Annotated in this window: 40 protein-coding genes and 3 pseudogenes; 14 read left to right on the top strand and 29 right to left on the bottom strand. The window is 69.1% G+C overall.

Features of this window, described 5'->3' with window-relative positions; translation table 11 throughout:
• Positions 1–144: 144 nt before the first annotated feature.
• The gene (locus tag ACIBJC_RS12495; RefSeq protein ID WP_399291121.1) at positions 145–2,379 is read right to left on the bottom strand and encodes a transglycosylase domain-containing protein; all 2,235 of its coding nucleotides are present in this window, start codon (positions 2,377–2,379) and stop codon (positions 145–147) included.
• Between the two features lie 271 nt (positions 2,380–2,650).
• On the opposite strand from ACIBJC_RS12495, the gene ACIBJC_RS12490 reads away from it, so the two are divergent.
• The 5 genes from ACIBJC_RS12490 (at position 2,651) to ACIBJC_RS12470 (ending at position 7,678) form a co-directional block, all read left to right on the top strand.
• Entirely contained in the window at positions 2,651–3,619 is a 969-nt protein-coding gene (locus tag ACIBJC_RS12490; RefSeq protein WP_399291118.1) for an SPFH domain-containing protein, read from the top strand.
• Positions 3,616–3,897 (top strand): hypothetical protein, encoded by a 282-nt coding sequence (locus ACIBJC_RS12485; protein WP_399291115.1) that lies wholly within the window; start codon positions 3,616–3,618, stop codon positions 3,895–3,897. The genes ACIBJC_RS12490 and ACIBJC_RS12485 overlap by 4 nt, the downstream gene beginning before the upstream one ends.
• Before the next feature lie 126 nt (positions 3,898–4,023).
• Positions 4,024–4,548, top strand: coding sequence for a PadR family transcriptional regulator (locus tag ACIBJC_RS12480; RefSeq protein ID WP_399291112.1), 525 nt, complete (start codon positions 4,024–4,026; stop codon positions 4,546–4,548).
• Positions 4,545–5,261 (top strand): ABC transporter ATP-binding protein, encoded by a 717-nt coding sequence (locus ACIBJC_RS12475; RefSeq protein ID WP_399291109.1) that lies wholly within the window; start codon positions 4,545–4,547, stop codon positions 5,259–5,261. Before ACIBJC_RS12480 ends, ACIBJC_RS12475 begins: the two co-directional genes overlap by 4 nt.
• On the top strand, positions 5,258–7,678 hold the full coding sequence (locus ACIBJC_RS12470; protein ID WP_399291106.1) for an FtsX-like permease family protein: 2,421 nt from the start codon (positions 5,258–5,260) through the stop codon (positions 7,676–7,678). Before ACIBJC_RS12475 ends, ACIBJC_RS12470 begins: the two co-directional genes overlap by 4 nt.
• Positions 7,679–7,710: 32 nt before the next feature.
• On the opposite strand, the gene ACIBJC_RS12465 is transcribed toward ACIBJC_RS12470, so the two are convergent.
• Entirely contained in the window at positions 7,711–8,748 is a 1,038-nt protein-coding gene (locus ACIBJC_RS12465) for a LysR substrate-binding domain-containing protein (protein WP_399291103.1), read from the bottom strand.
• 133 nt (positions 8,749–8,881) lie between these two features.
• Between ACIBJC_RS12465 and ACIBJC_RS12460 the strand changes: the two genes are divergently transcribed.
• Both ACIBJC_RS12460 and ACIBJC_RS12455 read left to right on the top strand, forming a co-directional pair.
• Positions 8,882–9,436, top strand: a complete 555-nt coding sequence (locus ACIBJC_RS12460; protein WP_329829033.1) for a peroxiredoxin — start codon at positions 8,882–8,884, stop codon at positions 9,434–9,436.
• Positions 9,437–9,442: 6 nt separating this feature from the next.
• On the top strand, positions 9,443–9,988 hold the full coding sequence (locus ACIBJC_RS12455; RefSeq protein WP_399291100.1) for an alkyl hydroperoxide reductase: 546 nt from the start codon (positions 9,443–9,445) through the stop codon (positions 9,986–9,988).
• A gap of 99 nt (positions 9,989–10,087) precedes the next feature.
• On the opposite strand, the gene ACIBJC_RS12450 is transcribed toward ACIBJC_RS12455, so the two are convergent.
• The 5 genes from ACIBJC_RS12450 to ACIBJC_RS12430 form a co-directional block, all read right to left on the bottom strand.
• A complete protein-coding gene (locus ACIBJC_RS12450) occupies positions 10,088–10,213 on the bottom strand; it encodes a hypothetical protein (RefSeq protein ID WP_399291097.1) in 126 nt (41 codons plus the stop codon).
• 85 nt (positions 10,214–10,298) lie between these two features.
• Positions 10,299–11,771, bottom strand: coding sequence for an AI-2E family transporter (locus tag ACIBJC_RS12445; protein WP_399291094.1), 1,473 nt, complete (start codon positions 11,769–11,771; stop codon positions 10,299–10,301).
• A gap of 153 nt (positions 11,772–11,924) precedes the next feature.
• Positions 11,925–12,650: a transglycosylase SLT domain-containing protein gene (locus tag ACIBJC_RS12440; RefSeq protein WP_399291091.1), complete on the bottom strand. Its 726-nt coding sequence runs from the start codon at positions 12,648–12,650 to the stop codon at positions 11,925–11,927.
• Between the two features lie 387 nt (positions 12,651–13,037).
• On the bottom strand, positions 13,038–14,363 hold the full coding sequence (locus ACIBJC_RS12435; protein WP_399291088.1) for a PhoH family protein: 1,326 nt from the start codon (positions 14,361–14,363) through the stop codon (positions 13,038–13,040).
• A 416-nt stretch (positions 14,364–14,779) separates the two neighbouring features.
• Positions 14,780–15,541 carry an isoprenyl transferase gene (locus tag ACIBJC_RS12430; protein ID WP_399291245.1) on the bottom strand — a complete coding sequence of 254 codons (762 nt, stop codon included), beginning with the start codon at positions 15,539–15,541 and terminating at the stop codon, positions 14,780–14,782.
• 149 nt (positions 15,542–15,690) lie between these two features.
• Between ACIBJC_RS12430 and mgrA the strand changes: the two genes are divergently transcribed.
• Complete coding sequence (gene mgrA / locus ACIBJC_RS12425) at positions 15,691–16,728, top strand: L-glyceraldehyde 3-phosphate reductase (RefSeq protein WP_399291085.1); 1,038 nt, start codon at positions 15,691–15,693, stop codon at positions 16,726–16,728.
• Positions 16,729–17,439: 711 nt separating this feature from the next.
• On the opposite strand, the pseudogene ACIBJC_RS12420 reads toward mgrA, so the two are convergent.
• Both ACIBJC_RS12420 and ACIBJC_RS12415 read right to left on the bottom strand, forming a co-directional pair.
• A pseudogene (locus ACIBJC_RS12420) lies at positions 17,440–18,192 on the bottom strand (class I SAM-dependent methyltransferase); the annotation flags it as partial.
• Positions 18,193–18,274: 82 nt separating this feature from the next.
• A complete protein-coding gene (locus ACIBJC_RS12415) occupies positions 18,275–19,246 on the bottom strand; it encodes a prepilin peptidase (protein ID WP_399291082.1) in 972 nt (323 codons plus the stop codon).
• A gap of 126 nt (positions 19,247–19,372) precedes the next feature.
• On the opposite strand from ACIBJC_RS12415, the gene ACIBJC_RS12410 reads away from it, so the two are divergent.
• Complete coding sequence (locus ACIBJC_RS12410; RefSeq protein WP_399291079.1) at positions 19,373–19,744, top strand: DUF192 domain-containing protein; 372 nt, start codon at positions 19,373–19,375, stop codon at positions 19,742–19,744.
• Between the two features lie 79 nt (positions 19,745–19,823).
• Here ACIBJC_RS12410 and ACIBJC_RS12405 read toward each other — a convergent pair whose 3' ends face one another.
• From ACIBJC_RS12405 to ACIBJC_RS12385, 5 genes are all read right to left on the bottom strand, one after another.
• A complete protein-coding gene (locus ACIBJC_RS12405; protein WP_399291077.1) occupies positions 19,824–20,261 on the bottom strand; it encodes a DUF3592 domain-containing protein in 438 nt (145 codons plus the stop codon).
• A gap of 13 nt (positions 20,262–20,274) precedes the next feature.
• Positions 20,275–20,913 carry a hypothetical protein gene (locus ACIBJC_RS12400; protein ID WP_399291074.1) on the bottom strand — a complete coding sequence of 213 codons (639 nt, stop codon included), beginning with the start codon at positions 20,911–20,913 and terminating at the stop codon, positions 20,275–20,277.
• A 47-nt stretch (positions 20,914–20,960) separates the two neighbouring features.
• Positions 20,961–22,514, bottom strand: coding sequence for a Flp family type IVb pilin (locus ACIBJC_RS12395; protein ID WP_399291071.1), 1,554 nt, complete (start codon positions 22,512–22,514; stop codon positions 20,961–20,963).
• Positions 22,511–22,969: a hypothetical protein gene (locus ACIBJC_RS12390; protein WP_399291068.1), complete on the bottom strand. Its 459-nt coding sequence runs from the start codon at positions 22,967–22,969 to the stop codon at positions 22,511–22,513. Before ACIBJC_RS12390 ends, ACIBJC_RS12395 begins: the two co-directional genes overlap by 4 nt.
• A 130-nt stretch (positions 22,970–23,099) precedes the next feature.
• Positions 23,100–23,243, bottom strand: coding sequence for a hypothetical protein (locus tag ACIBJC_RS12385; protein WP_399291065.1), 144 nt, complete (start codon positions 23,241–23,243; stop codon positions 23,100–23,102).
• Between the two features lie 727 nt (positions 23,244–23,970).
• On the opposite strand from ACIBJC_RS12385, the gene ACIBJC_RS12380 reads away from it, so the two are divergent.
• Entirely contained in the window at positions 23,971–26,733 is a 2,763-nt protein-coding gene (locus ACIBJC_RS12380; protein ID WP_399291062.1) for a SpoIIE family protein phosphatase, read from the top strand.
• A gap of 243 nt (positions 26,734–26,976) precedes the next feature.
• On the opposite strand, the gene ACIBJC_RS12375 is transcribed toward ACIBJC_RS12380, so the two are convergent.
• A complete protein-coding gene (locus ACIBJC_RS12375) occupies positions 26,977–27,870 on the bottom strand; it encodes a hypothetical protein (protein WP_399291060.1) in 894 nt (297 codons plus the stop codon).
• The gene (locus tag ACIBJC_RS12370; RefSeq protein ID WP_399291057.1) at positions 27,867–30,068 is read right to left on the bottom strand and encodes a polymorphic toxin-type HINT domain-containing protein; all 2,202 of its coding nucleotides are present in this window, start codon (positions 30,066–30,068) and stop codon (positions 27,867–27,869) included. The genes ACIBJC_RS12375 and ACIBJC_RS12370 overlap by 4 nt, the downstream gene beginning before the upstream one ends.
• Before the next feature lie 462 nt (positions 30,069–30,530).
• Here ACIBJC_RS12370 and ACIBJC_RS12365 point away from each other — a divergent pair.
• Positions 30,531–31,142: pseudogene (locus ACIBJC_RS12365) on the top strand (DUF5753 domain-containing protein); the annotation flags it as partial.
• Positions 31,143–31,155: 13 nt separating this feature from the next.
• Positions 31,156–31,344: pseudogene (locus ACIBJC_RS12360) on the top strand (hypothetical protein); the annotation flags it as partial.
• A 156-nt stretch (positions 31,345–31,500) separates the two neighbouring features.
• Here the strand turns inward: ACIBJC_RS12360 and ACIBJC_RS12355 are convergent.
• Complete coding sequence (locus ACIBJC_RS12355) at positions 31,501–31,803, bottom strand: hypothetical protein (RefSeq protein ID WP_399291243.1); 303 nt, start codon at positions 31,801–31,803, stop codon at positions 31,501–31,503.
• A 254-nt stretch (positions 31,804–32,057) separates the two neighbouring features.
• On the opposite strand from ACIBJC_RS12355, the gene ACIBJC_RS12350 reads away from it, so the two are divergent.
• On the top strand, positions 32,058–33,572 hold the full coding sequence (locus ACIBJC_RS12350; RefSeq protein ID WP_399291054.1) for a S1 RNA-binding domain-containing protein: 1,515 nt from the start codon (positions 32,058–32,060) through the stop codon (positions 33,570–33,572).
• Positions 33,573–34,190: 618 nt separating this feature from the next.
• On the opposite strand, the gene ACIBJC_RS12345 is transcribed toward ACIBJC_RS12350, so the two are convergent.
• On the bottom strand, positions 34,191–34,589 hold the full coding sequence (locus tag ACIBJC_RS12345) for a DUF4240 domain-containing protein (protein WP_399291051.1): 399 nt from the start codon (positions 34,587–34,589) through the stop codon (positions 34,191–34,193).
• Between the two features lie 21 nt (positions 34,590–34,610).
• Here ACIBJC_RS12345 and ACIBJC_RS12340 point away from each other — a divergent pair, with 21 nt between their 5' ends.
• Complete coding sequence (locus ACIBJC_RS12340) at positions 34,611–34,823, top strand: hypothetical protein (RefSeq protein WP_399291048.1); 213 nt, start codon at positions 34,611–34,613, stop codon at positions 34,821–34,823.
• 74 nt (positions 34,824–34,897) lie between these two features.
• Here the strand turns inward: ACIBJC_RS12340 and ACIBJC_RS12335 are convergent, their stop codons facing one another.
• The 11 genes from ACIBJC_RS12335 to ACIBJC_RS12285 form a co-directional block, all read right to left on the bottom strand.
• The gene (locus ACIBJC_RS12335) at positions 34,898–35,551 is read right to left on the bottom strand and encodes an OmpA family protein (protein WP_399291045.1); all 654 of its coding nucleotides are present in this window, start codon (positions 35,549–35,551) and stop codon (positions 34,898–34,900) included.
• A gap of 8 nt (positions 35,552–35,559) precedes the next feature.
• Positions 35,560–36,156, bottom strand: a complete 597-nt coding sequence (locus ACIBJC_RS12330) for a hypothetical protein (RefSeq protein WP_399291042.1) — start codon at positions 36,154–36,156, stop codon at positions 35,560–35,562.
• 31 nt (positions 36,157–36,187) lie between these two features.
• The gene (locus ACIBJC_RS12325) at positions 36,188–36,868 is read right to left on the bottom strand and encodes a pilus assembly protein TadG-related protein (protein WP_399291039.1); all 681 of its coding nucleotides are present in this window, start codon (positions 36,866–36,868) and stop codon (positions 36,188–36,190) included.
• Entirely contained in the window at positions 36,868–37,098 is a 231-nt protein-coding gene (locus ACIBJC_RS12320; RefSeq protein ID WP_385117911.1) for a Flp family type IVb pilin, read from the bottom strand. Before ACIBJC_RS12320 ends, ACIBJC_RS12325 begins: the two co-directional genes overlap by 1 nt.
• A 356-nt stretch (positions 37,099–37,454) precedes the next feature.
• Positions 37,455–38,567 (bottom strand): response regulator, encoded by a 1,113-nt coding sequence (locus ACIBJC_RS12315; RefSeq protein ID WP_399291036.1) that lies wholly within the window; start codon positions 38,565–38,567, stop codon positions 37,455–37,457.
• Between the two features lie 47 nt (positions 38,568–38,614).
• Complete coding sequence (locus ACIBJC_RS12310; RefSeq protein WP_399291034.1) at positions 38,615–39,928, bottom strand: sensor histidine kinase; 1,314 nt, start codon at positions 39,926–39,928, stop codon at positions 38,615–38,617.
• A gap of 46 nt (positions 39,929–39,974) precedes the next feature.
• Positions 39,975–40,859, bottom strand: coding sequence for a DUF5936 domain-containing protein (locus tag ACIBJC_RS12305; protein ID WP_399291031.1), 885 nt, complete (start codon positions 40,857–40,859; stop codon positions 39,975–39,977).
• Positions 40,860–40,873: 14 nt separating this feature from the next.
• The gene (locus ACIBJC_RS12300; protein WP_399291028.1) at positions 40,874–41,812 is read right to left on the bottom strand and encodes a type II secretion system F family protein; all 939 of its coding nucleotides are present in this window, start codon (positions 41,810–41,812) and stop codon (positions 40,874–40,876) included.
• A gap of 10 nt (positions 41,813–41,822) precedes the next feature.
• Entirely contained in the window at positions 41,823–43,160 is a 1,338-nt protein-coding gene (locus ACIBJC_RS12295) for a CpaF family protein (protein ID WP_399291025.1), read from the bottom strand.
• 77 nt (positions 43,161–43,237) lie between these two features.
• Complete coding sequence (locus ACIBJC_RS12290) at positions 43,238–43,636, bottom strand: TadE/TadG family type IV pilus assembly protein (RefSeq protein WP_399291022.1); 399 nt, start codon at positions 43,634–43,636, stop codon at positions 43,238–43,240.
• Positions 43,637–43,640: 4 nt separating this feature from the next.
• A complete protein-coding gene (locus tag ACIBJC_RS12285) occupies positions 43,641–44,033 on the bottom strand; it encodes a TadE/TadG family type IV pilus assembly protein (protein WP_399291020.1) in 393 nt (130 codons plus the stop codon).
• Positions 44,034–44,121: the final 88 nt, after the last annotated feature.

Genomic DNA, 44,121 nt, shown 5'->3' with positions numbered 1-44,121 from the left:
GGCCGGCCCACATCTCGTGGGTCCCAAAATCCCCCCCCCGCGGCGCCCCCCCCCCCCCCCCCCCCCCGGGGGGGGGCGCCGGGGGGGGGCGGGGGGGGGGGCCCCCCCGGGGGGGGCCCCCCCCCCACTTCCGTTCACCCGCTCCTACTGGCCGAACAGCGGCCGTCTGGAGTTGGTCGGGCCGTCGCCGGGGAAGCCGTCGCTCTCCCCGCCCCCGTCGGTCGGGGTCACGTCGTCGCTGGGCTCGGGGGCCGTGGGCAGCGTGATCGACGGTTCCGGGCTCTCGGGCCCGGTCGTCGTGTCGGACGGCTCGGGCTCCGGCGAGGTGGTCTCGGACTCCGAGGGCGTCGGGGTCGGAGTGGGGGTCGGCGTCGGGGTGGACGGCTCGACGGTCGGGGTCGGCTTGACGGGCTGCGTGACGTCCAGGTCGAACTGGGCGTCGGAGCCGCCGCCCAGCGCGCCGCGCGTGTAGTCCGCCCAGATCCTGGCGGGGAAGCCACCGCCGTTGGCCCGGCCTGAGTTGGCGGTGCCGGTCAGGGTGACCTGGCCGCCGCCCTCCTTGGGGGACTCGCCGAACAGGGCGACGACCGTGGTGAGCTGGGGCGTGTATCCGGCGAACCACGCGGACTTGTTGTTCTCGGAGGTGCCGGTCTTGCCCGCCGCGTCGTAGTCGGTGGTGTCGGCCGCGCGTCCCGAGCCGTTGTCGACCACGCCCTGGAGGACATGGGTGACGGTGTCGGCGGTCTCGCGGGCGACGACCTGGGTGCCGACCGGGTCGGCGAGTTCGACCGTACGGTCCTTGTGGTCGGCGGACTTCACGATCGACGGCGTGATCTTCTTGCCGTGGTTGTCGAGCGTCGCGTACACCCCGGCCATGTCCCAGGTGGAGGCGTTCATCGTGCCGAGGGTGATCGCGGGCCGCTCCGGGAAGCCCTTGTCCCGCATGCCCATCGCCAGGGCGGTCTTCTTGACGGCGGCGGGTTCGACGTCCACGACCATCTGCGCGAAGACGGAGTTGATGGACTGGTTCATCGCGGTCTGGACGCTGACGTCCCCGTAGTCCTCGTCGTCCTCGTTCTCGGGGGCGAACGGGGTGTCGCTGCCCACGACCGGCCGCTTGCTGGTGCCGTCGTAGATGGTGCCGGTGTCGATCCTCCGGCCGTCCTGGGTCTCCGCGCCGTTCTCCAGGGCGGAGGTGAGCACGAGGGGCTTGAACGTCGAGGCCGGCTGGTAGTCGGAGCGGGTGGCGTTGGATATCCAGTGTTCGGTGGCGCCCGTTCCGCCGTAGAGGGCCACCACGCGCCCGGTCTTCGGGTCGACGGAGGTCGCGCCGGCCTGGACCGTCGCGTCCGTGGTGTTCTTCTTACGGTCGATCTTGGACTCCAGCTCCCTGTCGACCGCCTTGACCAGGGACTGCTGCCGCTTCTTGTCGATGTTGAGGGTGATGGTCCAGCCGCCGCGGGCGATGTCCGCCTTGTCGACGCCCTGACGCGCCAGTTCGTCCTGCGCCGCCTCGACGAGGTAGCCGGTCTGGCCCTCCATGCCCGGGGCCGCCTTGGGCTCCCGCGGTACGGGGAACTTCAGCCCGGAGCGCTCGGAGGCGTCCAGCCAGTGCTGTCCGACCATGTTGTCGAGCACGTAGTTCCACCGCTCGGTGACGAGCTTCTTGCCGTTGGCGGTGGCCTCGGACCAGTTGTACTGGTTGGGGGCCTGGAGCAGCGAGGCGAGGTACGCGCCCTGCGCGACGTTCAGCTTCGACGCGTCGACGCCGTAGTACGCCTGGGCCGCGGCCTGGATGCCGTACGCGCCCCGCCCGTAGTAGCTCGTGTTGATGTAGCCGGCGAGGATCTCGCCCTTCTTCTTCTGCCGGTCCACCTTCAGGGAGATCACCAGCTCCTTGAGCTTGCGGGTGACCGTCTGGTCCTGGTTCAGGTAGTAGTTCTTGACGTACTGCTGGGTGATGGTCGAGCCGCCCTGCCTGCCCTTGCCGGACAGGGTGTTGATGACGCCGCGGGCCGTGCCCTTCAGGTCGATGCCGTTGTCCTTGTAGAAGGACTTGTTCTCGGCGGCGACGAAGGTGTGCTGGACCTGCTTGGGGATCTTCTCCAGGCCGACGATCTCGCGGTTGACCTGTCCGGTACGGGCGAGGATCGTGCCGTCGCTGTACTTGTAGACGTTGCTCTGCATCTCGGCCTGCGCGTTGGCGCTCGGCACGGGGACCACCAGGTAGAGCACGAACAGCCCACCCATGCCGAGCAGGCAGAGGACGAAGAAGGTTCCGAGGAGTTTCCGCAGGGTGAAGAACCGGCGTATGCCGCCCTTCCGGCCCGTCCGGCGCGCGTCCTGCTGCCGGGCTCTTCTCTCGTCCGCTCGGCCCATCGCCGTGTCGCTCCGCTCTCGTGTCAGGTCACCCGTCGGGTCGTCCGTTCGAGCTCGTTCGCGGCTCTCCCCCGCCGGAATCAGCTCAGAAAGCTAACACCGGCGCCTGTGACAAAGGCCAACCGATCCGGTCTTTTGGGGCGTGACAATCAGCACCTACCCCAATGGAACCGACTCCTCAGGGTGCCAAAGGGTTGCCGGAAGAGATAATGTGTAATCACAATGCTAGCCACCGCCTCTCGGCGGGGCAGATCGGAAACGGGGAACGAATATGGCCTCCACCAGCACAAGTACCGGCACACCCGGCGGGCGGGACACCGCGGGCACCGTCGACGGCGCTCCGAAGATTCCCGACCCACAGGTCAGAGAATTCGCGGCGCACAGCATCGGCGGCGGGCTCGCGCTCCTCCTCGGACTGCTCGGCGTCGTCGTCGGCACGGTCCTGGTCGTCGCGGGCGCCGCGGCCGGCTCGGGCGGGGCGAAGGCGATATTGATCATCGCCGGCGTCCTGGTCGCGGTCGGCGCGCTCTTCGCGATGGGCGGGCTGAACATGGTCGCGCCGGGCGAGGCCCGGGTCGTCCAGCTCTTCGGCCGGTACCGCGGCACGATCCGTACGGACGGACTGCGCTGGGTGAACCCGCTGACCTCGCGCACCGAGATCTCGACGCGGGTACGGAACCACGAGACGGCCGTCCTCAAGGTCAACGACGCCTACGGCAACCCGATCGAGCTGGCGGCGGTCGTGGTCTGGAAGGTCGAGGACACCGCGCGGGCGACCTTCGAGGTGGACAACTTCCTGGAGTTCGTCTCCACGCAGACCGAGGCGGCCGTACGGCACATCGCCATCGAGTACCCGTACGACGCCCACGAGGAGACCGGGCTCTCGCTGCGCGGCAACGCCGAGGAGATCACCGAGAAGCTCGCCGTCGAACTGCACGCCCGGGTCGAGGCGGCCGGCGTCCAGATCATCGAGTCCCGCTTCACGCACCTCGCGTACGCGCCCGAGATCGCCTCGGCGATGCTCCAGCGCCAGCAGGCGGGCGCCGTCGTCGCGGCCCGCCGGCTGATCGTGGACGGCGCGGTCGGCATGGTCGAGGCGGCCCTGACCCGGCTCACCGAACAGGACATCGTCGAGCTGGACTCGGAGCGCAAGGCGGCCATGGTGAGCAACCTGCTGGTCGTGCTCTGCGGGGACCGCGCGGCGCAGCCGGTCGTGAACACGGGCACGCTCTACCAGTGACCGAACCCGAGCGCCCCGAGCGCGGATCCGAGCAGGCCCGCAAGCCGGGCCCGAGCAGCAGGCCGGAGCGCAAGCAGGTGCTGCTGCGGCTGGACCCGACGGTGTACGACGCGCTGGCGCGCTGGGCCTCCGACGAGCTGCGCAGCGCCAACGCGCAGATCGAGTTCCTGCTCCGCCGCGCCCTGGGCGAGGCGGGCCGGCTCCCGGGCAACGCGGCCCCGATCCCGCGCCGGGGCCGACCGCCCAAATCCCGGCAGGAGCCGCCGGAGACCGATTAGGCGGCGCGGGGCTCCCTGGGATTCGGGGAGCCCCGCCCCGCACCGGCAGCCCCGCACCGGCAGCCCCGTAACGGGAGCCTCCGGACCCCGGAAACTCCTCTATACACGCGATGTAGAGTGCGCTCCATGTCAATCGGCCACACCCTCCTCGGGCTCCTGGAATCGGGGCCGCGCCACGGCTACGACCTCAAGCGGGCCTTCGACGACCAGTTCGGCCAGGACCGTCCCCTCCACTACGGGCAGGTCTACTCGACCATGTCCCGGCTGCTGAAGAACGGGCTCGTCGCCGTCGACGGCGTCGAGAGCGGCGGCGGCCCCGAGCGCAAGCGGTACGCGATCACCGACGCCGGGGTCACCGATGTCGCCCAGTGGCTGGCCCAGCCGGAGAGCCCGCAGTCGTACCTCCAGTCGACCCTCTACACGAAGGTCGTCATCGCGCTGCTCACCGGCCGCAGCGCCCAGAGCCTGCTCGACACCCAGCGCGCCGAACACCTGCGGATGATGCGCGGCCTGACCGCCCGCAAGCGCGACGGCGACTTCGCCGACCAGCTCATCTGCGACCACGCGCTCTTCCATCTCGAAGCCGATCTGCGCTGGCTCGAACTAGTGGCGGCGCGGCTGGACCGGCTCGCCACGGAGGTCAGGCCGTGACGGCCGCCCCCGAGGGCTCCCTGCTCGTCGCCCGCGAGCTGAGCAAGGCGTACGGATCGACCCGCGCCCTCGACGGCGCGGCGTTCTCCATCCACCCCGGCGAGGTCGTCGCCGTCATGGGCCCGTCGGGCTCCGGCAAGTCGACCCTGCTGCACTGCCTCGCCGGGATCGTCCTGCCCGACGCGGGCACGGTCACCTACCGGGGCCGCGACCTGACCGGCATGACGGACGCCGAGCGCTCCGCCCTGCGCCGTACCGAGTTCGGCTTCGTGTTCCAGTTCGGCCGGCTCGTACCGGAGCTGACCTGCGTGGAGAACGTGGCGCTGCCGCTGCGTCTGGCCGGGGCCCGGCGCAAGGCCGCGGAACGCGCCGCGCTGGAGTGGATGGAGCGGCTGGAGGTCGCCGACGTGGCGGCCAAGCGGCCCGGTGAGGCCTCCGGCGGGCAGGGCCAGCGCGTCGCGGTCGCCCGCTCCCTGGTCACCTCGCCGCACCTGATCTTCGCGGACGAGCCGACCGGAGCCCTGGACTCCCTCAACGGCGAGCGGGTGATGGAGCTGCTGAGCGAGGCGGCCAGGTCCACCGGCGCGGCCGTCGTCCTGGTGACGCACGAGGCGCGGGTGGCCGCGTACTCGGACCGCGAGGTCGTCGTACGCGACGGCAGGGCGCACGACCCGGAGTGCGCCCTCGCGCACGGGGCGGGCCACGCCGCATGACGGTCCGGCACCCACCGGCGGCCCCGCCCGCTCCCCCGGGCCGCCTCACCCTCTGGGCGCGCGATCTGGCGCTGGGCGTACGGTTCGCCGCGGTGGGCGGGCGCGAGGGCTGGACCCGTACGGCTCTGACCGCTCTGGGGGTCGGCCTCGGGGTCGCCCTGCTCTTCTTCGCCGCGTCCGTGCCGCACGTGATCGACGCACGGGCCGAGCGCTCGGACGCGCGCACCACCGCCGATGCGACGGCCCGCTCCCCGGTCCCGCGCGCGGACACGACGCTCCTCCACCTCGACGTCTCCACCGAGTACCGCGGCGACACCGTCCGCGGCACACTGCTCCGCCCCGACGGCGCCCACCCGCCGGTACCGCCCGGCGTCGCCGAACTGCCGCGCCCCGGCGAGATGGTGGTCTCCCCCGCCCTGCGGGAGCTGCTCGGCTCGCCCGGCGGCGCGCGGCTGAAGGATCGCCTCGGCCACCGGATCGCCGGCACGATCGGTGACCACGGCCTGAGCGACCCGTCCGAACTCGCCTTCTACGCGGGCAGCGACACCCTCACCCCGGCCAAGGGCGGCACCAGGACGGCCGGTTACGGCTTCGCCTCCGCCCCCGTCACCCCGGACGGGGTGCTGGTGGCGCTGATCACCCTCATCTGTGTCGTGCTGCTGGTGCCGGTGACCGTCTTCATGGCCACCGCCGTACGCTTCGGCGGCGAGCGCAGGGACCGCAGGCTCGCCGCGCTGCGGCTGGTGGGCGCCGACATCAGGACGACCCGGCGGATCGCCGCCGGGGAGGCCCTGTTCGGCGCGGTCCTCGGGCTGCTGACCGGGGTCGCGCTCTTCCTCGCGGTACGGCCGTTCGCCGGCGGGATCCAGGTGTGGAACCTCAGCGCGTTCCCCGCCGACCTCGTGCCCCTCCCCGGGGTCGCCGCGCTGATCGTGGTGGCCGTACCGGCGCTGGCGGTCGCCGTGACGCTCGTCGCGCTGCGCGCGGTCACCATCGAGCCGCTGGACGTCGTACGGGACACCGGACCCCGTGCCCGTCGGCTCTGGTGGCGGCTGCTCTTCCCGGCCGCGGGCCTCGCCGTCCTCGTCCTGATCCGGACGGGCCGAACCGGGGACGGCGGGCGCCTCCCGGGGGACGCCGTCCCGTACATGGCCCCGTATCCGATCGCGACCGGCGCGGTCCTGCTGCTCGTCGGGCTGACCGCGCTGCTGCCCTGGCTGGTCGACGCCGTGGTGGCCCGGCTGCGCGGTGGCCCCGTGTCCTGGCAGCTCGCCGTGCGCCGGCTCCAGCTCAACAGCGGCGCGGCGACGCGCGCGGTGAGCGGGATCACCGTGGCGGTCGCGGGCGCCGTCGCCCTCCAGATGCTGTTCGCGGGCGTCCATCAGGACTTCCGCGGCACCACCCGCGAGAACGCGGCCCGCGCGAACCTGGACGTCGAAGCCCCGTACGGCGATCCGGCGCTGGCGGCCCGCCTGACCGACCGTCTGGAGGCTCTGCCGGAGGTCGGGACGGTCCTCGCCGTCACCGAGGAGTACGTGGTCAGGCCGGGCCCCGTGGCGCGGGGCGCGATCCAGCCCACCAGCTCCCTGACGGTCGCCCCCTGCGCCACCCTGCGCAGGCTCGCGGCGCTGCCGTCCTGCCGCGACGGGGACACCTTCGTCGCCCACATCCCCGGGAACGGGGAGCAGAACGACTGGGCCGACGAGACGGCCCGCCCCGGCAGGCCGGTCGACCTCGACACCGGCTCCGGCTCCGCGGAGGACGGTTCGAAGCCGCTGCTGTGGACCCTGCCCGCGTCGGCCCGTACCGTCCAGGCGCTCCCGGGACTCCACGGCACACGGGAGACGGGCATCCTCGCCACCCCGGCCGCGGTCGACCCGCGCCTGCTGACCGGCTCACGGACCCGCGCCGTACTCCGGATGGCCGACCGGAGCCCCGCCGCCGAGGAGCGGGTACGGAACGCCGTCGCCCAGGTGGAGCCGTCCCTGCGGGTGGCGAGCGCCCAGGTGGTGGAGCGGGACAAGGCGTACGCCAGCGCGCGGACGGCCCTGCTGGTCGCCGGTACGGCCACGATGGCGGTGATCGCCCTGAGCATGCTGGTCGCGCAGATCGAGCAACTGCGGGAGCGCAGAAGCCTCCTGTCGGCACTGACCGCCTTCGGCACCCGCCGCTCCACCCTCGCCTGGTCGGTGCTCTGGCAGACCGCCGTACCGGTGGTGATCGGCACGGCCCTGGCGACGGCCGGCGGGCTGGTCCTGGGCGTCGTCATGCTGGACATGATGGGCAAGCCGTATACGGGCTGGTGGGCCGGTCTGCCCCTGGCCGGCGCGGGCGCGGTCGCGATCCTCCTGGTGACGGTGGCCACGCTGCCCGTGCTGTGGCGCATGGTGCGGCCGGAGGGCCTGCACGTGGAGTGACGCCCTGGTGGCGCCTCCTCAGCGGGGCCCTCTCAGCCGGGCCCCCGCCGCTGCCCCGGTACGTGGTCCCGTACTGGGTCCCGTACTGGGTCCCGTACTGGGTCCCGTACGGGCCGGGGCGCGGCCACCCGTACGGGAAGGTCCCGCAGCGCCGCCCGGAGCGCGTCCGCGAACGCCGCGAACTCCTCGCCGCGGGCCGCGCCCGCGCGCATGGCCAGGGCGATACGGCGGGAGGGGGCCGGGGCCTCGAAGCTGGCCGTGGCCAGCTGGCCGCCGCGGCCGGTCTCGACCTGTACGGCCGTACGGGGCAGCAGCGTCACCCCCAGGCCACCCGCGACGAGTTGGACCAGGGTGGAGAGGCCCGCCGCGGTGGTCGTCGCCGGGATGCCGTCCGTGCGGCCCGCCTCGCGGCAGATGTCCAGGGCCTGGTCGCGCAGGCAGTGGCCCTCGTCCAGGAGCAGCAGCGGCAGCTCGCGCAGCGCCTGGCGGGGCAGGTCGTGGCGGCCGGCCAGGGGGTGGCCGTCCGGGGTGACCAGGACGAAGTCCTCGTCGAAGAGCGGCAGTTCGGTGACGGTGGGCTGGCCGAGCGGTACAGCGAGCAGCAGCAGGTCCAGCCGGCCCGTGGTCAGTCCGTCGAGCAGGGAGGCGGTCTGTTCCTCGTGCACCTGGAGATCCAGTTCCGGATAGCTCCCGTGCACCAGCCGCAGCACCGTCGGCAGCAGGTAGGGCGCCACGGTGGGGATTACCCCGAGCCGCAGTATCCCGGTGAAGGGGGCCCGTACGGCCTCGGCCTCGTCCAGCAGCGCGCCCACCTCGCGCAGTACGGCGGCGGCGCGGTCCGCGAGCCGTTCGCCCGCCGGGGAGAGCAGTACCTTACGGGTCGTACGCTCCACGAGTTGGACGCCGAGGACGTCCTCCAGCGCCGAGAGCGCGCCGGAGAGCGCGGGCTGGCTCATCCCGATGGCCGCCGCGGCGTCACGGAAGTGGAGATGCTCGGCGACGGCCGCGAAGGCGCGCAACTGGGACAGGCTGGGCTGTTTCCCCCGCTGGGGAGTTGGTACGACGGCCACTGATAGGTACCTCCGATCACGGCGACCGAGTCTAGCTATTTCTGTGATCAATACCGAATGTGCCACCATCAGTGATAAGCCCAACCCCCCGGAAAGCCTCAAAAGGTACTTTCCTCCCTTGCAAGGAGAGCGCGTGCTCACTGTTGGTGACAAGTTCCCCTCGTTCGAACTGACCGCCTGCGTCTCGCTGGAGAGCGGCAAGGAGTTCGCGACGATCGACAACAAGACGTACGAAGGCAAGTGGCGCGTCGTCTTCGCGTGGCCCAAGGACTTCACCTTCGTGTGCCCGACGGAGATCGCGGCCTTCGGCCGGCTGAACGACGAGTTCGCCGACCGCGACGCCCAGATCCTCGGCTTCTCCGGCGACTCCGAGTTCGTGCACCACGCCTGGCGCAAGGACCACCCGGACCTGACCGACCTGCCCTTCCCGATGCTCGCGGACTCCAAGCACGAGCTCATGCGCGACCTGGGCATCGAGGGCGAGGACGGCTTCGCGCAGCGCGCCGTCTTCATCGTGGACCCCAACAACGAGATCCAGTTCACGATGGTGACCGCCGGTTCCGTGGGCCGTAACCCCAAGGAGGTCCTGCGGGTCCTGGACGCGCTCCAGACCGACGAGCTGTGCCCGTGCAACTGGACCAAGGGCGAGACCACGCTCGACCCCGTCAAGCTCCTGTCGGGCGAGTGATCGCGGATGTCACTCGATGAGCTGAAGTCGGCGCTGCCGGAGTACGCCAAGGACCTGAAGCTGAACCTCGGTTCGGTCATCGGCAACAGCGAGCTGCCGCAGCAGCGGCTCTGGGGCACGGTGCTGGCCTGCGCGATCGCCTCGCGCTCCCCACGCGTGCTCCGCGAACTGGAGCCGGAGGCCAGGGAGAACCTGAGCCCCGAGGCGTACACCGCCGCCAAGTCGGCCGCCGCGATCATGGCGATGAACAACGTCTTCTACCGGACCCGGCACCTGCTGTCGGACCCGGAGTACGGGACGCTCCGCGCCGGCCTGCGGATGAACGTCATCGGCAAGCCGGGCGTGGAGAAGGACGACTTCGAGCTGTGGTCGCTCGCCGTCTCCGCCATCAACGGCTGCGGCCAGTGCCTCGACTCGCACGAGCAGGTGCTCCGTAAGGCGGGCGTGGACCGCGAGACGGTCCAGGAAGCCTTCAAGATCGCCGCGGTGATCCAGGCTGTCGGTACGACGCTGGACGCCGAGGCGGTCCTCGCGGAGACCGTTACCGCGTAACGGCGCACGGTGCACACGCACATCGCCCCGCCGGACCTGTGACGGTCCGGCGGGGCGATATTGCGTGTCCCAGGCAGGCCCTTCCTGGCCGTACGGCCATCACGTCTTGAGCGCGGCCATCAGGGCCCTCATGTCCTCGACCAGATCGGGCTCGATGCCGGAGAGGTCCAGCGGCTCCGCTTCCTGCATCTCACCGGTCCGGGGGTCGGCCACGGAGTCGCTCACCGCGTAGATTTCGGGCCGAGGGCCCGCGCGGCCCCCTTCCCGTCAGCGCCGTCGCCGTCCTCCCCCGCCGGCTCCGGCTCGGAGATCATCCGGGGCCGTCCCCCGCCTCCGCCACGGCGGGCGTGGCCGAGGGACGCGGGGCGGCCGGGGCCGGCGCGTCGGAGGACTCCGGGGTCCGGGCCCCCTCCGAAGCCGACGCCGGGGCCGGGTCCGGAGCGGCGGTCGGGGCCGGAGTCGGCGCGATGGTGTGGGCCGTCGCGCCGTGCGGCGGAGGCGTGTTCCTCAGCTCCTGCTCCTGGCTGTACGCGCGGAGGTAGCCGACGACCGTGTTGGTGACCGCCACCAGCGGTACCGCCACCACGGCCCCGCCGATGCCCGCGACCAGACCGCCGACGGCGACCGCGAGGACGACGGCCAGGGCGTGCACCCGTACGGCCCGGCCCAGGATGAAGGGCTGGAGCACATGGCCCTCGATCTGCTGCACGCCCAGGACGACGAGCAGCACCATCAGCGCGGTGAACACGTCCTGCGTGACCAGCGCGACGACCACGGCGAGCGCGCCCGAGATGACCGCGCCGACCAGCGGGATGAACGCGCCCAGGAAGATGATGACCGCGAGCGGCACGGCGAGCGGCACGTTGAGGAAGTAGAGCCCCAGACCGATGAAGATCGCGTCGATCAGCGCCACCAGGACCGTGCCGCGCACATACGCGGTGAGGGTGTTCCAGGCGCGCGGTCCGGCGCCGGCGACGCCCTCGCGGGCCTGGGCGGGGACGAGCTTGAGCGACCAGTGCCAGATCTTGCGGCCGTCGTACAGCAGGAAGAGCGTGGAGAAGATGGCGAGGAATACGCCGGTCAGCAACTCGACGATCACGGTCACGCCCTGGAGACCGGCGGAGGTGATCGCCTCGGTGTTGGCGCCGACGGCGTCGCTCAGCGTCTTCGCGATGCCGTTGATCTGATCCTCGGTCACATGGAACGGGCTGTCGAGCAGCCAGCGCTTCAGCTCGTTGATGCCGTCCGTGACCCGGTTGGAGAGATCGTCGATGTTCTCCATGACCTGCCACACCACGAACCAGCCGACCAGCCCCATCAGCACGAAGCCGGAGATCGCGGTGAGCGCGGTGGCCAGCCCGTGGGGCATTCCGCGCCCCCTGAGCCAGGCGACGGTCGGCTGGAGCAGCGCGGTGATCAGCAGGGCGATGACGAAGGCCATCACGACGAGTTGCAGGGAGCTGATGACGCGCATCAGCACCCAGAGCAGCCCGCCGAGGACCAGCAGCCGCCAGGCCGCCTCGCCCGCGACGCGCATCCCCCAGGGGATGGCGGTGGCGGGATCCGGTTCGGGGGCGGCCACCACGGCGGGTACCGGGGCCCGGTCGGGAGCGGGGGCGGCGGGCGCCTGCACCGGGGGCGGCGGGGCGCTGTCCCGTACGTCTCCGGTCGCGGCCCGTTCGTCGGCGTCGGCGTCGGCCTGGGCCTGGCGCTGGTCGAGGCGCTCTCCCATACGGGTCAGCTCCGCACCCACCTGACCGAGCCACACTGGCAGTCTTGACATGAAGCTTCCACTTCCCCCCGTCTTGCTCTCCACGCCCACTCCCCGGAGCCTGCTCGACTAGAACCGTACAGGGGAGAAGCCCCCCACCGTAGGACGGCGGGGGGCTTCCCGGGGTTGAGCGCCGCGAGCACCGCGAAGGGCTCGGGGGTGGGTCTAGTACCAGTTGTTGGCCTGCCAGAACGACCAGGCGCCACAGGGGCTGTCGTACCGGTCGTTCATGTAACCGAGGCCCCATTTGATCTGGGTGGCCGGGTTGGTCTGCCAGTCGGCGCCCGCCGAGGACATCTTGGACCCCGGGAGCGCCTGGACGAGACCGTACGCGCCGGAGGACGGGTTCTGCGCCTTGTAGTTCCAGGTCGACTCGTGGTTCACGATGTTGCTGAAGCACTGGAACTGGTCCGCGGGGACGATCGACCGGGCGATCGACTGGACCTCGGAAACCGTGTAGGAGCCCTGCTGCGGGAAGGAGCCGGAAGTGGAAGTGGAACGCGTCTCGTCGCGACTCGCGCGCTCCTCCGCCTCCTTCTTCTTTTTCTCAGCGGCGGCCTTCTCCTCCGCCTCGACCTTGTCGTCGGCGGCCTGCTTCTTCGCCTCGGCGTCCTTCGCGGCCTGAACACGGGCCGATTCCTCGGCGGACTTCCGAGCCGTGGTGTCGGCGGCGGCGGCCTGGGCGTCCGCCTGCTGCGTCAGCGAAGCGGTCTGCACCTGGGCCTGCTGGCCCGCGGGGATTTCTGCGAGGAGCGTCATGTCCGCCGCGGTCGCCTCAAAATTGTCGCCCGAGGTCTGGGGGTCGCCCGAGGCAACACCCACCACAGCGCCGACGGTGGTGACCGCGGTGGCAGAAGCCACGGCAAATCCCCGGACCGAGATCCGGCTCACACGGTGTCCTTCCAGCATCGCCCGCATACGTGACCTCGCGGACGCGATCGTGCCCCTGGCACTGGTCTCCGTACAACGTGGGTCACGGGAGACACGGGCCCGGTGGACAACCCCCTTGCGGGGAGTGCCGCGTGGTGCGCGGGCGGCATGCGGCGGCAGCTTTGGAGTTGTGTGGTACCGCACCCTGATGGTGCGTGTGTGCCGCATGCGGGGCCTGACGGAAGCAAGACTCTGCCGGAAGGTAACGCCGGGAGGCAATTCTTCGTTGCGTGGGAAAGCTCACATGCCGTTTGCCCCGGCAGTTTCAAGGAAATACCGGCACGGCACAGCGCCGCCCGGATAAGCTCTACGGCTTCTCCGGGCGGCGCCAAGTGTGGTGATACGAGGTCAGATCTGGCCGTCCTCCAGCATTTCGGTCACGAGCGCGGCGATCTGCGAGCGCTCGGAGCGGGTGAGCGTGACATGCGCGAAGAGCGGATGGCCCTTCAGCTTCTCGACGACGGCGACGATTCCGTCGTATCGGCCCACCCGCAGATTGTCGCGCTGCGCGACGTCATGGGTGAGCACCACACGGGAATTGGCCCCGATCCGGGACAGAACGGTCAGCAGAACGTTCCGTTCGAGGGACTGGGCCTCGTCGACGATGACGAACGCGTCGTGCAGGGAACGGCCGCGGATGTGCGTGAGCGGCAGCACCTCCAGCATGCCGCGCCCCAGCACCTCCTCGATCACGTCCCGGCCGGCGACCGCGGAGAGCGTGTCGAAGACCGCCTGCGCCCAGGGGCTCATCTTCTCGGCCTCGGAGCCGGGCAGATAGCCCAGCTCCTGGCCGCCGACCGCGTACAACGGCCGGAAGACCATCACCTTCTGATGCTGTCTGCGCTCCAGCACCGCCTCCAGGCCCGCGCAGAGGGCCAGCGCCGACTTCCCGGTGCCTGCCCGGCCGCCCATCGAGACGATGCCGATCTCCGGGTCGAGAAGGAGGTCGAGGGCGATGCGCTGCTCGGCGCTGCGGCCGTGCAGCCCGAAGGCCTCGCGGTCGCCGCGTACGAGCCGGACATTGCCGTCGGAGGTGATACGGCCGAGCGCCTTGCCGCGCTCGGACTGGAGCACCAGGCCGGTGTGGACCGGCAGATCGCTCACCTCGGGCACATAGAGCTTCTCCTCGGAGAAGAGCAGGTCCACCTGGTCGGCGGCGAGCGTGACTTCGCTCATCCCCGTCCAGCCGGAGGCGTCGGTGATGGCGAGTTCGGCGCGGTACTCCTCGGCGAGGAGACCGACCGACGACGCCTTGATGCGCAGCGGCAGGTCCTTGGAGACGACCGTGACGTCGTACCCCTCGGCCTGGAGGTTGCGCGCCACCGCGAGGATCCGTGAGTCGTTGTCCCCCAATCGGAAGCCGGCGGGCAGGATGCCGGGATCTGAGTGGTTGAGCTCGACGCGCAGCGTGCCGCCCAGATCGCCCAGCGGAATGGGGGCGTCGAGACGGCCGAACCGGATACGGAAGTCGTCCAGCAGGCGCAGCGCCTGCCGGGCGAAGTAGCCGAGTTCCGGATGGTGCCTCTTGGCCTCCAGTTCCGTGATCACCACGATGGGGAGCACTACTTCGTGCTCCTCGAAGCGGGACATGGCATTCGGATCGGCCAGCAGGACGCTGGTGTCGAGAACGTAGGTGCGCCTGTCGGGCATGCGGCGCTTTGTGCTGGTCACCACGGAAGGACGTACCCCCTCGGATGAGGTCGGGGTTGCGACGGCGTCGCGGGCGGGTGGGCCGGGCTCGGGCCCCATGCGCGGGCCGAGCTCCGGCCCTCCATGTCGCCCGTACGACGTGGCGCACGGTCGTCCTGGTGCAAAGGGCCTCCCGGGCGGACGGCCCCATGCCGTCCGCTGAGATGCGATGTCCACGGACCTGTCTTTTCGGACATCGACCTGGGGGAGGTATTCCCTCGAACACGCGCCGCCATGCCACGGCATACGACGGACGGTGGGTGAACCGTGGGTGAAGTGCCCTGGGCCCGCAGCCGGCGGAGCCGGAACGGAGGCCGGACGGGGCGCGCGCGGGCAGCGGCGGACACCTGGCCGAAACAGGTGCCGCGGCCCTACGGAGGCCTTGTGGGGTACGGGGAAGGTCAGGTTCCGTAGCGGCGGTGACGGGCCGCGTAGTCACGCAGGGCGCGCAGGAAGTCGACCTTGCGGAACGCGGGCCAGAAGACCTCGCAGAAGTAGTACTCCGAATGGGCGCTCTGCCAGAGCATGAAGCCGGAGAGACGCTGTTCCCCACTGGTGCGGATGACCAGATCGGGATCGGGCTGACCGCGTGTGTAGAGGTGGGAGGAGATCAGGTCGACGTCGACGATCCCGGCGAGCTCCTCGAAGGAGGTGCCCTTGCTCGCGTGGTCCATCAGCAGGGAGCTGACCGCGTCGGCGATCTCCTGCCGGCCGCCGTAGCCCACGGCGACATTGACGAGTATCCCCTCGTTGCCTGCGGTGGCCTGCTCGGCCTCCTTGAGGACGGTCTGCGTCTGGGCGGGCAGCAGGTCGAGCGTGCCGACGTGGTGCACCCGCCAGCGGCCGTCGGCCGCCAGGTCCCGGACCGCGTTCTCGATGATGGCGACGAGCGGGGCCAACTGCTTCTGAGGACGGTCGAGGTTGTCCGTGGAGAGCATCCACAGGGTGACGACCTCGACCTTGGTCTCGGAGCACCAGCCGAGCAGTTCCTGGATCTTGCTGGCGCCGGCCTTGTGGCCCTGCTCGGCCGTGCCGCCGGAAGCCTTCGCCCAGCGACGGTTGCCGTCCAGGATGACGCCGATGTGCTTCGGCACCTGGGCGTGGTCGAGGCGGCCTTCCACCCGGCGCGCGTAGAGCCGATACACCAGGTCGCGCACGTTCACTGAGTCCACCCTCTCGATTCCGTGGGGACCGGCGCGTCCGCTGGCGGGATCCTGGGGCCGGCCCGGGGACCCCGAAGCCGTCACATTACTGCGGACCCGGGGCGGTCACCCAACTCGGTCTGTCACAAGTCCGTGATAAGGAGGGAAGCATGACCAATTCCCCCTCTTATCTCGCGGCCGACGACCGGTACGACTCCATGGAGTACCGCCGCAGCGGGCGCAGCGGCCTGAAACTGCCCGCGATCTCGCTCGGCCTCTGGCACAACTTCGGTGACGACCGGACACTCGATTCGCAGCGCGCGATCCTGCGCCGCGCCTTCGATCTCGGTGTCACGCACTTCGACCTGGCGAACAACTACGGGCCGCCGCCGGGATCCGCCGAGCTGAATTTCGGCAAGATCTTCGCGCAGGATTTCTCAGCCTATCGGGATGAACTCGTCATTTCGACCAAGGCCGGATATCTGATGCATCCGGGCCCTTACGGCGAATGGGGTTCCCGTAAGTACCTGCTGTCGTCGCTGGACGCCTCCCTGAAGCGGACGGGCCTGGACCACGTCGACATCTTCTACTCCCACCGCTTCGACGCGAACACTCCTCTTGAGGAGACGATGGGGGCGCTGGCCTCGGCCGTCCGGCAGGGGAAGGCGCTGTACGTCGGGGTCTCGTCGTACACCTCGGAGCAGACCGCCGAGGCGGCGCGGCTGCTGAAGGAGATGGGGGTCCCCGCCCTCATCCACCAGCCCTCGTACTCGATGATCAACCGCTGGACGGAGGACGACGGGCTGCTGGACACGCTGGAGACGGCGGGGATGGGGTGCATCTCGTTCGTACCGCTCGCCCAGGGGCTGCTGACGGACAAGTACCTGAAGGGCATTCCGGAGGGGTCACGGGCCACCCAGGGCAAGTCCCTCAACCCGGATCTGCTCTCGGACGAGGTGGTACGGCGGCTGCGCGGGCTGGACGAGATCGCGCGGCGCAGGGGCCAGTCGCTGGCGCAGCTCGCGCTGACGTGGGTGCTGCGTGACCCGCGGATGACCTCGGCGCTGATCGGCGCGTCCAGCGTGCGGCAGTTGGAGGAGAACGTCGCGGCGCTCGCCGCGCCGAAGCTGTCGGCGGAGGAGCTGAAGGAGATCGACGGCTTCGCCGTGGACACGGCGGGCACGAACATCTGGGCCGGCCGAAGCTGACATTCCGTGACGCCCGGGGCTGACACGCTGTGAGCGCCCGGCTCGTGCGCGGTCCACGCGCCGGGCGGGCGCCGGGCCGACGAACGGGCGGCGGGGAGCCCGTACGGGAGCCGGAGCGGACGGAACGGGACCGGGGACGGAGCCGGGGCGAGGGTTCCGGGCCTGATCGGGATCGGGCCCGAACCTGGACCGAACCCGAACCGGACCTGGACTGGACCAGGGCCGGACCTGGACTGGACCAGCTCCGGACGACGACGGGGCGAGGGACCGGCGAGGGCGGAAACGGAACCGGGGCCCGGTGGGGTCTCCTGCCCCGGCCCGTTGACCGGACCGGGACAGAAAACGGGCCGGTCCGTGGGGGGGGATACGGACCGGCCCGAGGGGGGGTTTCCACCATAACCCTTCGTGAGGGATCGTGGGGCCCCTCGTGCAGCAAGATGACGCTCCGAAAGCGGCGGCCCGTGGCGTGAGGCGCCCGCCACCAGGCTTTTCCAGCGACGGCCGACAAAAATGGCGAGTAGTCGCCATGTCGTGTCGTCCCTCTCAGGAGCGATTTCCGGGGGCTTCACCTTGACGCGGAGCGCTCCCCGGGACTGCGGAGCTCCCCGGGACCGGGGCGTTCCCTGGGACAAGGGAGCCCTCCGGGACCGGGAAGCTCTCCGGAACGCCGGCGCCCCGCCGGGCGGGACCCGCGGACGCGGCAGAGCGCTCGGGGCGGACCGCCTCGATCAGGAAGCGGCTCGTCGTCGCCACGAAGGGCCCCTCGGCCTCGATCAGGCGATGCAGCTCCGCCAGCCGGTCGGCGTACGCCTCGACGGTGAAGCCGGGCACCATCCAGACGACCTTGCGCAGGAAGTAGACGACGGCGCCGATGTCGTGGAACTCGGTGCGCAGGGACGCCGTCCGCAGATCCACGACGTCGAGACCGGCCGCCTCCGCGGCGGCCACGGCCCGCCGGGGATCGCGCGCGGACCGTGCCTCGGGCGGCTGCGGCCCGAGGAAGTACTCGACGAGTTCGAAGACGCTCGCCTGACCGACCTCCTGCGAGAAGTACCGGCCGCCGGGCCGCAGGACCCGCGCGATCTCGTCCCACCACACGCGGACCGGATGGCGGCTGACAATCAGGTCGAAGGAGGCGTCGGCGAAGGGCAGCGGAGGCTCGTCCGGGTCCGCCACGACGGTGACCCCGCGCGGGCGCAGCAGCGCGCCGGCGCGGGCCAGGTTCGGCGGCCAGGACTCGGTGGCGACGGTGAGCGGCGGCAGCTCGGGCACGGAGGCGAGGACCTCGCCGCCGCCGGTCTGGATGTCCAGGGCGGCGGAGGCGTGCGCCATCCGGGCGGCCATGGAGCGCGCGTACCCCCAGGGCGGGCGTTCCTCGGTGGCCCGGCCGTCGAGCCAGGAGAAGTCCCAGCCGTCGACGGACACGGCCGCGGCTTCGGCGATCAGCTCTTCGAAGGCGGGCATGGGGGCGATGCTGGCAGGACGGGGAGCGGTGGCGCGAACGTTTTTCGTACGGTCGCGGGCGGGCCTGACAGCGTCGAGAGGGTCAGGCGGAGACGGACAGGGCGCCGAGGAGGAGGCCGAACAGCGCGCCGACGATCATGAACGGGCCGAATGGGATCACCGACTTGCGGCCCGCCCGGCGCAGCAGCATCAGTCCGACCCCGTACAGCGCCCCGAGCAGGAATCCGGCGCAGGCGCCCACGAAGAGCACCGGCCAGCCGTACCAGCCGAGGACGACGCCGAGGGAGAGGGCGAGTTTGACGTCGCCGAAGCCCATGCCGTTCGGGTTGATCAGGAACAGCACGAAGTAGCAGCCCCCGAGGACCAGCCCGCCGAGCAGCGCCGTCGTCCAGGAGCGGCTGCCGTCGCCGCCGTCCCCGCTCCCGGGGACCAGCGCGGCCAGTCCGAGGAGTACGGCGGAGGCGAGGGCCAGCGGCAGCGTGAGCTGGTCGGGGAGGCGGTGGACGTTGCGGTCGACCAGGGCGAGCAGCAGGGCGAAGGGCGCGAGCAGCAGCCAGACGGCCAGCTCGGGGCGGGGCCCGGTGGCGGCGGCGAGGGCGGCGCAGGCGAGGGCGCCGAGGATGGGGACGAGGAGAGAGGGCGCATAGCGGACGAGCGAGGCGTCGGGCGCGCCGGAGTGGTCCGGGGGGGCGGTTTCGGAGGTGGCCGACGCGTCGACGGCTCCAGGTGCTCCGGGTGCTCCAGGTGCTCCGGATGCCGCGACCGCCCCGGCGTCGCCGGATGGGACACCGCTCGCACCGCTGGGACCGGGCTCGCCCGATTCCGTATCCCCAGGGCCCGTGTCCCCGGAACCCCCGGTGCCGGCGGCCTCGCAGCTCGGGCATCTCGCCGTGCCGAGCCAGCCGCCGGCAGGCCCGGTGATCGGGTGTCCGTCCTGGCAGCGGTCGCGCCACGGGTCGCCCGGCTCGACGGAGAACCTGTACGCCGCGCGCGGCAGCAGCACTCCCGTGGCGGCGCCCCAGAGAGCGGCGAGGACGATCAGCGTGGCGTACACGTCACCGACCCTAGGTCCACCGCCGGGCCCGGTCATGGGTCCAGGGGCCCACTTCCCCGCGCCCCAGGACCCAGATACGCCCGTGGAAGCGGCCACCGCCGTACCAGGGCGCTACGGTCTACGGCCATGGGTACATGGCGAAACGGCAGGGGACGGCTGACGGTCGCGGGGCAGGACACCCCGGTGGAGGTGGAGCTGGAGATCGCCGCCTCGTACGGGACACGGCGGCGCGGGCTGCTCGGCCGGACCGGGATCGACGGGGCGCTGCTGATCACGCCGTGCAACAGCGTGCACACCTTCCGGATGGGCTTCACGATCGATGTCGCGTATCTGGACCGGTCGTTGAAGGTCGTCCAGGTCCACACGATGAAGCCGGGCCGGCTCCATCTGCCGCGGCTGCGGGCCCGCCACGTACTGGAGGCGGAGGCCGGGGCGATGGAGCGGTGGGGGCTGCTGCCGGGAACCCGGGTGAGCGTTGACGTACAGCAGCCCGCTTGACCCCCGCTGACGTCCTGTGGCCTTACAGCAGCCCGCTTGACCCCCGCTTATGTCTTACGGCCACTTACGTCCCACGGCCTTACAGCAGCCCTTCCTTCGCGGCGACCGCCAGCAGCGGGACCAGGGCGAACAGGGCGGTGCCCAGGCAGATCAGGGCGGGGACGTAGACCGGGCCCCAGTTGCCGGGGCCTGCGATCGTGGCGCGCTTGTGCGGGGACCTCGGGTCGTAACTGACCCTGACCGGCGCCCCCACCTCGTGGCCGAACATGCCGGGCCGGTCCTTGAACTCGACGGCGGTGCCGTCCTCCGTACGGAACGCGAAGACGAACTCGGGGTGGGAGCTGGGCGACCCGCCCGCCACACCCGAGTGGGTGGTGACCCGGCGGTCCACGCACCGCCCCTCGGCCCGGTGTCCGCCCCGGAGCAGGGCGAGCACCATCAGGACCCGCCGGGCGCAGTACACGGAGACAGCGAGGGCCGCGGCCCCCACGAGCAGGAAGAGCGCTTCGATCCCCACGCCGTACTCCGTTCTACTTGAGGGAAACGCCGGCGACGATGTCCTTGATGTCCTTGTCGGACAGCAGCCCCTTCTCGGCGTTGACCGTGATGAGGTACGGCCGGTCCTTGGTGTCCAGGCCGGCGATCATCACGCCCGCGAGCTTCGTGCCCTTGGGAGGCTGCCCCTCCGCGCCGGTCGAGGTGGAGGTCCAGTCGACGCGGCGGGCCTCGGCCGTGCCGTCGGGCCCCGCGACCTCGATCTCGGTGGTCTCGGAGGGGGTCGCGCCGAGCTGGACGCGCGCCTCGGCGGCCGTACCGGCCATGTCGGCGTCGTTGATGCCCTGCCCGTAGTCGAACTCGACGTAGATCGAGCCGACCGGGGCGCCGTCCTTCGTACGGACGGCTCCCGCCGCGTCCCCCTCGGCGAGGTCCGCGGCGGCGACCTGCTTGAACTCCGCCGGATGCGCGACGGTGAGCCGGTCGGTCGTCAGGGTGGACCAGCCCTGCGGGGTGGTCGCCCCTTCCTCGCCGCCGGTTCCGCACGCGGTCAGGAGCGCGGCGGCGAGGCCGGCGGTCACGGCCGTGCGTACGCCGCGCGTCCGCTTCGAGGCGGTCACCATCGAGGCGCTCGCCTTCGAAGCTGTCGGCTTCGGCATGGACTTGAAGATCATCCCTGAGTTCCTCACTGGTACCGGACCGGCGGGGGTCACTTGGCGCATCACTTGGCGCAGTAGCTGTACGGCACGTAGTCCCGCTTCCCGTCCCTCGGCGCGCCGAGGAATTCGGCGTCCTTGAGGGTCTCGGACTTGTTCTCCATCGAGATGGAGGCTCCGATCGAGATCCCCAGGTTGAGCTCGAAGCCGTACTCCTGCGCGTCGGACAAGCCATCGTACGTTGTCCTGCTCGACTTGCCCTTGTCGAACAGGAGCTGCCCGAAGGGGTCGTCCGCGCCCGGCCGGGAGGTCGGGGCGTTGGTGTCCAGCAGGTACTCGAAGGCCGCGGTGTGGTCGCCGCCGCCGTCCAGCCACGCCTGGCCGACGGCCCGGTCGGCGTCGCCCTGCGCGCCCTTCTCGAAGGCGATGGTGTTGGTGACGACGCCGATGTCGCTGCCGCCGGAGTTGTCGGTGTTCTTACCCTTTCCGCCGCGCTTGTCCTTGCCGTCCTTGCCGTTGTCGCCGCCGACCCCGCCGGACTGGCCGCTGAACGTCTCGGTGGTCTGGGTGAAGTCGATGCGCAGCAGTTCGCCGGTCTTCTGGTCCCGGGTGACGGTGACGGTGGCCGAGCGCTCGCCGGTGAGGTGCTTGCCCTTCTTGGCACCGCCCGCGTCCACACCCGCGCCGATCGTGCCGTCCGCCTTGACGGAGTAGGTGTACGACTTGGTGCCGCGGAAGTCGTCCTTGGTGACCAGGGCGTCGCCGCTGATCTTCACGTCCGCGCCCAGCTTGCCGCTGAGCGTTCCCTCGGCGTCGGAGTTGATCGACAGTTCGCCGCCCGCCTTGCCGTACACGCCGACCGAGGCCTGGCTGATGTGGCGGTCCTTGAGCTTGTCCTCGACGCGGTTGCGGATGTTCTCCTCGTCCTTGAGGGCGCCCTTGCCGAAGAGGTAGAGGATGCTGTCGCCGACGCTGGCCTCGGCGCCGCCCGGGGAGGTGCGGCGCATCTCGTACATCTTCAGCTTCTCCAGGTCCTCGCGGAAGGACTCGGCCTCGTCCCGGCTCTTGAAGACCCAGGTGTCGCCGTTGCTGACCTTCACACCGGCGCCGAGGTCGACCGAGCCCGTACCGAGCTTGCCCATCTTGCCGCCGAAGCCCCCGGTGACGCCCGCGCTCGCGGAGTCGGTGAACGTCGTGTAGATGAGCTGGTCCTTGTCGTCGACCTTGCCGTCCTCGTTGACGTCGTAGTTGGCCCGCATCGTCTTGTCCTGGAAGCCGTAGTCCTGGCCCCACTCGAACCAGCCGAGCTTGGCCTTGCCGCCCGCGGTGTCCGAGATCGTGGATATCGTGCAGAGCGGGGGCTCGAAGTCCTTGTCGGCGAGCGGCTCGTTGTCGTCCTTGCCGTCCCCGCCGGACGCGCAGGCGCCGCCACCGCTGCCGCCGCCGAGGGCGGGGATGGCGCAGCGGATACGGTCACCGATGGAGCCGCCGATACCGGCCGCGCTGACACCGAGCACGAGGGCGACGACGACGATGATCGCGCCCAGGTACTCCAGGGCGGTGGCCCCGCCGTCCGATCTGAACCGGCGCCGCGCGCCCTCCGTACGTCCCCTGCTCATCGCTCCCCCTCGCGTATGCGGTCCACGGCGTATCCGGTGACCGCTCCGGCCACGACGACGGCACTGGACATCAGCAGACCTTCGACGGACACCCGTTCCCACCTGATGGCGAGGTTCAGGACCTGGGCGAGGACGGGCACCGTGAAGACGGCGAAGGCGTGCCGTACGGGCAGATCCCTGAAGGGTTCGCGATGCGCGCGCGAGGACGCCCAGGCGCCGAGTGCCACGCAGACGGCGTTCGGCAGATGGATCACCAGCAGCCGGCCGCCGAACGTTTCCAGCCGCTCGGCCGACCCCAGCGTCTCGTAGACGTAGGTGACTTGGAGGTACGAGGTAAAGGCGAGCACGACAAACCCCGCCGCCCAGGCGACGGCCATCGCCGGCAGCCCACCACTCTCCGGCGCCGCATACCCGTAACCGGCTCCCCGGTACGGCGGCCCTCCTGTCCCACGCATCCGCGCTGCCCCCTGTGTATTGGCCGGAATCGACCGGTCCACCGTAGGGGGGAGAGGAAGGCGAGGTCGTGGGCCCCTGGGCCCAGAGACAGGCCCAAACGCGCGTGCGTGTGGCGAGAACTCGCGCTGCCTACCGGGCGCCCGAGGCGAGCTTGTCCGCCCGAGCCGCGCTGATCGCGGCGGGGATCTGGGGGGTCTTCGCGTCGACGAGGTTCGCGGTGCGGTAGGTGGCTACGGTCGCCCCTGTGCGCACCACCTGGAAGACCAGCGGCACATCCTCACCCGGCGCCGATGCCGGTGTCCACCAAGGCCCCGACGATCGCCACGACGACCAGAACCAGACCCGGATACTCCAGCCCTGTCTGTCCCGACTGTGTCGATTACCTGAGCCCCAACGACCGTGCTCGGGTTCGGGGATGTCGTGAGACGGGGCGGTTTCTGGTGCTCCGGGCCCGACTCCGCAAGAGAGGAGGCATACTCCCGAGGCTAGACAAATGGTTGCATTATGCCGTGGGCCCTGGGGACCCAATTCCTCAGCCACCAAGGCCTGAACCGTCTCCCCGACGAAGTCCACCGGATTCATCTCACATGGCTGCCGGGTGCCCAGGTCGAACGCGTCGGCGGGGCCGGTGCCGTGCGCACCGGGGTCGGGTGAGGAGCGCACCGAGGTCCGTGAGGAGCGTGCCGCGACGGGCAAGGTCTGCCCCGAAGGAGGTCGACGCGACGTGGCGAACGGCATGACGGACGGACGGGCTGGCGACCGGCACGGCGCGGCACGCGGCGACGTCCGCCGGTCGGCGCAGACAGGCGACGGCGCCAGGGCCTGCGAGGCCAGGGTTCGGGCTCCCCGTACAGGCACGAGAACTCCGTACGCTTCCGCACGCCGCCGATGTCCGTGTAACCCACCGTGCCGGTCCACCCGATCTGACACAAAATGAGCGCATGAATCAGCATGTGTTCGGCAGCGGGCTTCGATGACCCTGGCCGGGGCCATTCGTCGAATGATCCCGCGCACCGTGGCCGGTCAGATGTTCGCCCTGCTCGTGGTGATGGTCCTGCTCCTGGGTGCGGGCGCCGTGTCGGCGCTGGTCGTGCAGGCGGGCAACAACAGCGAGGACGTGGCCCGGGTCCGCGCGCTGGCCGTCGCCGAGACCTTCGCGCACTCGCCGGGGGTGCTCGCCGCGCTGGAATCTCCCGATCCTAGCGCGACGCTGCAGCCGATCACCGAGGTGACCCGGCGCCGGACCGGCGTCGACTACATCGTCGTGACGGACACGAAGGGAGTCCGCTACACCCACCCCGACCCGGCGGAGATCGGGAAGCGCATCACAGGCCCCCTCTATCCGGCCACGGCGGGAAGAGCGTTCACCGACAGGGTCCCGGCTCATACGCTGCCGTCCCCGTCGATCCGCGCCGTGGTCCCCGTGTTCGACACGAAGGGCTCGGTCGTGGCCCTCGTCAACGCGGGGGTGACGATCGCGGACACCTCAAGCACGGTCAACCGGCAGCTGCCGACGCTCCTCGGCGGCGGCGCGGGTGTGCTCGCGCTGGCGACCGTGGGCGTGGCCGCGGTGAGCAGACGGCTGCGACGCCAGACCCGCGGGCTCGATCCGGCCGAGATCACCCGGATGTACGAGCACCATGACGCCGTTCTGCACGCCGTCCGGGAGGGCGTCCTCATCGTGACCGACGACGGCCGGCTGCTGCTCGTCAACGACGAGGCACGCCGCCTGCTCGATCTGCCGCCCGACGTGCCACTGCGCGACATCACCGACCTCGGGCTCGACGAAGCCCTCACCGGGCTCCTGGCCGAAGGACGCGTCGCGACCGACGAGGTCCACCAGGCGGCAGGCCGCTTCCTGGCCGTCAACCAGCAGCCGACGCGCTCGGACGGGCGCGCGCTGGGCAGCGTCGCCACGCTCCGGGACACCACCGAACTACGGGCTCTGGTCGGCCAGGCCACCGAGGCCCGCGAAACCCTCACCCTCCTCTACGACGCCAGCGTGAGCATCGGCAAGACGCTCGATCTGACCCGGACCGCCGAAGAACTCGCGCAGGCCGCCCTCCCGCGGTTCGCCGACTTCGCCACGGTGGACCTGTTCGATTCAGTACTGGAGGGGGCGGACCCGGCGCGGGAGAGGGACGAGCTGCGCCGGGCGGCCGCGGCCGGGGCACGCGGACAGCGTGCCTTCTTCCAGCCGGGCGAACTCGTCGGCTTCCACCCCTACTCACCGCAGGCCCGGAGTCTGGCAAGCGGGAGGTCGGCGCTCGAAACGGATCTGGCCGAGGCGTTCGTGGGGAAGGGCCAGGACCCCACACACGCCGAGTGGCTCCGGGCGCACGGGATGCGCTCGCTGATCACGGCTCCGCTGCGCGCCGGGGGCGCTGTCCTGGGCGTGACGAGCTTCTACCGTGGCGAACGGCTCCCCCCTTTCGATGAGGAGGACGTGTCCACCGCCGAGGAACTGGTGGGACGCGCCGCGCTCAGCATCGACAACGCCCGCCGCTACGCCCGCGAACACACCATGGCCGTATCCCTGCAACGCAGCCTGCTCCCGGGGGACCTGCCTCAGCAGAACGCGGTCGAGGCCGCGTACCGGTACGTCCCGGCCCGGTCGGGGGTGGGAGGGGACTGGTTCGACGTCATCCCTCTGTCCGGTGCCCGCGTCGCCCTCGTCGTCGGAGATGTCGTCGGCCACGGGCTGCACGCCGCCGCCACCATGGGCCTACTGCGTACCGCCGTCCTCAACTTCTCGGCGCTCGACCTGGCGCCCGACGAACTCCTCACCCACCTCGACGAACTCGTCGCCCGCCTTGACCAGGAAGAGAGCCACCGCGGCCGCGAGAGGGGAGCGGCATCGACCGGCGGTACGGGGGTCATCGGGGCCACCTGCCTGTACGCGATCTACGACCCGGTCTCCCGACGCTGCACCCTGGCCCGCGCCGGCCACCCGGGGCCCGCGATCGTACGCCCCGACGGCACCGTCGCCTTCCCTGATGTGCCGGGGGGACCGCCGCTCGGTCTTGGCGGTTTCCCCTTCGAGGTCATCGACATCGACCTCGCCGAGAACAGCAAGATCGTTCTCTATACCGACGGTCTCATCGAGAGCCACCGGCAGGACATCGGTATCGGTCTGGAGCGGCTGCGGCAGGCACTCGCCCATCCCGACCGGTCCCCGGAGCGGACGTGCGACGCGGTACTCGACGCGCTTCTGCCCGCCGATGCGGCCGATGTGAGTGACGATGTCGCTCTGCTCGTCGCCCGCACTCGCACCCTGGACGCCGAGCACTACGTGGCCTGGGACGTACCGGCCGATCCCGCCGCCGTCGCGGATACCCGCGCCGGCGTCACGAGGAAGCTCTCCTCCTGGGGGATGGATGAGGTCGCCTTCACCACGGAACTCATCGTCAGCGAACTCGTCACCAACGCCATTCGCCACGCCATCGCCCCCATCCAGCTGCGCCTGGTGCGCGACCGCTCACTCATCTGCGAGGTCTCCGACAGCAGCAGCACCGCCCCCCATCTGCGCCGCTCCACCGCCGGGGACGAAGGCGGACGGGGTCTCTTCCTCGTGGCCCAGCTCACCGAGCGCTGGGGCACCCGCTACACGTCACGCGGAAAGACGATCTGGGCCGAACAGATCCTGCCTTCCGCCGGGGCCGCTGAGCCCGCAGAGCCCACTGAGCCCACTGAGCCCGTAGAGCTCACCGACCCCACACATACCGGTGAGCCCGCCGGGCCCAACGAGCCCGCCGCGCGGTGAGCGCGGTGGGTACGGCACGCACGGACGGCGCGCCGGGAGCTCGGATCGTCGGCCTTCTCCAGGAACGATGTGGTCCTCGGCATTCCTGACCCTCTGCGCTGCCCTATCGGCGGTCCCGCCATCCGTACACCGGTACGGCACCATCCCGGTGCACGGGTCACGGCTGCTGCTGCGCGAAAGGGCCGAAGATCCCCCGGAGACGGGATGCCTCCCCGACGACCACGCCGGTCACGCCGGTCGAGCTCACGGCCGGCCTGTCTCGCCAGGTCGTACCCAAGGAAGCCTGACCGGGCGGCGATGCCACCACCAGCCGCAATCGGCGACCGCCGAACCCGACATGGCCAGCCGCCCCAGCAAATCTCCGCCGTCTCCCACCGTATGCGCGAGGAACACCGCATCGAGTACCTCGACCGCGCGGGCGAGGGGCTCCCGCAGCTCTGCCGGTGCGGTCGTCAGCCGTACGTCGAGGTGGTCACGGGTCTGCAGGTCCTGCACGTACGACTCCAGCGGATAGCGCCCCGTCGGCGCCCAGTCACTCGCCATCCGGCGGACGAGCCGCTCCCACAAGAGCAACCATTCTCTCGCCTTATTCGACGGGTCTTCAGCCCGTGCGACCCGCTCGGGATCCACAACAGCGACAAATGCGTCCGTTGTCGGAGTCGCGATCTTCTCCTCTCTGAAGATTTCCGGCAGCAGATCGACCCGAGCCAACGGAAACCGAGGGACGGATGCCTCAACTACCGAGACCGTGTAGTCGATGTCAGGGCCGTCCGCCTGCTCGACCCGTGCCCGAGCGACCAGGCCGTCAGGTGTGACAAGCCAGTAGGCGGAGGGAATGACCTCCTCCGCGTGCCACAGCAGAATCGTATTCAGACGCTGCGAGAGTGCGGCCGCCAACTCCGCCGTAGCAGGAGCTTTGCGGAACTGCTCCCCGAGTTGAATTTCCAGCAGTGCGGCCAGATCTCCATGCACGATGGCATAGTCACACAGCACCAGAGCCTCCCAGTCCCGCCCCTCCAGGCATCCGTCCGCGTCTGCCGTATCCACCGTGGCCGGGTCCACGTTCAAGACTTCAGCCAGAACACCGCCGAGAACACCAGGAGGGAACATGTCGGAGACAAGAAGGTTATAGATCACTTGTACGTTCCTTCATATATCGCCTTGGCCTTGGCAACTCGCTCCGGATGATTAGTAAAACGGGGATTCCTCTTCAGTTGAGGAGAAGCATCGACATCACCCTTATACTTCGCAACCTCGATGAGCGCGGCATATTCATGCGTATCCATCTCAACCATACCCGGACCCGATTCAGGGTAGACCCTACCCGTATCCTCGACTCCGTACGTCCGCCCGTCAACCTCGTACCGATTCCCATCTTTCAGCAGCTTGGCTTTCCCTTCGGCGATGGCCTTGATATCTGCGTCTATCTGCTTCTCGTAACCACGCAGGATGACGGTATTCTTTGCCGCTTGCGGCTTTTTCTGATGCGCCACACCTCTGAGATAATGGCGATCATTCGGCCGCTTCAGCACCAGCCCCTTCGCAGGACCAGAAATGTCATCCCTGGCCTGCCATTCACATCCATTGTTGTTGTGGACGAGGACATTCGCAGAACCGATACCAACATAGTAGGTGTGAATTCCAGCGACAGCCAGGTCATACGTGGTTCGGCGCTGAACGTATCGGGAGACCGCAGCCACCTGAATGGATACCCCCGCGGAGGTCCTCAGTTGGTCGCCGACACGCACTTCTCCGGCATCGGCCCAGCGGCGCCGGTCAGAGAGCCAGAACGGATGCGTGTCCGTGGCAACCAACTGGTGCACACGGCTTCTCGTCCGGACCGTCAGAACCGTGAAGTCCTTGTCGTCCCTTGTAGTGAACGTCCGCGTCACGGGACGCTCAGCCGTAACGCCTGTCAGCGGATCCGTGGCAATGACTTTGTCGCCGACATACACATCCTCAATGGCGCGACGTGAGCCGTCCGCCATCAGTACCGGGGTACCGGGCAAAAAGCTGTGGCTTACGGGGCACGCGTCCAGCTCTTTGTCCGGCTTCTTCGGTTCCTCGGCGTCTGGCTTGCGCTTGGCGTCAGAAGCCTTGTCCGCAGCCTTCTTGGCGTCCTTGCCCAGCTTGCCGATTCTGCCGATCAGCTTGGCTTCGCCATAGCCGGGGATGAAGAGTGAGCCGACGTTCCAGCCGACCGTACCCACCGCTCGGCCGTAGTCGCCCTTGTCCCACATGTCGCGGACTTCGTCGCCGACGAACACGTCGTCCACGACCTTCACGCCGGTCTTGCCGGAGGCCTTGCCCCAGTCCCAGACGGCGCCAAGATAGTTGCCCTTGTCCCACTTGTCGCCGGCATCCTGAGAGTCCTTGTTCCACTGAACACCCAAGCCCTTGCCGTATTCCTTGAGGCCGTCCAGGGCGTCGAGCGGATGCATGATCGTGTCGAAGGTCCCGGTGACATCGCCCCAGAAGCCGTCGACAGCGGCCCCCTTGAAGAAGCCTCCTACTTGCTTGACCCCGCAGGAGAAGAACCCCCACCCGCTGCAATCGTCGCCGTCTTCCTTCTTCTCCTGATCGCCCCCTTTGCTCCCACCCCCCTTTTCGCCTTCTCCCTTGACCTCATCTTCAGCGGTCGTGACATCGCCCGCGCCCGGTTCGTCGGCCGAGGCACCCGGGCCGCCCGCCTCTGTATTCACGTCCGCGTCGCCGCTCTCCCCGCCCGAGGTGGAGGTGGGGCACGCGCTGCCGCTGAGTTCGCAGACCGCCGACTGAAGGCCATCGGTGATCCGGCCTCCCACCCCGGTCGCGACGAGGCCGCCGATGATGGCGACGACCACCACGACCAGCCCCAGGTACTCGGCCGCCGTCTGGCCACCGTCCGTACGCCACTTGATCATTCGAGCGAGCCGGAACGGACGGTGCTCGGCCCGGTCGAGCGGCGCGAGCAGGAACCATTCGCGTGACGGACGGCGGCACAGCAGCACGATGATGACGACGGGCAGCATCAGTTGCGTCAGCCCACGCCCGCCCCCGTCACCGAGGGTCTGCAACGCGCCGACGAGGAGCCAGCCCTGGACCGCCAACAGCCCCCATCGGACCCGCGCCCCGCCCGTCCACGCCCACCGGGTCAGCAGCAGTCCGACGACCCCGGGCGCGGCCGCGTACGCCAGCAGGCCCAGGAGTTGACCATCCACCTCGTCCACGGACGCGGCGGTCATCAGCGCCCCGACCCCGCCCAGCACCGTCAGACCGAACAGCACGCGGACAAGAATCAGCGCGACCTGAAGCGGCCTCGGCAGCGGCTGCCGCCCAGAGCCGTACGCGAACACCCCTGGCGGGATGGACGGAGCGGCGACTCCCCCTATGCCTGACATGACTGGGCACCCACTCCTCAACGACGCGCGACGACTCGACCATCAGATTCAAGCACGTTCGCGATCGCGAATCATGGGCCCTAGGACCCAAAGCCCTTTGGGCCCTAAAACCCCTACATCATGGGCGCTTTGGAGCCGATCCGAGTACCTGAGCGGGTTGTTCTCTATGGTTACTCAGGCAATTTCCAAGTTAGATCGACCCCGGTTCAGGCACGCATCCCGCATCCGTCAGGGCGCCGACACGGCAGAAACGCCCAGGCCTTGACCCTCGCTGCGGCGGCTCCGCCTCAGCCGTTCCCCACTCGCCGCCACAGTCACCGACCATCGCAGCGAGCAGCCAGAGCGCACCGCGTCGGCGCTCCTCGCAGACGCTCACGTCGTCGGGGTCGATGTGGTGCGGATGCTGGTCCCAGAGGACGAGCCGGACAGCGCGGCTGGTGGGAGCGGTACCGAGGCAAACTGCCCGCCGGATTGCTCGATATCGCGGAACTGGAGGCCAGCGCCGTGCGCCTGCGCTCGGCTCATTCGGTGGACATCCCGGGAATGCTCCAAACCACCGACCATGCCCTCGCTGTCTTCAGAGTTGTCGTCCCTGCTCTGCCTGAGCCTGAAGCAGCCCTGCGACTTGCGTACCGCATCGAACGGCAGGAGCTTCTGGACGGCGCCAAGCCGACCGCATACGTGGGCGTGATACACGAGGCGGCGCTGCGCATGCAGTTCGGCGGTCGCGCTGTGGCCCGTGCCCAGCTTGATCACTTGCTTGCCACGTCCGAGCGCGCCCACATCACCCTGTTGGTGGTTCCCTTCAATGCCGGTGCGTTCCCCGGCGCAGGGCAGACCGTCAACTACGCGGAGGGGCCGGTACCAAAGCTGGATACCGTACAAGTCGACAGCACACACGGGCCGGAATTTGTCCATGGAGAGACACAGTTGGACAAGTACCGGGCACATCTCGACTGGATGGAACGGATTGCCCTGTCGCCCGAGAAATCTCGGGCCTTCATCCACGACATCGCACGCCAGCTCTGAGGGAGGACGTCTCATGGCCGAGGTCAACTGGGAAGAGCCGTTCTGTGGAGAAGGAGCAAGCTGCTTCCGGCTCGGAACGGACGCTGACGGCAACGGCTACATCTCCATACTCGGCCAGGAGAACCACTACCTCAGCGACAGCCGTGATGCCCTGCGCAATCTGATCCGCGAGAGCAAGGCCGGCAAGGCCAACCATCTGCTCTGGGGGCACGCAAAGCGGCGGATCTGCACGGGAGTTGCAGATCCGCCGCTCAGATGTAGGGTCTCGCGGCACACGTCATAGGGCGTCACGCTGACCTGCTGTTTCTCAGGCTCTTGTCTCAGGACAAGTGGCATTTCCTCACGACCCCTTTGGCGCTCATGACGGACCGGCGGCGATGTACTGGCGGGCGGCCTTCCAGACCTCTTCGAATTCCTCGGAGGTGAGCGGCAGCGGGTCGTGGCCTTCCCACTCGGAGACGGGCAGTTCGGCGGTGATCCCGAACCTGCTGTCGTACTCGTCGAGACGGCCCGCGCCGTGGGCACGCTGCCATTCTTCGAGGGAGGCTGCAGCGATCGGGGTCAGTTCAGGTCCTTCGAGCTCGATCTGTCGGATCACCCAGCCTGCGGCATCGACCTCGAAGTAGAACCAGGTGTCTTCCTCGTCCCAGTAGCAGCGCATCCATGTAGTCACCAGCCAATGGTCCCAGTGAGCGTTCTCCCTGCACACCGAGGTGCTGTCAGCGCCACGGTGTAGGACCACGCCATGCTGAAGGTCCTGACCGCTCTGCTCGGCTGGGCTGCCGGCGGGACGGACTGGAGGAGCGACTTCATGTGGAACAACATCGGCTCGGAACTCACGGCCTGAGTGCTGGCCCCTCAGTGCGTAGTGACATTGCGCAGGGCCGCGTTCGAACCATGCTGGAAGATGGGGGCGTGCTGCCCTACGTCTATCGCGTTACCAAGTACGACCCCGCCGACCGTGATGAACACGGCCACTACACCGGTGCCGAGGACACGGTCAGCGACCACGGCCAGATCGAGGGTGCCTACCTTCAAGCGATCGAGGCGTTCGCCTCAGACACCGGCATCGAGCGCCTGGCCGTGCGCGAGCCGCACCTCCAGGCGCCATTCGTGAGCTTCGGGCTGGAGCCACCCATGGACGGCGTCGGGCTGGACGGTCTCTTTCCGACCAGGCCGGATGGTTTCCACGATGGCGCGGAGGTGTCGGTCGATACCGCGATAGATCTTGTACGGGTCATGCTGCGCGACGGTGGCGCCTGGTGTCGGCTGGAGGTAGAGGACACCTTCGCCGTGCACGTGGGTTGGGACCAGTACATGTACATCGGCAGCAGTCGGCCCTGCGAAACCGCGGTGGCCCGAACCCGCGCGCTCGGGTTGTTCCCGGAGCGGATCGACGCCTCTCCGTACGACTTCGAAGCCGAGGACGAAGGCCCCCAGCGACCAGCCGACGACGAGTTCTGGGCCAGTCTGCGCTGGTCGATGCAAGGGAGCAATGCCAGAGTCCTGGAAGAGCAATACGCCCACAACTCCGCGCGATGGCACCGCCTCACCCCCGACAACATCGACACGGTCCGCGCCGGGCTCGCTCCCCGAGCCCGGCTGGCTATATGGCCGGACCTGTCCTCCGACATCGACGCGGTCCTCGCCACGCTCCCCGCCGAGGGCCACGTCGAGTGTGTCTGGCAGGACAGAGATGGGCGGATACACAGCGCCAGCGCCGACGAGGACGAGTTCCCAGAGTTGCCCGCCCGTCTCTCCGGCGCTTCCGCCGCAATGATCCTGTCCATGTACGCCGACGAACGCGTCCCGCTGCTCGCCGCCGTCCTGCCCGACAGTGACGGAGTGGTACGGGCCCGCTGGGAGATCGACCCCACCCCGAGCACCCGGAAATGGGCCTTCCTCCAGACTCTTCGCCGAGATGAGATCGTCACCGGCCGGGTGACACGGATCGCCGATTTCTGGGTCACTTTTGTGGACGTCGGCGGCTTCGAGGCGATGATCAATATCCCTGAGTTGTCATGGCGTCCCATCAACCACCCCTCCGACGTCGTTGCCGTCGGCCAGGAGATCAGCGCCGAAATCCTCGACGTCGACCCGATCCGCGAACGGGTGTCACTGTCACTCAAGGCCCTGCACGAAGACCCGATGCCACTGCTCGCCGGGCAGATCGGCCAGACCATCATCGGTCGCGTCACCAAGCTCGTACCGTTCGGCGTCGTAGTACGCATCGAAGAGAAGGAGAACGGCTTCGAGGGGCTGGTGCACAACACCGAACTGGGCGACGGGCACCCGGACCATCCGCAGTTGGCCGTCCACGTCGGCGACGCACTCCCCGTGAAGATCCTGGAGATCGACCCGACTCAGCGCCGCATCACGCTCTCGCACCGGCAGGCGATCTCTGCCCGCCGGGACGAACCCGGCACCTGATCAGTCCAGGTCTTCCGGGTCCTGAGACCACCACCCTCGATCAGCCTGCCAGTCCTGGAGCCAGGACACGAAGTCGACTTCCGGTTCTGCTTCCTCTCCCGCATCGGCATAAGGGGCCGCGCATCCATCCCCCAGCCACCAGACCCGGCCGCGTTGAGGCCCGGTCACTATGAGTATCCAGAACTCACGGCCTCGGTTGCTGCCCAGGAGAATCGATCCGTGTTTGATAAACGCCACGGAGTACGGGTGAGTGCTGGTCGTGGTCGTAGTAGTCGTACTCCCACTGCCATTCCTCCTTGAGGGGGAATGGCACCGCGGGCTTCCGCAGCGTCGTGCCATCGAATGGTTCGGGGCTCAGCCAGCACTCGGCTTCCCAGCGCTGCCAGCTCTCGGGGAGATGCCCCAGTGGGAGCACCCCATGCGGGGAGGAGGGGTCATCCCAGGTACCGTTCGAGATTTCCGCGACAAACGTGCGGTATGGCTCCGGCAGTTCAAGGGCATGCTCGGCTTCCCATGCCCGAACACCGGGCCAACCAAGGGGAGGGCGCCGGAGGTCGTGAGGAATAGCGCCCCTGATGGCGGACATCGCAATGCGGAGTCGCTGCTTGGCGAGGTCTGTCATGGAGTGTCACGGAGATAGAGGGCAGCGAGCCGCGGGAGTCGACGTCGCATCTCACCGGGGTCGTCAAAGTCGAAGTCTTCACCCAAGTCTCCGGAGTCCTGTTCGGAACCGCCCCGGGTGGCTCTGCATGCGTCCCAGGCCTCGTAAAAGTCCTCTTCATCGCCGGTAACGTGCTTGAACGCCTCACTGGCGGCGTAGTTGACCTCCTCGTAGAAGAGAGCCTCGTCACGGTGCACCTCTGCGGCGGCGATCACTGCCGGGTGCTCAGCAAGACTGTCCGGGTCAGCCGCTGCCTTCTCGTACCAGTCGCGGCCCAGCGCGATCAGGCCGGCGCGGAAGTCCATGAAGCTGTCGTCCGAGCAGCCGCCGCCGATGAGGTAGGCGGCGGCCCACATGTCCCATCGGTACACAGCGTCATGCACCTCGTCGAAGCGTGGGGCTTGACCCCGAACTGGGAAGCGCCGTTCTGCGGCGAAGGCAACTCCTGCTTCCGCATAGGCACGGACGAGGAAGGCAACGGCTACATCTCCGTACGCGGCCAGGAGAACCACTACCTCAGCGACAGCCGTGATGCCCTGCGCAATCTGATCCGCGAGATCAAGGCCGGCAAGGCCGACCATCTACTCTGAGGGCACGCAAAGGGGCGGATCTGCATGTCGTCGCAGATCCGCCGCTCGGTGTTCGCGCCATGAGGGGTGAGAGCCTACGACTCCCCACCGCGCGGGAAGGAGACCTCCACGCGGCGGTTCTTCTTACGGCCTTCTTCTGTGCTGTTGTCCGCGATCGGGTAGTCCTCGCTGTATCCCCGGACCTCGTAGGTGATACCGGAGTTGGCGAGCTCCTCGCTGAGCACCTTCTGGACCGCGTCCGCACGCTGCTTGGAGAGGACCTTGCCATGCTCGTAGGAGCCCAGGTCGTCCGTGAAGCCGAAGACTCGTATCTTCGTGGCGTTCTGCTTCTTGATCTCGTCGGCAATCGCGGTGATACGGCCGTTCGCCTTGCTGCTGAGCGTCGCGCTGTCCTTGCCGAAGAGGACCTCGGCCTGGAGTGCGAACTTCACGGTTTCGTTGGTGTCCTCGCGACGCTCTTCACCGCCCTGGTCCTCGACGATGGACTTGATGTCCAGCACCTTGGCGGGTGCGAGGGTCGCCCCCTTGGCAAGCTTGAGCCCTGCGGAGTTCGCATCGATCTGTACGGGCGGCTCGGCTGAGGCCTCGGTGCCGGGGGGAGTGCTCGGGCCGTCGTCGGCTTGCGCACCCGAGGCGCCAAGCACAGTCACACCGGTGATCAGTACGGACGTCGCGATCGCTGTCGTGAGCGAACGCGACACGGTCGCCCGCATGGTGAGGGAAGTCATCGCGACGATCACCCGGAGATCTTGATCGAGGTCGTGGCAAAGGAGGGCAGCATGAAGTCGACCACGGTTGTGTCCGCCGGCGGCGCGGGGAACTGCATGAAGACCGGCACCGACTCCCCGGCACCGACCGACTGGATGCCCATGGTGCACAGGCACCTGCCGTCCGTGTCACGAAGCACGTAGTAGCGCTTCTTGCCCTGACTGTCGACCAGGGTCCCCCCGCTCACCGCGTTTCCGCTTCCGCTGATGATCTCCTGCTCGTTCCCCCTCCAGCTCGGAACCTCGTAGAAAGCCTTGTCAGTGGTGTTCTTCATCTGGCCCGACACCGTGACAAAGCCGCCCTTGTCCCGAACCACCGAGTTGATGGTGTACTCCATGCCACTGGCACCCTTGACCACGGCGAGCTTCGCATTCGGGTCCACCTCGTCCCCCGCAGCGGTGTCCCCATTCGGAGAGCTGTCGCCAGAGGGCTTCGACGACGCGGTCTCCTTGGCTTTCGCGTCCCCGTCGCCGCTTCCGCAGCCAGCCACGGTCAGGGCCAGGGCAGCCGCTATCGCGGCCGCCGCCACTCCCCTACGGCCCTTCGTGGTGCGCCGAATGCTCATGTCTGCTTTTCCTTTGCTCGTCATTCGCTTGTCAGTTCACGTCGACCAAGTGCACGGTGAAGAGGGTGCTGCTCAGCGTGTCCCAAAGGTCCGGTTCGCTCGGATCAATGATGACGTCGCCACCACCGTCGCAGTTGAATTCGATCGGCTTCGGCTTGTCGGCCTCTTCGTCGCCCGTGTCCTCGCCCTCGCCGGGGGAAGCACCGTCGTCGGGGGAAGCACCGTCGTCGGGCTCCTTCTCGGGCAACGAGCAGCGGAACTCGACCACCGCGGTGGCCGTCGCCGTGGCACGTTTCCGCTCCGTACCGGGAATCACGGACTTGCCCACGGTGTAACGGGTCTCGACCCCTATGGTGATCTCGTCTCGCAGGAAGCCGAGCCTCGTGTCGCAAGCGGTCACGTCTGAGCGGTTCTTTCCCGCGAGTTCCCTCGCCGCGGCACACGGACCGTTCTCGAAGAACTTGTCGCCCTTGAAGAAGTCGTCCAGACCGCCCGGGCGCAGCAGGGCTCCGAGGAATCCCGTCCCCATCTCGTCCCGGGCCTCTTGAGCCGCGGCGAGCGCTGCGGCGTCAGCCGCCCCTTGGGCACCGTTACGTACCGCGGACGCCTTGCCGACCGTGAAGAAAGCGAACGCGACAAAGAGCAGGCCCGCCACCATCACAATGTAGATGGGGAAAGCCTGCCCTCGGTCGCTGCGGCGTCCTGCGCCCATCAGCCAGCCTTGACCTTGTCCACCTGCTCGGTGATCTTCCCCTGGATCTTGCCGCCGATGCCCGAGGCCACGATGCCACCGATGATCGCGACGACCACCAGGATGATGCCCAGGTACTCGAAGGCGGTCTGACCGCGGTCCATGTTGGCGTAGCGCTTCTGGATCCGCGTGACCGCGGTGTTCGCCCAGCCGTTCACGCGGATCTGAGTGTCGACGGCGGCCTTCAGCATGGTGTTCTTCGACATGGGGTTCCCCTCCAGGTTCGGCCGACCGCCTGCCGGCCGACGAGTACGTCTCTTCGGTGCCACTTCCGTTACCGGCTTCCTCCTGGCCGGTTCCGTTGGCGACATGAGAAACGTACGCCGGAACACCGGGTGCACCAGAGGGTCCCAGGGCCCAATGCCGGGCCCAAAGCGGGGCTTGGGCCCTCCCGGGCGACTGCTGGGCCCGAAGGCCCAGGTCGGTCGACCCGTCCGGACTCGCGTCCGCACGCATGTCCGCACCCATACCCGAACGGGAACGCCGCAGGTCGTTCGGGTCGCTCACCCCGCCCCGCCCGGTCACCTCGCCCCGCACACCGGTCCGTTCAGCCATGGCCGACCGCCCCCCTTCCCGCTCCCCCGCCCGGCGTCGTGCCGAGCCACTTCGCTATCGCCTCGCTCCGGCTGCCGCAGTGCAGCTTGGCGAAGATCCGGTTGATGTGGTTCTTGACCGTCTTCTCGCTGATGAAGCAGGTGGCGGCGATCTGCTGATTGCTCATCCCGGACGCGATCAGATCCATGATCTCCACCTCCCTCGAACTCAGCCCGAACTCTTCCCGGTCGTGGCCTGCGGGGGCACTCTGCGGTCCACCCCTAGACTGTGCCACATCCGATTGCATGTGCGAAACCTTTTGAGAGAATCGAGGCGCTCCCGGCACCAACTCGTCTGCCATTTGGCCAGTTCTGGCGCCCCGAGGCGAGGGAACGCCCGGAAAGTTTGCATGTGCATTCGCATCATGATGCGGCGGTCGGACCGGGGGCTGCGGGTCCCCACCGTAGGGGACTCCCGTCGCGTACACCGTGCCCAGCCCCTCCGGGAGCGGACGGCCCTGGGTCGGGGCCGGGCCGCTGCGCATGTGGTCCAGCAGGGCGTTGGCCGCCGTGGGCGTGAAGTGGGCCCGGCCCTGCTTGATGTCCCGTACGGCCGCGACGAGCTGGTCCGCGGTGAACTCGCCGTGGACCAGGTAGCCGCCGGCCCCCAGTCGCAGCGCCTCGTGGACGATCTCGCTCTCCCGGCTGTACGTCAGCATCATGACCGGGGATATCCGCACGAGGTGCGGCAGGGCCGAGATGCCGTCGACACCCGGCATCCGTACGTCGAGCAGGACGACGTCGGGGCCGGTCCGCTGGGCCACCTCGTAGGCCTGGCGGCCGTCCGCGGCCTCGCCCACGACCTGGATGTCGTCCCGGCCGGAGAGCAGCACCGTGAGCCCGGCGCGTACGACCGGGTTGTCGTCGGCGACGACCACCCGCAGGGGTACGGAGGCCATGGGCCCCGGGAAGTCCGGCAGTCCTGTCGCCTCGACGGCGGGCGGAGGAGCCTGCAGGGGTATGGAGGGCAGTGGAGAGTGAGGAGCCCCGTCGTGCGCCGACGTGTACTGGGACGCATGACGTGGCGTGGGCTGCTGCCCTGAAGTGCGGGAAGGGTCGTCCGGCATCGTGCGGTCTCCTCTCTGGGGAAACGGGAGCGGGAGGTCGAAGGTGTTCAATCGTGTTCGGGCGGTGGCGCCGAGCGGAGCGCCACCAGCGGCAGGTCGACCCGTACTTCCGTACCGACCGCCGCCTTGCCTTTGCCGATACGGATACGGGCCCCGATCCCGGCGGCCCGTTCGACCATCCCGACGAGGCCGAAGTGCCCGGCCCGCCGGAGGTCGTCGAGGGTGGTGCCGGGTGGGAGCCCCCGGCCGTTGTCGTAGACGCTGATACGGAACTGGTCACCGACGGTGCCGGCGGACACGTCCACGGTCTCCGGTTGTGCGTGGCGGTTCGCGTTCTCCATCGCCTCGGAGGCGATCGTGAGCAACTGCCTTGCCACCGCGTGCGGCACGGCAGGTGCGGTCTCGTCACCGAACTGTCGGAACGACACCTTGAGGCCGCTACGGTGTCCGAAGTCTTCCGTACGGGCGGCGAGTTCGCCGATGACGGCCACGCCTCCGTCGAGCCCGGATTCACGGCGCAGGTCCGAGAGCAGCTCCCGCGACTCGCCCGCCGCGCGGCGGGCCGAGCGTGCGACCAGCTCGGCCTGCTGCCGTACGGTCTGGGCGTCCATCCGTCCTGCGGAGCTTGCGAGCCCTTCGGCCGCCATCGCCAGCCCGTGCAGCGTCTTGGCGACCGAATCGTGCATCTCCCGGGCGAGCCGGGCCCGTTCCTCCTCAATCGCCTCGCTCACGGCGAGCCGCGCCCGGGTCTCGGTCAGTGCCTGGCTGGCGTTGCCGAAGCGGAGCAGCAGGCCGCGCAGCGTGACACCGACCGCGCCCGCGATGACGCAGAAGCCGGGGAGGAGGAGCGCCGTGGTGAGGGTCGCTTTCAGATCCACGTTGGTGACATAGACCACGCAGAGAATCGCGATCTGGAGTGCCGAGAAGAAGACCGCGCCACGCCAGCCGTAAACAAGACCCGCGAGCAACGGAGTGCAGACGGTGACATAGCCAAGAGTGGAATCGGGGGTGGCGGTGATCAGCAGCAAGGCTCCGAACAGCGCGTCCGCTCCCAGCAGCCAGGAGTGCTTGAGCAGCAGCGGGCCGAATCGTTCCCAGTCGCGGAAGAGGACGTACGAGCCCATGAACGTGACGAGGACGGCCCCGCTGACCAGGACCGTCGGCACACCGGGCGCGGTGCCCGCCAAGGCGAACGGGGTCGCCATGGCGATCATCGCCAGCCGGAATCCGAAGACCTGGCGGCACATCGCCTGGAGCGCGTTGATCTGGATCGGAAGCGCGGGAGTTGACTCCTGCTCGGTGGGACTCAGGCGTAGTTCCGCACCCAACCCGGCTCGCAGCCGGGGCAGTTGAAATGCCATGTGCCTGACACCCCCTTCTTTGCGACGTCGCGAGCGAGGCGGCATCTCAGCCGCCCAGATTGCCGAAGTCCACGTTCGCGCCGTAGTAGAAGCCCACAGTGAGCAGCAGCAGCGTGCCCGGGAGCAGGAACGAGGTGACCGCGAAGGTCGCCTTGGGGACAGCCTTGGCTGCCTTGCGCCGTGCGTTCTGGGCGTCCGTACGGCGCATGTCGTTGGCGATGGCGATCAGCGTGTCGACGATCGGCGCGCCCAGTTCCTCGCCCTGCTGGAGCGCGGTGACGAACATCGCGACCTGCTCGGAGTCGTTGCGCTTGCGCAGTTCCTCGAACGCCTGGCGGCGGCTGACCCCCATGTCCATCTGGCGCAGGGTGATGCGCAGTTCGTCGGACCAGGGGCCCGCGTACTTCTCGGCCACCCGATCGAGCGCCTGCCGGAATCCGAGGCCGGCGCTGACGACGACCGCGAGGACGTCGAGGAAGTCGGGCAGGGTGCGTTCGATGTGGTCCCGGCGGACTCGGATGGCGGACCAGATGCCCGCCTCGATCCAGAAGATGCCGAAGAGGACCATGAGCAGGGCCGGAAAGACCTGTCCACGGATGATCATCGAGAACGCGCCGGCCACGCCCAGAGCACCGTAAACAGCGCGCCGGGCGGCGTAACGGTCGATCGTCAGACCGCCCGGGTTGCCCGCCAGGTCGATCTGGCGGCGCTTCTTGTTGACCTGTTTGGGGCCCATCATCCGCAGCACGGCAGGGGCCCAGCGCATACCGAGCCGGTCGATGCCGGAGCCGACTGCGCTGGTACGGGTGGACCCGACTTCCAGGGCGATGGCGAGGTCACCGGGCAGTTTGGCGTCGGCCCGGTACATACGGATGCCGTGGATGGCACCGTACACACCCAGGCCGATCACGAGCGCGAGCAGCAGTTCCATATCTGCCTCTCCCCTCAGATGTCGATACGGGACAGGCGGCGGATCACAACGAATCCGATGGCATACAGCACCAGCGAGGCGATGACGGCGACCTGGCCCGCCAGAGCGCCGGTCATACGGTCGAGCGCACCCGGCATCACGGCGTTCAGCAGGAGCAGCGCGGCGAAGCCGAACGCCGGAACGGCGTACGCGGTCACCGTCACCTGTGAGAGCTGGGTCTTGACCTCGCGGCGGGTCTCCTTGCGCTCCTCCAGTGTCTCCGTGAGGTTGCGCAGCGAACTGACGACCGTACCGCCGGCCCGGTTGGAGAGCACCAGCGTGGTCACCAGGACGACCAGTTCACGGGAGGGCAGTCGCTCGGACAGCTCGCCGAGGGCGTTGTCGAGGGACTCCCCCATGGCCAGCCGCCGCGCGACCCAGCTCAACTCCTCGCCCGCCGGTGCCTCCAGTTCGTCGGCCGCCATGGCGATGGACGTACGCAGCGCGAGTCCGGCCTGAGTGGCGTTGGCGAGGATGCGGGAGAGCTCGGGAAGCTGGTTGATGAAGCGCTCGGTGCGCTTGATGCGCTGCCAGTTGAGGAAGGTGTTCGACCCCCACAGTGCCGCGAGCCCGGCCAGCGGTCCGAAGAAGGACGTCAGCAGGGAGGACGCCGTCAGCCACAGCACGACCACAGCGGCGATCATGTAGACGAAGTACTCCCCCGGAGTGAGGTCGAGGCCGGTCGCGGCCAGCTTCAGTTCGATCTTCTTGCCGATTCTCGTCCTGCGCAGCCGGCGATCGATGCCGCCGAACCGCTTTCTCCGGCCGACGATCGGTATCTGGCCGGTGGTCGAGAGCCGGTCGACGAGCGCCTGGCGCTGGGACTTGCCCGCCGCGTAGGCGTGCACGCCCATGACGCCGAACAGGCAGCACAGAAGCGTGACGCCGATCGTGGGGAGAACGAGATTGTCCATGACGGGCTACCTACTTGGCCTCTCGGGTGAGGAGCTGTTCTTCGGACTCGGCGACTCCGAAGGCCTGGGGAATGGGCTGGTTGGCCATGTAGAGACGCTCGGCCACGCGTCGCGGAAGCGGGAAGTACTGGAAGGCGCCCCGGATCCGTCCGTCGGCGTCCATGGGGCGGGCCTTGAAGCGGACGGCGCTGACGATGCGGTACGCGTCACTGCCGTGGGAGTCGAGCACCGCGATCTCGGTGATCCGGCGGGAGCCGTCGGCGTGCCGGGTGAGCTGCACGATCACATCGACGGCGCTGTTGATCTGGTCGTGCAGCGCCTCGAAGGGGATCTTGATCTCGGACATCGACGCCAGGGTCTGGAGACGCATCAGCGCGTCCTCCGCGTTGTTCGCGTGGACCGTGGCGAGGGATCCGTCGTGACCGGTGGACATCGCCTGGAGCATGTCGAGGGACTCACCGCCTCGGACCTCACCGACGACGATACGGTCGGGGCGCATACGCAGGGAGTTACGGACGAGGTCGCGGATGCTGATGTGTCCCTTGCCCTCGACGTTGGCCGGGCGGGACTCCAGCCGGATGACATGGGCCTGCTGGAGCTGGAGTTCGGCGGAGTCCTCGATGGTGATGATGCGCTCGCCCTCGGGGATCAGCCCGGAGAGCGCGTTGAGCAGGGTCGTCTTGCCGGTGCCGGTGGCGCCCGACACGATGATGTTGAACTTCGCCTGGACGAGCGCGGACAGCAGGAGCACCATCTGCTCGTCCAGCGAGCCGAAGTTGAGCATCTCGTTCAGGGTGAAGGCGCGGGGGAACCGGCGGATGGTGAGCGTGGCGCCGGTCAGGGAGAGCGGCGGGATGATGACGTTGACACGCTCACCGGACGGCAGACGGGCGTCGACCATCGGGTTGGACTCGTCGACGCGCCGGTTGACGGTGGAGACGATGCGCTCGATGGTCTGCATGAGCTGGTCGTGCGAGCCGAAACGCATCGGGAGCTGTTCCACCCGGCCGCCGCGCTCGACGAAGATCTGATCGGGCCCGTTCACCATGATTTCCGTGATCGAGGCGTCCTCCAGAAGAGGCTCCAGAATGCCGAGGCCCAGGGCCTCGTCGACGACCCGGCGGATGAGCTGGGCGCGCTCGACGGTGGAGAGCACCGGGCCCTCGCGGCTGATGATGTGCCCGAGGACACGCTCCAGCCGGGTGCGCCGGTCGGCGGCCGCCAGGGCGGACATCTCGGCGAGGTCGATCTCTTCCAGCAGCTTGGCGCGGTAGGTGACGACGAGGTGACTGTCTTCCCCCGTCGCGCCGTTCTCCTCGGGGGAGGTGATCCGTGCCCGCAGGCTCATGGTGCGTAACTCCTCGGTGGTGCTGACCGGTGGTGCGTTGGTGCGGTTGGTCCCTGAGCGGAGTCTCTCCGCATCGGTCAGCCGCGGGGCATGGTCGAACTGCGCTTGACCCAGCCCCAGTCCTCGATGCCCGGAACCACTGAGGGGATCTTGACTTCCGCGGTGTACGTCACGTTGTCGAGACCCCGATGCGAGAAGCGCATCTTCCCGTTGTCACGGGACAGCCACTCACTGGTGGCCCTGCGGCCTGCCACCTCGGGGTCCAGCTCCTGGTCCAGCACGTCCTGGCTCGCCGTCCGCGCGGCCACCCGGGCGGCGGTGCCCGCCTGGTTCACGGTGTACGCCACGATCCCGATCTGGATGGCGAAGAACCCCACGAGCAGCAGTAGGGGGACGAAGCCCAGATACTCAAGGGCGACCTGGCCGGACTGCCGGCGGCGGCTTCGGCGGCTTGTGACGTCTTTGCGCTCTGCCATGGCTTCAGTTCTCCTTGACGGACGCGGCTTCGCCGTCGACCGGGAACGGGAAATTCAGCACACCCGGCACCATCACCGGGACATTGAGCGTGATCGTGGCGCGATAGAGGCCGCGCTCCCCGTCACACCCGTACCCCACGCCGTCGGTCCAGGCACTCGGCAGATCGTCCCGCGCCGCTCGCTCGCACGCCGTCTGCTGGGCCTGTGCGGTGCCCTGCGTGCCTGCGCCCGCGCGGGCTCCCATGTCCGCCGCGTTCCCCGCCAGGATGAACGTGTACCCGATCAGCGCGCACTGCCAGAGCGCCACCAGGAGCAGGATGATCAGCGGCGTGACGCCCACGAACTCGATGGCGGTCTGTCCCCGGTCGCGGTCCCGGCCGTGTGCCTGTCGCCGCACGAGGGCCGCCCGGATCCGGGCGTGGCGGCGCCGTACCGTCCGGCCCGTGCCGCCCACCTCGTACCCCGGCCTTCGCCGACCGGGTCGT

This window comes from Streptomyces sp. NPDC050509, from assembly GCF_044457965.1.
GTDB lineage: Bacteria > Actinomycetota > Actinomycetes > Streptomycetales > Streptomycetaceae > Streptomyces.
The sequence above is the reverse complement of the archived record's forward strand: the minus strand, read 5'-3'. Positions and strand labels throughout refer to the sequence as shown.

Bases quoted from the DNA above. Each gene is read 5' to 3' on its own strand.
- ACIBJC_RS12495 (WP_399291121.1), bottom strand. From the start codon at position 2,379: ATGGGCCGAGCGGACGAGAGAAGAGCCCGGCAGCAGGACGCGCGCCGG.
- ACIBJC_RS12490 (WP_399291118.1), top strand. From the start codon at position 2,651: ATGGCCTCCACCAGCACAAGTACCGGCACACCCGGCGGGCGGGACACC.
- ACIBJC_RS12480 (WP_399291112.1), top strand. From the start codon at position 4,024: ATGTCAATCGGCCACACCCTCCTCGGGCTCCTGGAATCGGGGCCGCGC.
- ACIBJC_RS12470 (WP_399291106.1), top strand. From the start codon at position 5,258: ATGACGGTCCGGCACCCACCGGCGGCCCCGCCCGCTCCCCCGGGCCGC.
- ACIBJC_RS12455 (WP_399291100.1), top strand. From the start codon at position 9,443: ATGTCACTCGATGAGCTGAAGTCGGCGCTGCCGGAGTACGCCAAGGAC.
- ACIBJC_RS12445 (WP_399291094.1), bottom strand. From the start codon at position 11,771: ATGTCAAGACTGCCAGTGTGGCTCGGTCAGGTGGGTGCGGAGCTGACC.
- mgrA (WP_399291085.1), top strand. From the start codon at position 15,691: ATGACCAATTCCCCCTCTTATCTCGCGGCCGACGACCGGTACGACTCC.
- ACIBJC_RS12410 (WP_399291079.1), top strand. From the start codon at position 19,373: ATGGGTACATGGCGAAACGGCAGGGGACGGCTGACGGTCGCGGGGCAG.
- ACIBJC_RS12400 (WP_399291074.1), bottom strand. From the start codon at position 20,913: ATGATCTTCAAGTCCATGCCGAAGCCGACAGCTTCGAAGGCGAGCGCC.
- ACIBJC_RS12395 (WP_399291071.1), bottom strand. From the start codon at position 22,514: ATGAGCAGGGGACGTACGGAGGGCGCGCGGCGCCGGTTCAGATCGGAC.
- ACIBJC_RS12390 (WP_399291068.1), bottom strand. From the start codon at position 22,969: ATGCGTGGGACAGGAGGGCCGCCGTACCGGGGAGCCGGTTACGGGTAT.
- ACIBJC_RS12380 (WP_399291062.1), top strand. From the start codon at position 23,971: ATGATCCCGCGCACCGTGGCCGGTCAGATGTTCGCCCTGCTCGTGGTG.
- ACIBJC_RS12355 (WP_399291243.1), bottom strand. From the start codon at position 31,803: ATGCGCTGCTACTGGGACGAGGAAGACACCTGGTTCTACTTCGAGGTC.
- ACIBJC_RS12345 (WP_399291051.1), bottom strand. From the start codon at position 34,589: ATGTGGGCCGCCGCCTACCTCATCGGCGGCGGCTGCTCGGACGACAGC.
- ACIBJC_RS12340 (WP_399291048.1), top strand. From the start codon at position 34,611: ATGCACCTCGTCGAAGCGTGGGGCTTGACCCCGAACTGGGAAGCGCCG.
- ACIBJC_RS12335 (WP_399291045.1), bottom strand. From the start codon at position 35,551: ATGACTTCCCTCACCATGCGGGCGACCGTGTCGCGTTCGCTCACGACA.
- ACIBJC_RS12330 (WP_399291042.1), bottom strand. From the start codon at position 36,156: ATGAGCATTCGGCGCACCACGAAGGGCCGTAGGGGAGTGGCGGCGGCC.
- ACIBJC_RS12325 (WP_399291039.1), bottom strand. From the start codon at position 36,868: ATGGGCGCAGGACGCCGCAGCGACCGAGGGCAGGCTTTCCCCATCTAC.
- ACIBJC_RS12320 (WP_385117911.1), bottom strand. From the start codon at position 37,098: ATGCTGAAGGCCGCCGTCGACACTCAGATCCGCGTGAACGGCTGGGCG.
- ACIBJC_RS12315 (WP_399291036.1), bottom strand. From the start codon at position 38,567: ATGCCGGACGACCCTTCCCGCACTTCAGGGCAGCAGCCCACGCCACGT.
- ACIBJC_RS12310 (WP_399291034.1), bottom strand. From the start codon at position 39,928: ATGGCATTTCAACTGCCCCGGCTGCGAGCCGGGTTGGGTGCGGAACTA.
- ACIBJC_RS12305 (WP_399291031.1), bottom strand. From the start codon at position 40,859: ATGGAACTGCTGCTCGCGCTCGTGATCGGCCTGGGTGTGTACGGTGCC.
- ACIBJC_RS12300 (WP_399291028.1), bottom strand. From the start codon at position 41,812: ATGGACAATCTCGTTCTCCCCACGATCGGCGTCACGCTTCTGTGCTGC.
- ACIBJC_RS12295 (WP_399291025.1), bottom strand. From the start codon at position 43,160: ATGAGCCTGCGGGCACGGATCACCTCCCCCGAGGAGAACGGCGCGACG.
- ACIBJC_RS12290 (WP_399291022.1), bottom strand. From the start codon at position 43,636: ATGGCAGAGCGCAAAGACGTCACAAGCCGCCGAAGCCGCCGCCGGCAG.